The 57,162-nt window shown below is 67.8% G+C and carries 50 protein-coding genes (1 of these 50 only partly in view); 25 read left to right on the plus strand and 25 right to left on the minus strand.

The genetic code is table 11. From position 1 onward, the window contains the following. Positions 1–1,187 (plus strand): alkaline phosphatase family protein (locus tag VA603_RS04980; protein WP_323438122.1); only part of this gene is annotated, 1,187 nt, incomplete at its 5' end. A 59-nt stretch (positions 1,188–1,246) separates the two neighbouring features. Here the strand turns inward: VA603_RS04980 and VA603_RS04985 are convergent. Together VA603_RS04985 and VA603_RS04990 are read right to left on the minus strand one after the other, a co-directional pair. Next, positions 1,247–1,426 carry a 30S ribosomal protein THX gene (locus VA603_RS04985; RefSeq protein WP_132864598.1) on the minus strand — a complete coding sequence of 60 codons (180 nt, stop codon included), beginning with the start codon at positions 1,424–1,426 and terminating at the stop codon, positions 1,247–1,249. 109 nt (positions 1,427–1,535) lie between these two features. After that, the gene (locus VA603_RS04990; protein ID WP_323438123.1) at positions 1,536–1,949 is read right to left on the minus strand and encodes a MerC domain-containing protein; all 414 of its coding nucleotides are present in this window, start codon (positions 1,947–1,949) and stop codon (positions 1,536–1,538) included. Positions 1,950–2,095: 146 nt separating this feature from the next. On the opposite strand from VA603_RS04990, the gene VA603_RS04995 reads away from it, so the two are divergent. The 7 genes from VA603_RS04995 to VA603_RS05025 all read left to right on the plus strand — a co-directional run bounded on the left by VA603_RS04995 (position 2,096) and on the right by VA603_RS05025 (position 11,268). Continuing rightward, the gene (locus tag VA603_RS04995; RefSeq protein WP_323438124.1) at positions 2,096–4,294 is read left to right on the plus strand and encodes a TonB-dependent receptor; all 2,199 of its coding nucleotides are present in this window, start codon (positions 2,096–2,098) and stop codon (positions 4,292–4,294) included. Between the two features lie 159 nt (positions 4,295–4,453). Then, complete coding sequence (locus VA603_RS05000; protein WP_323438125.1) at positions 4,454–4,885, plus strand: MarR family winged helix-turn-helix transcriptional regulator; 432 nt, start codon at positions 4,454–4,456, stop codon at positions 4,883–4,885. Then, entirely contained in the window at positions 4,882–6,096 is a 1,215-nt protein-coding gene (locus tag VA603_RS05005) for an MFS transporter (RefSeq protein WP_323438126.1), read from the plus strand. The genes VA603_RS05000 and VA603_RS05005 overlap by 4 nt, the downstream gene beginning before the upstream one ends. A 76-nt stretch (positions 6,097–6,172) precedes the next feature. Next, the gene (locus VA603_RS05010; RefSeq protein WP_323438127.1) at positions 6,173–6,727 is read left to right on the plus strand and encodes a TetR/AcrR family transcriptional regulator; all 555 of its coding nucleotides are present in this window, start codon (positions 6,173–6,175) and stop codon (positions 6,725–6,727) included. Next, positions 6,724–8,385, plus strand: coding sequence for an MFS transporter (locus VA603_RS05015; protein WP_323438128.1), 1,662 nt, complete (start codon positions 6,724–6,726; stop codon positions 8,383–8,385). The genes VA603_RS05010 and VA603_RS05015 overlap by 4 nt, the downstream gene beginning before the upstream one ends. 7 nt (positions 8,386–8,392) lie before the next feature. Beyond that, positions 8,393–9,490, plus strand: coding sequence for an HlyD family secretion protein (locus VA603_RS05020; RefSeq protein ID WP_323438129.1), 1,098 nt, complete (start codon positions 8,393–8,395; stop codon positions 9,488–9,490). A 77-nt stretch (positions 9,491–9,567) separates the two neighbouring features. Next, on the plus strand, positions 9,568–11,268 hold the full coding sequence (locus VA603_RS05025; RefSeq protein WP_323438130.1) for an amidohydrolase: 1,701 nt from the start codon (positions 9,568–9,570) through the stop codon (positions 11,266–11,268). A 129-nt stretch (positions 11,269–11,397) separates the two neighbouring features. Here VA603_RS05025 and VA603_RS05030 read toward each other — a convergent pair whose 3' ends face one another. From VA603_RS05030 to creB, 9 genes are all read right to left on the minus strand, one after another. Next, complete coding sequence (locus VA603_RS05030; RefSeq protein ID WP_132864607.1) at positions 11,398–11,883, minus strand: Fur family transcriptional regulator; 486 nt, start codon at positions 11,881–11,883, stop codon at positions 11,398–11,400. A gap of 16 nt (positions 11,884–11,899) precedes the next feature. Further along, complete coding sequence (gene gltX / locus VA603_RS05035; protein ID WP_323438131.1) at positions 11,900–13,303, minus strand: glutamate--tRNA ligase; 1,404 nt, start codon at positions 13,301–13,303, stop codon at positions 11,900–11,902. Positions 13,304–13,752: 449 nt separating this feature from the next. Beyond that, positions 13,753–15,345, minus strand: a complete 1,593-nt coding sequence (locus tag VA603_RS05040) for a M20/M25/M40 family metallo-hydrolase (protein WP_323438132.1) — start codon at positions 15,343–15,345, stop codon at positions 13,753–13,755. A gap of 98 nt (positions 15,346–15,443) precedes the next feature. Then, positions 15,444–16,328, minus strand: a complete 885-nt coding sequence (locus VA603_RS05045) for a carbon-nitrogen hydrolase family protein (protein WP_132864610.1) — start codon at positions 16,326–16,328, stop codon at positions 15,444–15,446. Next, positions 16,325–16,930, minus strand: coding sequence for a GNAT family N-acetyltransferase (locus tag VA603_RS05050; protein WP_132864611.1), 606 nt, complete (start codon positions 16,928–16,930; stop codon positions 16,325–16,327). The genes VA603_RS05045 and VA603_RS05050 overlap by 4 nt, the downstream gene beginning before the upstream one ends. 112 nt (positions 16,931–17,042) lie before the next feature. Continuing rightward, on the minus strand, positions 17,043–17,441 hold the full coding sequence (locus VA603_RS05055) for a hypothetical protein (protein ID WP_323438133.1): 399 nt from the start codon (positions 17,439–17,441) through the stop codon (positions 17,043–17,045). 57 nt (positions 17,442–17,498) lie between these two features. After that, positions 17,499–18,863: a cell envelope integrity protein CreD gene (gene creD / locus VA603_RS05060; protein WP_132864613.1), complete on the minus strand. Its 1,365-nt coding sequence runs from the start codon at positions 18,861–18,863 to the stop codon at positions 17,499–17,501. A gap of 82 nt (positions 18,864–18,945) precedes the next feature. Next, a complete protein-coding gene (gene creC, locus VA603_RS05065) occupies positions 18,946–20,382 on the minus strand; it encodes a two-component system sensor histidine kinase CreC (protein ID WP_323438134.1) in 1,437 nt (478 codons plus the stop codon). Further along, a complete protein-coding gene (creB, locus tag VA603_RS05070; RefSeq protein WP_132864615.1) occupies positions 20,383–21,081 on the minus strand; it encodes a two-component system response regulator CreB in 699 nt (232 codons plus the stop codon). It lies immediately after the preceding gene. A 45-nt stretch (positions 21,082–21,126) separates the two neighbouring features. Between creB and VA603_RS05075 the strand changes: the two genes are divergently transcribed. The 4 genes from VA603_RS05075 to VA603_RS05090 all read left to right on the plus strand — a co-directional run bounded on the left by VA603_RS05075 (position 21,127) and on the right by VA603_RS05090 (position 27,101). After that, positions 21,127–21,984, plus strand: a complete 858-nt coding sequence (locus tag VA603_RS05075; RefSeq protein ID WP_323438135.1) for a 23S rRNA (adenine(2030)-N(6))-methyltransferase RlmJ — start codon at positions 21,127–21,129, stop codon at positions 21,982–21,984. 109 nt (positions 21,985–22,093) lie between these two features. Then, complete coding sequence (locus VA603_RS05080) at positions 22,094–22,639, plus strand: GNAT family N-acetyltransferase (protein WP_132864617.1); 546 nt, start codon at positions 22,094–22,096, stop codon at positions 22,637–22,639. Between the two features lie 191 nt (positions 22,640–22,830). Next, complete coding sequence (gene mfd, locus VA603_RS05085; RefSeq protein ID WP_323438136.1) at positions 22,831–26,391, plus strand: transcription-repair coupling factor; 3,561 nt, start codon at positions 22,831–22,833, stop codon at positions 26,389–26,391. A gap of 92 nt (positions 26,392–26,483) precedes the next feature. Then, on the plus strand, positions 26,484–27,101 hold the full coding sequence (locus tag VA603_RS05090) for an HD-GYP domain-containing protein (RefSeq protein ID WP_323438137.1): 618 nt from the start codon (positions 26,484–26,486) through the stop codon (positions 27,099–27,101). On the opposite strand, the gene cls is transcribed toward VA603_RS05090, so the two are convergent. Then, positions 27,098–28,609 (minus strand): cardiolipin synthase, encoded by a 1,512-nt coding sequence (cls, locus tag VA603_RS05095; RefSeq protein ID WP_323438138.1) that lies wholly within the window; start codon positions 28,607–28,609, stop codon positions 27,098–27,100. The genes VA603_RS05090 and cls overlap by 4 nt on opposite strands. Before the next feature lie 188 nt (positions 28,610–28,797). On the opposite strand from cls, the gene VA603_RS05100 reads away from it, so the two are divergent. Both VA603_RS05100 and map read left to right on the plus strand, forming a co-directional pair. Then, the gene (locus VA603_RS05100) at positions 28,798–29,010 is read left to right on the plus strand and encodes a ParD-like family protein (protein WP_132864621.1); all 213 of its coding nucleotides are present in this window, start codon (positions 28,798–28,800) and stop codon (positions 29,008–29,010) included. Beyond that, a complete protein-coding gene (gene map, locus VA603_RS05105; RefSeq protein WP_323438139.1) occupies positions 29,007–29,798 on the plus strand; it encodes a type I methionyl aminopeptidase in 792 nt (263 codons plus the stop codon). The genes VA603_RS05100 and map overlap by 4 nt, the downstream gene beginning before the upstream one ends. A gap of 161 nt (positions 29,799–29,959) precedes the next feature. Here the strand turns inward: map and VA603_RS05110 are convergent, their stop codons facing one another. From VA603_RS05110 to VA603_RS05120, 3 genes are all read right to left on the minus strand, one after another. After that, positions 29,960–32,053 (minus strand): M13 family metallopeptidase, encoded by a 2,094-nt coding sequence (locus VA603_RS05110; RefSeq protein WP_323438140.1) that lies wholly within the window; start codon positions 32,051–32,053, stop codon positions 29,960–29,962. 111 nt (positions 32,054–32,164) lie between these two features. Beyond that, positions 32,165–33,166 (minus strand): hypothetical protein, encoded by a 1,002-nt coding sequence (locus VA603_RS05115; protein ID WP_132864624.1) that lies wholly within the window; start codon positions 33,164–33,166, stop codon positions 32,165–32,167. Next, positions 33,156–33,710, minus strand: coding sequence for an RNA polymerase sigma factor (locus tag VA603_RS05120; protein ID WP_132864625.1), 555 nt, complete (start codon positions 33,708–33,710; stop codon positions 33,156–33,158). Before VA603_RS05120 ends, VA603_RS05115 begins: the two co-directional genes overlap by 11 nt. 127 nt (positions 33,711–33,837) lie before the next feature. Here VA603_RS05120 and VA603_RS05125 point away from each other — a divergent pair, with 127 nt between their 5' ends. From VA603_RS05125 to VA603_RS05135, 3 genes are all read left to right on the plus strand, one after another. Beyond that, positions 33,838–34,509, plus strand: coding sequence for a dioxygenase family protein (locus tag VA603_RS05125; protein ID WP_165931168.1), 672 nt, complete (start codon positions 33,838–33,840; stop codon positions 34,507–34,509). Continuing rightward, complete coding sequence (locus tag VA603_RS05130) at positions 34,506–35,096, plus strand: cytochrome b (RefSeq protein WP_323438141.1); 591 nt, start codon at positions 34,506–34,508, stop codon at positions 35,094–35,096. The genes VA603_RS05125 and VA603_RS05130 overlap by 4 nt, the downstream gene beginning before the upstream one ends. Positions 35,097–35,242: 146 nt before the next feature. Further along, positions 35,243–35,854, plus strand: a complete 612-nt coding sequence (locus VA603_RS05135; RefSeq protein WP_323438142.1) for an HAD family hydrolase — start codon at positions 35,243–35,245, stop codon at positions 35,852–35,854. A gap of 147 nt (positions 35,855–36,001) precedes the next feature. On the opposite strand, the gene VA603_RS05140 is transcribed toward VA603_RS05135, so the two are convergent. From VA603_RS05140 to baeS, 4 genes are all read right to left on the minus strand, one after another. Then, on the minus strand, positions 36,002–37,141 hold the full coding sequence (locus VA603_RS05140; RefSeq protein ID WP_323438143.1) for an MFS transporter: 1,140 nt from the start codon (positions 37,139–37,141) through the stop codon (positions 36,002–36,004). A gap of 59 nt (positions 37,142–37,200) precedes the next feature. Beyond that, the gene (locus tag VA603_RS05145) at positions 37,201–37,989 is read right to left on the minus strand and encodes a DeoR/GlpR family DNA-binding transcription regulator (protein WP_165931170.1); all 789 of its coding nucleotides are present in this window, start codon (positions 37,987–37,989) and stop codon (positions 37,201–37,203) included. 260 nt (positions 37,990–38,249) lie between these two features. Beyond that, the gene (locus tag VA603_RS05150; protein ID WP_132864631.1) at positions 38,250–38,966 is read right to left on the minus strand and encodes a response regulator; all 717 of its coding nucleotides are present in this window, start codon (positions 38,964–38,966) and stop codon (positions 38,250–38,252) included. Then, positions 38,963–40,351 carry a sensor histidine kinase efflux regulator BaeS gene (gene baeS / locus VA603_RS05155; protein ID WP_323438144.1) on the minus strand — a complete coding sequence of 463 codons (1,389 nt, stop codon included), beginning with the start codon at positions 40,349–40,351 and terminating at the stop codon, positions 38,963–38,965. Before baeS ends, VA603_RS05150 begins: the two co-directional genes overlap by 4 nt. A gap of 146 nt (positions 40,352–40,497) precedes the next feature. Between baeS and VA603_RS05160 the strand changes: the two genes are divergently transcribed. Genes VA603_RS05160 through VA603_RS05170 form a run of 3 tightly spaced genes read left to right on the plus strand, consistent with a single transcriptional unit; the run spans position 40,498 to position 46,283 of the window. Next, positions 40,498–41,673 carry an efflux RND transporter periplasmic adaptor subunit gene (locus tag VA603_RS05160; RefSeq protein WP_425603663.1) on the plus strand — a complete coding sequence of 392 codons (1,176 nt, stop codon included), beginning with the start codon at positions 40,498–40,500 and terminating at the stop codon, positions 41,671–41,673. 9 nt (positions 41,674–41,682) lie between these two features. Further along, positions 41,683–44,823 (plus strand): efflux RND transporter permease subunit, encoded by a 3,141-nt coding sequence (locus VA603_RS05165; RefSeq protein WP_323438145.1) that lies wholly within the window; start codon positions 41,683–41,685, stop codon positions 44,821–44,823. 35 nt (positions 44,824–44,858) lie between these two features. Beyond that, positions 44,859–46,283, plus strand: a complete 1,425-nt coding sequence (locus VA603_RS05170; RefSeq protein ID WP_323438146.1) for an efflux transporter outer membrane subunit — start codon at positions 44,859–44,861, stop codon at positions 46,281–46,283. Positions 46,284–46,336: 53 nt separating this feature from the next. Here the strand turns inward: VA603_RS05170 and VA603_RS05175 are convergent, their stop codons facing one another. From VA603_RS05175 to arsH, 4 genes are all read right to left on the minus strand, one after another. Continuing rightward, a complete protein-coding gene (locus VA603_RS05175; RefSeq protein WP_323438147.1) occupies positions 46,337–47,482 on the minus strand; it encodes a pyridoxal phosphate-dependent aminotransferase in 1,146 nt (381 codons plus the stop codon). Beyond that, entirely contained in the window at positions 47,482–50,151 is a 2,670-nt protein-coding gene (locus VA603_RS05180) for a TonB-dependent receptor plug domain-containing protein (protein ID WP_323438148.1), read from the minus strand. Before VA603_RS05180 ends, VA603_RS05175 begins: the two co-directional genes overlap by 1 nt. Positions 50,152–50,399: 248 nt before the next feature. Further along, positions 50,400–50,744 carry a hypothetical protein gene (locus VA603_RS05185; protein ID WP_132864638.1) on the minus strand — a complete coding sequence of 115 codons (345 nt, stop codon included), beginning with the start codon at positions 50,742–50,744 and terminating at the stop codon, positions 50,400–50,402. 217 nt (positions 50,745–50,961) lie between these two features. Next, positions 50,962–51,708 (minus strand): arsenical resistance protein ArsH, encoded by a 747-nt coding sequence (gene arsH / locus VA603_RS05190; RefSeq protein WP_323438149.1) that lies wholly within the window; start codon positions 51,706–51,708, stop codon positions 50,962–50,964. A 17-nt stretch (positions 51,709–51,725) separates the two neighbouring features. On the opposite strand from arsH, the gene VA603_RS05195 reads away from it, so the two are divergent. The 4 genes from VA603_RS05195 to arsB all read left to right on the plus strand — a co-directional run bounded on the left by VA603_RS05195 (position 51,726) and on the right by arsB (position 54,168). Then, positions 51,726–52,055 carry an ArsR/SmtB family transcription factor gene (locus VA603_RS05195; protein ID WP_323438172.1) on the plus strand — a complete coding sequence of 110 codons (330 nt, stop codon included), beginning with the start codon at positions 51,726–51,728 and terminating at the stop codon, positions 52,053–52,055. Positions 52,056–52,063: 8 nt separating this feature from the next. After that, a complete protein-coding gene (gene arsN2 / locus VA603_RS05200; RefSeq protein WP_323438150.1) occupies positions 52,064–52,507 on the plus strand; it encodes an arsenic resistance N-acetyltransferase ArsN2 in 444 nt (147 codons plus the stop codon). A 91-nt stretch (positions 52,508–52,598) separates the two neighbouring features. After that, the gene (locus VA603_RS05205; protein ID WP_323438151.1) at positions 52,599–53,117 is read left to right on the plus strand and encodes an arsenate reductase ArsC; all 519 of its coding nucleotides are present in this window, start codon (positions 52,599–52,601) and stop codon (positions 53,115–53,117) included. Positions 53,118–53,130: 13 nt separating this feature from the next. Beyond that, positions 53,131–54,168 (plus strand): ACR3 family arsenite efflux transporter, encoded by a 1,038-nt coding sequence (arsB, locus tag VA603_RS05210; protein WP_207911848.1) that lies wholly within the window; start codon positions 53,131–53,133, stop codon positions 54,166–54,168. 318 nt (positions 54,169–54,486) lie between these two features. On the opposite strand, the gene VA603_RS05215 is transcribed toward arsB, so the two are convergent. Further along, on the minus strand, positions 54,487–55,704 hold the full coding sequence (locus VA603_RS05215) for an MFS transporter (protein WP_192286414.1): 1,218 nt from the start codon (positions 55,702–55,704) through the stop codon (positions 54,487–54,489). Positions 55,705–55,777: 73 nt separating this feature from the next. Here VA603_RS05215 and VA603_RS05220 point away from each other — a divergent pair, with 73 nt between their 5' ends. Beyond that, positions 55,778–56,575: an AraC family transcriptional regulator gene (locus tag VA603_RS05220; protein WP_323438152.1), complete on the plus strand. Its 798-nt coding sequence runs from the start codon at positions 55,778–55,780 to the stop codon at positions 56,573–56,575. A 113-nt stretch (positions 56,576–56,688) separates the two neighbouring features. On the opposite strand, the gene VA603_RS05225 is transcribed toward VA603_RS05220, so the two are convergent. Continuing rightward, positions 56,689–57,162, minus strand: partial view of a serine hydrolase domain-containing protein gene (locus tag VA603_RS05225; protein ID WP_323438153.1) — the final stretch only. The gene runs 1,107 nt beyond the window's last position; 474 of the gene's 1,581 nt are visible here — the last part of the coding sequence; its start codon lies beyond the right edge, outside the window — the gene reads right to left on this strand; it ends in the stop codon at positions 56,689–56,691.

Consider the following 57,162-nt stretch of genomic DNA (forward strand, 5'->3'; position numbering starts at 1 on the left):
CGCATCGCGCCCCGGCCGATTCCACTCCGCCCGCCACTGTCATCCTGCTGTCCATCGACGGACTGCGCGCGGACATGCTCGACAGCGGCAACAGCCCCAACCTGTCGCGCCTGGCGCGCGAAGGCGTGCGCTCGGTGGGCATGCGCCCGTCGTACCCGTCGCTGACCTTCCCCAACCACTACACCCTGGTCACCGGGCTGCGCCCGGATCACCACGGCCTGATCCACAACAGCATGTGGAGCGACGCGCTCGGCCAGTTCCGCGTGGGCGATTCGCAGTCGGTCCGCAACGCGACCTGGTGGGAGGGTGGCGAGCCGATCTGGGTCTCCGTCGAAAAGGCCGGCTACACCAGCGCGACCTGGTCCTGGCCCGGCAGCGAAGCCCCCATCCACGGCATCCAGGCCAGCCTGCGCCACCCCTACGATGAAAGCGTGGCGCTGCCCGAGCGCATGCGCACGGTGCTGTCCTGGCTGCATGGCGCGCCCGGCGTGCAGAAGCCGCGCTTCATCGGCGCCTACATGGAGCAGGTGGACAAGGCCGGGCATGCACACGGCCCGGACTCCCCCGAGTACGCCGCCGCGCTGCGCCAGGTCGATGCCGCCATCGGCGTGCTGATCGACGGCCTGGCCCACGAGGGACAACTCGACCGCACCAACCTGATCGTGGTCTCCGACCATGGCATGGCCAACGTGGCCGCCGACCACGTCGTGGCCACCGAAACGATGGTGCCGCCGGAGGTGGCGCGCGTGGTCTCCGAAGGCCAGTCGGTCGGTTTTGCACCGCTGCCGGGCCAGCAGGCGGCGGCGGAACAGGCCCTGCTCGGCCGCCACGCCCACCACGAATGCTGGAACAAGGCCGACCTGCCCACCCGCTGGCATTACGGCAGCAATCCGCGCGTGCCGGCCATCGTCTGCCAGATGGACGAAGGCTGGGATGCGTTGACCCCGGCCTCGCGCAGCAAGCGCTCCCCCGGGATGCGCGGCTCGCACGGCTATGACCCGGCCCTGCCGTCGATGCAGGCGGTCTTCATCGCCCGTGGCCCGGCATTCGCGCAGGGCAAACAGCTCACCGCTTTCGACAACGTCGACGTCTACCCGCTGCTGGCGCGTCTGATCGGTATTCCCGCGCAGCCCAATGACGGCGACCCGCAGGCACTGCAACAGGCGCTGCGCGCTCCCGCCCACTGAAACCCGGGCACAAAAAAAGCGGCGCAAGCGCCGCTTTTTTCTTGCCACGCCAGGCCGGATCAGCCGGCCTTGGCCACCGTCTTCTTGGCGACGGCCTTCTTGGCCGGGGCCTTGGCGACAGTCTTCTTGGCGACCGGCGCAGCTGCGCCCACGGCCACCTTGTTCACGTGCGAGCGCGAATTGCCGTAGCTGGCGTTGTAGCGCTTGCCCTTGGCGGTCTTACGGTCACCCTTACCCATGGTCGTCAACTCCTTCAAGTATGAAATCCAAAAAAACCCGTCCGGGACGGGTTCGGCAGGCTCGCAACCGGCTCACCTGCGCCTGAGATGAGAGCCTAGCATGCGTGATTCAATGTGCGCAGCTGGCATCGTGCACGTGGTGATGGTTCAAGCGCAGGTTCAGCAGGTGCGCCAAGGCCACCAGGACGCCGCCAAGCGTCATCACGATGGCATGCGGCACCTGCGAATGATGCAGCTCGGCATGCAGCAGCCCGGCCCACAGCAGCACCAGCCCGGGGACCAGCACCGCCAGCGCGCGCAGCGCGCGGTGCCGGTAATAGCCCCATAACAGGCTGGCCAGGCCCAGCACGGTGACGAAGATCACCACGGTCAGCTCGACGCTGTCGCTCAGCCAGAACGACAGCCCCAGCGACGGCGCGATCGCCAGCAGGGCCGGCAACACCGCGCAATGCACCGCGCACAACAGCGAACCGGTGGCTCCGAAGCGGTCCAGGTACTGACGTAACGCGGCAGGCAGGGGCATGACTTTCAGCAGGGTCGGCGAATCGTTATGGAATAATATAACATAATCGTCAGCCCACCAGTCCAAGCCTTCGATCACCTCCCCCATCGCCGTGGGTTTCCCACGCCCCTCAGTTGATACACAGTAACAAAAGAGACATCGCCACCATGCCTATCTCCCAACGCCCCCTCCGCCCCCTCCGCCGCCACCTGCTCAGCCTGGCCCTGGCCAGCCTGCTGCCTTCGGCCGCCTACGCCGCCGACAATGACGCCGGCCCCCAAAGCCACAACCTGACCGAGTTGTCGGCGGTCAAGGTCACCGCATCGCCGTTGCAGGGTTCGGCCGACTCGCTGGCGCGCCCGGTCGACGTGCTGGCCGGTGAACGCCTGGACGAGCAGAAGTCCGGCACGCTCGGCGATACCGTCGGCAAGCTGCCCGGCGTGCAGAGCACCTTCTTCGGCCCCGGCGTGGGCCGCCCGATCATCCGTGGCCAGGAAGGCCCGCGCGTGCAGGTGCTGTCCAACGGCGTCGGCAACATGGATGCCTCCACCGTCAGCGCCGACCACGCCACCAGCATCGAACCGTTCCTGGCCGACCAGATCGAGGTGCTCAAGGGCCCGGCCACGCTGCTGTTCGGCAGCGGCGCGATCGGTGGCGCGGTGAACGTGGTCGATGGCCGCATCGCCAGCGAACTGCCGGACCGCCCGCTCAGCGGTCGCGCCGAACTGCGCGGCAATTCGGTCAATGACGAGCGCAGCGGCATGTTCCGGCTCGATGGCGTGAACGGCAACTGGGTGCTGCATGTCGACGGCCTGGTCCGCAACGGCGACGACTACCGGATCCCGGGCTATGCCGTCATCGATAGCCTGGAGGAACACGACGGGCACGACCACGACGAAGCCGACGCGCCGCGCCGCGGCACCCTGGACAACAGTTCCATCCGCACCCGCGCCGGTGGCGTCGGCGCAACCTGGCTGGGCGAAGGCGGCTACTTCGGCGTGTCGGCCGGCACCTACCGCACCAATTACGGCATCCCCAACGGCGCGCACGTGCACGCCGACGATGACCATGGTCATGACCACGACGACCATGACCACGACCACGAGGAAGAAGGCGGCGAGCACGATGTCCGCATCGACATGGTGCAGAACCGCTTCGATACCAAGGCCGGCATCTACGACCCGACCGCGTTCCTGAAGAACATCAACCTGCGCGTCGGTTACACCGACTACGAGCACACCGAGCTGGAAGCCGGCACGCCGTCCACCCGCTTCACCAACCGCGGCATCGAAGGCCGGCTGGAAGCGGTGCAGCAGCCCATCGCCGGCTGGGACGGCGCCTTCGGCCTGCAGTTCAGCAACGGCGACTTCGGCGCCAAGGGCGAGGAAGCCTTCGTGCCGGACACCGGCACCCGCAGCCTGGGCCTGTTCGTGCTGCAGGAAAAGCAGTTCGGCCCGTTCAAGCTGGAACTGGGCGGCCGCCATGACCAGGTCAAGCTCGACCCGGCCGACGGCTATCGCCCACGCACCTTCGACGCGACCAATCTGTCGGCCTCCGGCATCTGGAAGCTCAATGATGCGGTGGACCTGCGCTTCGGCCTGGACAGCTCCGAGCGCGCGCCGACCAACGAAGAGCTCTATGCCGCCGGTGCCCACATCGCCACCCGCTCGCTGGAACTGGGCGATGCCAACCTGAAGACCGAGCGCGGGCAGCGTGCGGAACTGGGCATCCACACCCACACCGACCGCCTGGACTTCACCGCATCGATCTACCAGACCAGGTTCAAGGACTTCATCTACCTGGCCGACACCGGCGTGACCGAATCGCTGCCGGTGCGCCAGTGGACCCAGCAGGACGCCACCTTCAAGGGCGCCGAGGCTGAGGCCACCGTGCACATGTTCGAAGGCGACAGCGGTGACTGGGACCTGCGCCTGTTCGGCGACTACGTGAAGGCCGAACTGGATGGCAGCGGCAGCCGCCGGGTCGACATCGCCGTCCCGCACGGCGACCACAACCACAACTACACCGTGGACCTGGCCAACAGCGGCTACCTGCCGCGCATCTCGCCGACCCGCTTCGGCGCCGACCTGCGCTGGTCGCGCGACGGCTGGCGTGCCTCGGTGGGGGCGGTGCGTTACGGCAGCCAGAAGGATGTCGCGCAGAACGAGGAACCCAGTGCCGGCTACACGCTGGTGGATGCACACTTCGCCTACCGCTGGGACCGCAACGCCAGCAACAGCTACGAGGTGTTCCTGGATGGCAGCAACCTGACCAACCGCGAAGCACGCCCGCACACCTCGCTGCTGCGTGACTACTCGCCGTTGCCCGGCCGTGGCGTCGCCTTCGGCATCCGCGCCTGGTTCTGAGCCCAGACAGGCAGGTGCCGGGGCATGCCCGGCACCTGCCTTCCCCCCCACCTTCCCATCCAAGGGCCAGCACAGCACCGCAGCGTTCCATCCCACCGCGCTCCCCGTATAGGTGCATATGCACCTATAATCGCGTCCACCGATTCCCCGGATCCCGCGATGGACGCCACCCGCCCCTGCACCTGCTTCCAGCTGCGCCGTGCCGCGCGCCGGGTGAGCCAGCTCTACGACCAGCACCTGGCCGCCGCAGAGCTCAGCCTCAACGCCTATTCGATCCTGCGCCGCGCGCGGGACCCGCGTCCGCTGGGGGAACTGGCCGACGCCCTGGGCATGGACCGCACCACCCTCACCCGCAACCTCAAGCCGCTGATCGAGGCGGGACTGGTGCAGACCCGACCGGGCAAGGCCGATCCCCGCCAGCGCCAGGTCCTCACCACCGCCGCCGGCATGCGTCGCCTGCACAAAGCGCTTCCGCTGTGGCAGCAGGCGCAGGATGAAGTCCAGTCGCGTTTCGGCAACGCTGCCACGTCCCAGCTCAACCAGCAGCTCGAGGCACTCGCCCGCGCGCTCGAGCCGGAGAGCCGCGCATGAGCGCCACGCCCCTGCAACGCACGCCCTGGGGCATCCTGCTGGTCGCCTCGGCCCTGCTGATGGTGACCATGGGCGTGCGCCAGACCAGCGGCCTGTTGATCGATCCGATCCACGTCTCCACTGGCCTGGGCATCGCCCAGATCAGCTTCTCGCTGGCCATCGGGCAACTCGTCTGGGGCGCGGTGCAGCCGGTGTTCGGCGCGCTGGCCGACCAGCGTGGCCCCCTGCCGGTACTGGTCGGCGGTGGCCTGCTGCTGGCTGCCGGCCTGGCGCTGGCCACGTGGATGCCGACCGCCTGGGGCCTGAACCTGAGCTTCGGCCTGCTGCTTGCCGCCGGTGCCGGTGCCGGCAGCTTCTCCGTGCTGATCGGCGCCAGCAACTGGCGCATCCCGCCTGCCCGGCGCTCGATGGCCGCCGGCATCATCAACGCCGGCGGCTCGCTCGGCCAGTTCCTGTTCGCGCCGCTGGTACAGATGCTGCTCACCGCCTTCGGCTGGGTGCGCACGCTGTACGCGCTGGCGGCCATCGTGCTGGTGTCCCTGCCACTGGCCTGGCCACTGCGCCAGCGCGCACCGCGGGTGGAAGGTGGCGCCGACGGTGAGGCGCTGGGCGTGCAGCTGCGCCGGGCGCTGCGCGACCGCAGCTACTGGTGCCTGCACCTGGGGTTCTTCACCTGCGGCGTGCACATCGCCTTCCTGGTCACCCACCTGCCCGGCGAGATCGCCCTATGCGGCCTGTCGCCAACCGTCTCGTCGATCTCGCTGGCGCTGATCGGCCTGTTCAACGTCGCCGGCAGCCTGATCATCGGCGCGCTGGGCGAGCGCTTCCGCATGAAGTGGCTGCTGTTCTGGATGTACCTCAGCCGTGCGGTGTTGATCATGGTCTACCTGCTGTCACCGCCGACACCCACCACCTTCTACCTGTTCTCCGCCGCGCTGGGCTTCACCTGGCTGGCGACGGTGCCGCCTACCGCGGGCCTGGTCGGCAAGCTGTTCGGGCCGCGCCACATGGGCACGCTGTTCGGTCTCACCCTGCTCTCGCACCAGATCGGCGGCTTCTTCGGCGCCTGGCTGGGCGGCGTCGCGCTGGAGCATGGCGGCGACTACAGCTGGATGTGGTACGGCGACATGGTGCTGGCGGCACTGGCCGCGCTGGTCAACCTGCCGATCCGCGAGCAGGCCCCGCGTCCGGCGGCGCTGGCCGCGAGCTGAATCGCCCAGAACCGGGACAGCGGGTTTCACATCGCGTCGATTGAAATCGGACATTTTTGTCCGGATCATGATCGACATGCCCTCCTTACGTTCCGACGCTGCCGCTCGTCGCGCCCTGCTGTTGGACGCTGCCGACGCCGTATTCGGCGAGCATGGCATCACCGCCCCGTTGGACCTGGTGGTCGAGCGGGCCGGCGTCGGCCGCGCCACGCTGTACCGCAACTTCCCGGACCGCGCCGCGCTGATCTGCGCCATGCTGGAGCGCTCGGTGGCCCAGCTCCAGGCGCATATCGCCGAACTCGGTGCGCGCGACGACGCCCTGTTCGAACTGCTGGCCGGCATGGCCGGGCGCATCGTGCAGTCGCCGGCGCTGGCCGACTACTGGCGTGCGGTGGACCAGGATGATCCGCAGGTGCGCGATGCCCGCCAGCACGTGCTGGCGCTGATGGAGCCCGCCCTGGAGCGCGCCAAGGCCGCCGGCTTGTGCCGCGCGGACATGCAGCTGCGCGACATCTCGCTGATCTCCAGCATGCTCGGCGCCGCCCTGCGCGGCCGTGACCGCGACGAACGTGCGGTGCTGGCCAAGCGCGCACTCGAACTGCTGCTGCCCGGGCTGGCCACCACGCCATGACCACGCTCACGCCCCTGAAGCCGATCCCGGACTGGGAGGACCACGAGAAGCCCACCTTGCCCGGTGGTGCCTCAATGCCATGGCACCCGCCGCACCGACGTGCCGCCTATGCGGCGGTGGCGGTACTGGTCGCCGTCACCGGCGGCCTGGGCAACGCGCTGATCACCGCCAACCTGCCGTGGATCACCGGCCAGATGGGCCTGCAGGCCACCGAGGCGAACTGGCTGGTGGCCGCGTACATGATGGTCAACGTCAGCGCCAACCTGCTGGTATTCAAGTTCCGCCAGGAATACGGCATCCGCCTGTTCGCCGAGATCGGCCTGGGCGTGTACGCCGCGCTGGCGGTGCTGCACCTGTTCGTCGGCAACCTCACCACCACCTTGCTGGTGCGTGCCGGCAGCGGCTTCGCCGGTGCGGCCTGCACCACGCTGGGCACGCTGTACATGCTGCAGGCGCTGCCACGCAAATACGTGGGGCAGATGCTGGTGGTCGGCATGAGCCTGTCGATGCTGGCCACGCCGTTGGCCTGGCTGCTTTCGCCCGGCCTGCTCGACCATGGCGAATGGCAGAACCTGTACCTGTTCGAAGCCGGGTTGGCACTGTGTTCGTTCGCCGCCATCGTGGTGCTGAAGCTGCCGCCGGGCATCCAGATCAAGGTGTTCGAGCCGGCCGACTTCCTGACCTTCGCGCTGATCGCCCCCGGCCTGGCGCTGCTGGTGATCGTGCTCAACCAGGGCTTCGTGCGCTGGTGGTTCGACACGCCCTGGCTGGGCTGGGCACTGGCCGCGTCGGTGGTGTTGATCACCACCGGGTTGTGCCTGGAACACCAGCGCCGCAACCCGCTGCTGCAGGTGCGCTGGCTGATGGGCCCGACCATGCTGCGTTTCATCGCCGGTGCGTTCCTGATCCGCTTCCTCACCAACGAGCAGAACTACGGCGTGATCAACATGCTGCGCACGCTGGGCATGGGGCCGGACCAGATGGCGCCGTTGTTCGCGGTGATCCTGTGCGGCGTGCTGGTCGGCATCGCGGTCGGCGCGCTGACCTTCGGCCCCAAAGCACTGATCCCGCAGTTGCTGGCCTCGATCATCCTGCTCGGCAGCGCCGCCTTCCTCGACCAGCACCGCACCAGCCTGGACCGGCCGATGGACTTCGCGCTGAGCCAGTTCCTGGCGGCGGTGGGCAGTGGCATGTTCATGGGCCCGTTGATGCTGATCGGCATCCGCCAGGCGATGGCACGGGGGTTGGACCACATCGTGTCCTTCGTCGTGGTGCTGTCGCTGACCCAGAACTTCGCCGGGCTGGCCGGCTCGGCCCTGCTCGGCAGCTACCAGTTGCATCGCGAACACGTCTACTCCAGCGCGCTGGTCAGCCAGCTCGACGCCGCCGACCCACAGGTGGCGCAACGCCTGCAGCAACAGCAGCAGGCCTACGCCCGCCTCATCACCGACCCGGTACAACTGCGGGCGCAGGCCAGCACCGCGCTGGCGAACACCGCCAGGCGCGAAGCCAACGTGCGCGCGTTCAACGACGTGTTCGCGCTCAGTGGCTGGGTCGCCATCTGCTTCCTGAGCTGGCTGCTGCTGGAAGTGACATTGCGCAACCCCCGCGTCAAACAGGCGATCCGGCCCGGCAGGGCCACGCCGTCCTCCCGTTGAGGCACCGATGAGCAAGCACACCCCACCCGCCGAAGCCGCCACGCCGGCACCGGTCTCCAAGTACGCCACCCCCAGCCGCACCGCGGTGGTGGTGATGATCGTCATCGCCCTGCTCGGCCTGGCCCTGATCCTGCGCGCATGGCAGCTGTGGCCGTTCAACAGCAGCCACGTGCATACCGACAACGCCTATGTGCGCGGGCAGGTCACGGTGCTGGCGCCCCAGGTCAACGGCTACGTCACCGAGGTACTGGTCAAGGACTTCGACTTCGTCAAACAGGGCCAGCCGCTGCTGCACATCGACGACCGCATCTACCGGCAGAAGGTGGAACAGGCACAGGCCGCCTTGGCCGACGCCCAGGCGCAGCTGGCCAATTCCGACCAAAGCCAGGCCCAGAACCGCGCGCAGATCGCTTCGGCGCAGGCCAACCTGTCCGCCGGCCGCGCCCAGCAACAGCAGAGCCAGACCGAACTGAAGCGCTACGAGCAGCTCGCCGCCCAGCAACTGGTCTCCAACAGCGACCGCGACAAGCTGCGCGCCAGCGTGCAGTCGGCCAATGCGGGCGTGGCGCAGTCGCAGGCGGCGATCCGCATCGCCGAGGAGAACCTCACCTCCACCCAGGTGGCGCGTCGCGGCCTGGAGGCCAAGGTCGCCAATGCCGAGGCTGCCCTGCAGCTGGCCCAGATCGACCTGGACAACACCGTCATCAAGGCACCGCGCGATGGCCAGGTCTCCGAGGCCACGGTGCGCCTGGGGCAGTACGTCAGCGCCGGCAGCCAGTTGTTGTTCCTGGTCCCGGACACCTTGTGGGTGGTGGCCAACTTCAAGGAAGGGCAGACCTGGAACATGGCGATCGGCCAGCCGGCCACCTTCAGTGTCGATGCGTTCCAGGGCCAGACGCTCACCGGCCACATCGAGCAGATCGCACCGGCGACCGGCTCGGAGTTCTCGGTGCTCAAGCCGGACAACGCCAGCGGCAACTTCACCAAGGTAGTCCAGCGCCTGCCGATCCGCATCGCCATCGATCCCGGCCAGCCGCTGGCCAAGCGCCTGCGCCCGGGCATGTCGGTGGTGGTGGAAGTCGATACCGCAGCCCGCCCCCGGTAGGAGAGGCCAAGGCCACTCCTGCACGGCGCGTTGCTTCCATGCGTTAGGCTGTGACTCGCCTTGATGCTGGAAGAACCATGATGCGCATCCCTCTGGCCTTTTCGATGCTCGGCATGCTGGCGGCCCCTTGCCTGGCTGCCGACACGCTCTACAGCGGCGGCCCGATCATCACGCTGGACGACCAGCGGCCCTCGGCCGAAGCGATCGTTGTCCGTGATGGCCATATCGCCTTCGTTGGCACGCGCCGTGCCGCGCTCCGATTCAGCCCCGCCGCCACGCAGGTCGACCTGCTGGGCCACGCACTGACGCCGGGCTTCATCGATGCGCACGGGCACGTTTCCGGCGTGGGCCTGCAGGCGTTGTCGGCCAACCTGCTGCCGGCACCGGACGGCGAAGGCAATTCAATCCCCGCGCTGCAGAAGATCATGCGTGACTTCCGCGCGCAGGCCACGATCCCCGGCGGCTACAAGGTGCTGATCGGCTTCGGCTACGACGACTCGCAACTGGCGGAAAAGCGCCACCCCACCCGCACCGAACTCGACGCCATCGCCACCGACATCCCGGTGATCCTGATGCACCAGTCCGGGCACCTGGGGGCCTACAACAGCAAGGCGCTGGAGTTGGCCGGCATCACCGCAGACACGCCCAACCCGGAAGGCGGCGTGATCCGCCGTGAGCCGGGCAGCCAGGTTCCCGATGGCGTGCTGGAAGAAAGCGCGCACAACCTCGCGCTGGCCAAGCTGATGCCCGCCTTGAGCATGGACCAGGCCATGGCGATGCTCGAAGCCGGCCAGGCGCTGTACATGAAGTACGGCTACACCACCGCGCAGGACGGCAAGACCGACGCGGGCACGCTGGCGATGCTGCCGATGGCGGGCAAGGCCGGGAAGCTGAAGATCGACGTGGTCGCCTACCCGGACATCCACGTCGCCCTGGAAAGCCCGGCCATGCAGGGCCCCTACTACGCGCCGACCTATACCGACCACTTCCGCATCGGCGGGGTGAAGATCAGCCTGGACGGCTCGCCGCAGGGCAAGACCGCCTGGTTGAGCCGGCCCTACTACCAGGTTCCCGAGGGCGAAAAGCCCGACTACGCCGGCTACCCCGCCTATCCCGACGCGCAGGTCGATGAATTGATCGGCAAGGCCTGGCAGCACGGCTGGCAGGTACTGGCCCATGCCAACGGCGATGCCGCCATCGACCAGCTCATCCACGCCGTGGCCGCCGCCGAAGCCGCCTATCCGGAGCGCCACCTGCTGCCGGTGCTGATCCACGGCCAGACCCTGCGCAAGGACCAGGTCGGCGAGATCCAGCGGCTGGGCATCTTCCCGTCGCTGTTTCCGATGCACACCTACTACTGGGGCGACTGGCACCGCAATTCGGTACTGGGCCCGGAACGCGCGGAGAACATCTCGCCCACGCGCTGGGTGCTGGATGCCGGCATGAAGTTCACCTCGCACCATGACGCGCCGGTGGTGTTCCCGGACGCGATGCGGGTATTGGACGCCACCGTCAATCGCACCACCCGCAGCGGCTACGTACTGGGGCCGGGGCAGCGGGTGACGCCGGAGCAGGCATTGAAGTCGCTGACCCTGTGGGCCGCCGAGCAGTACGGCGAACAGGCCAGCAAGGGCTCGATCGAAGTCGGCAAGCGCGCCGACCTGGTGGTGCTGTCCGGCAACCCGCTGACCATCGCCCACCGCGACCTGCATACCATCACCGTGCTGCAGACCATCAAGGATGGGCAGGTCGTCTATGAGGCGGTGCGCTCCCGGTAGTTGCACGCGAGCATGCCGACGCGTCTCCCGCTTCGCGGCCGAGGCCGCTTCCCGTCAGCGAAACAGACCGCGCCCAAAAGAAAAGGCCGCGCAATGCGCGGCCTTTCCAGTGCTGCTGCACGCCCTCATTCACCCCGCGCAGTTCGCGCACAGGCCATGCACTTCCAGCGTCTGCGCCTGCGGCTTGAAGCCCAGCTCCTTGGCGCGGGCCTCGAGCTGGCGGACGATGTCGCGGTCCTCCAGCTCCACCGCGCTGTGGCAGCGGTCGCAGATCAGGAACGGCACCGAGTGCTGATTGCTGCTGGGGTGGTGGCAGGCCACGAACGAGTTCACCGACGACAGCTTGTGCACGAAGCCGTTGGCCATCAGGAAATCCAGCGCGCGGTACACCGTGGGCGGGGCATCGGCACCGACGCCCTTGCCTTCACGCACCCATTCCAGCAGTTCGTAGGCCTTGACCGGCTTGCCCGCCTCGGCGATCAGGCGCAGCACGTTGGCGCGGATCGGCGTCAGCCGCAGCCCGCGCTCACGGCACACCCGCTCGACCACCGCGATGAAGCCCGCCGCGTCGTCAACGTGGTGGTGCGGCGCAGTACAGGAGTGCGATTCGGTCATGTCTACCTCGTGGGAATCAGGCCTTGGGAACCTTGATGAGTGCGGCGTCGATGCGTTTCAAGGCTTCATCGTGGCCGGCCAGGTACACGGTATGGGAAATGTCGGGGCTCACCTGGGTGCCGGTGATGGCCACGCGCAGCGGCTGGGCGACCTTGCCCATGCCGATTTCCAGCGCCGCGGCGGTGTCGTGCAGGGCCACCCCGACCGCTTCGGCGGTCCACTCCGGCAGCGCCGCCAACAGCTCGCGGGCCTTGGCCAGCGGTGCATCGGCGCCGGGCTTGAAGTGCTTGGCCACGGCGGCTTCGTCGTATTCGGTCAGCGGGGTGTACCAGACCACGGCCTTCTCGGCCATTTCCTTCAGGGTCTGCACGCGCTCACGCAGCGCGATGACCACGTCCACCGGGGCCGGGCCGGCGTTCACGTCCAAGCCCAGCTTCTCCAGCTGGTAAACCAGGTGCGGCACGATCGAAGCCGGCTCCTCGGTCTTGAGGAAGTGCTGGTTGACCCAACCCAGCTTGGCCATGTCCAGGCGCGAGGCCTTGGAATTGCAGTTGGTCACGTCGAACAGGTCGATCAGCTCCTGGCGGCTGAACAGCTCCTGGTCGCCGTGCGACCAGCCCAGGCGGGCCAGGTAGCTGAGCAGCGCGTCAGGCAGGTAGCCGGCGTCCTTGTACTGCATCACGTCGGCTGCGCCGGTGCGCTTGGACAGCTTGGCGCCCTGCTCGTCCAGGATCATCGGCATGTGGCCGAACTTCGGTACCGGGGCACCGATGGCCTCGTACAGGTTGATCTGGCGCGGGGTGTTGTTGATGTGGTCGTCACCGCGGATGACCTCGGTGATGTTCATGTCCCAGTCGTCCACGACCACGGCGAAGTTGTAGGTCGGGTAGCCGTCCGGGCGGAAGATGACCATGTCGTCGAGCTCGCTGTTGGCGATCTCGATGCGGCCCTTGATCAGGTCGTCGAACACCACGCTGCCATCGAGCGGGTTCTTGAAGCGGATGACACGGTTCGGGTCATCCTTGAACGGCAGGTTCAGCTCGCGCGCGGCGCCGTTGTAGCGTGGCTTCTCCTGCTTGGCCATGGCCGCCTCGCGCATCGCGTCCAGCGCTTCCTTGGTCTCGTAGGCGTAGTAGGCCTTGCCCGAGGCGATCAGTTGCTCGGCCACTTCCTTGTAACGGGCGACCCGGTCGGTCTGGTAGATCGGGCCCTCGTTGTAGTCCAGGCCCAGCCAGTCCATGGCCTCCAGGATGGCGTCGATGGCCGCCTGGGTGCTGCGTTCCCGGTCGGTATCCTCGATGCGCAGCACGAACTCGCCGCCGCGGTGGCGGGCCTCCAGCCAGCAGTACAGCGCGGTGCGGGCGCCACCAATGTGCAGGTAGCCGGTGGGACTGGGGGCAAAGCGGGTGCGGACGGTCATGACAGGCGCAGATGTGGGAATCCGGCCATTTTACCCCGTCCCCCCTCAACCTGCCGTGCCCGCCGCAGGAGCGCCCTCGGGCGCGAGGCCGGTGGTCGCGGGGGCTCGGCAGCATCAGGGGTTCGTGAAATGCGCTGGAGAAAGGCCGTGGGCATGTTGAAGGGCGGCGCTTGTGCCTTCAGGGCGAAAAGCGCCCCCTCCCCAACCCTCCCCTGCGCTGCGCGCAAGGGAGGGGGCAACCGCAAATGCAGGAGCCGTGCCTTGCTTCTGGATTCGCCTTTGCTCTGCTTTTGCCCCCTCCCTTGCGCGCAGCGCAGGGGGGGGTTGGGGAGGGGCGCTTTGGCTTTGGCCATGCCGTTGCTCCAGAAAGCAGGCAGCCGGTCCTGCCCCGGAAACGAAGAAGGGCCGCATCGCGGCCCTTCCTCATTCCCCCATGAACGCCAGCCGCCTCACGGCTCCAGCAACGGCTTGCGCGGGAAACGCTCCTCGCGCATCGCCGCGTTGTACACGAACGAGGCCACGATCGCCGCCGCCTGCTTCAGGTCCTCGGCCTCTGCGTGGTCCCACGTGTCCAGGTGGCTGTGGTGGACGTTGCTGAAGTAATCCAAGCGATCCTGGACGAACTGGAAGCCCGGCAGGCCCACCCGGTCATAGCTGATGTGGTCGGTGCTGCCGGTGTTGCGGCTCACCACCGTCGTCGCGCCCACGTCGTTGAACGGCTTCAGCCACTGCTCGAAGATCGGCATGGCCGCCATGTTCTCCTGCGCGTAGATGCCGCGGAAGCGGCCCGAGCCGTTGTCCATGTTGAAGTACACCTGGAACTTGTCGTAATCACGCAGCTTCTGCAGCGCGCCAGTCGGCTCGCGCAGCGAGGCCGGCAGCGCCTTCTGCGCCGGATCGGTGGGCTCCGGGTAACGCGCGAAGTGCTGGGCCACGTAGGCCTGCGAGCCGATCAGGCCCTGCTCCTCGCCGCTCCACAGCGCCACGCGGATGGTGCGCTTGGGCTTGGCGCCCACGGCCTTGAGGATGCGCATGGCCTCCATCATCACCGCCACGCCGGCGGCATTGTCGGCCGCACCGGTGCCGGTGTGCCAGGAGTCCATGTGCGCGCCCAGCATCACGATCTCGTCGGCCTTGCTGCTGCCGCGGATCTCGGCCAGCGTGTTGTGGCCCGGCTGGTCGGCCTCATCGGTGAAGCGTGCATCCACGTTCACCCGCAGGCGCACGACCTGATTGTCCTTGAGTGCACGCACCAGCGGATTGAAGTGCTCGGCGATCATCGCCAGCTCCGGGATGCCCACCGACTCGCCGGCCTTGCGCGAGCCGCCACCGGCCACGCGGATGATGCCGTTGTCCCAGCCGCTGATGCTGATCGCCGCCAACGCACCTTCCTCGACGAAGAAGGCATTGGTGGCGCGGATCAGCTCCTGGCGCTCGCCGTATTCCTTGATCCGCTTCGCACGGTCATCGGCTGCGCTCTTGGGAATGGTGAACTCCTGCAGGCCTTCCAGCGAGGTCGCATCGTGGCGGTGCGAGTCCGGCTCGGTGCCGCGCTTGTACTCGCGCGCCTCGCCGAGCAGCAGGATCTTGCCGCGCAGCTTGCCCTTGTATTTCTCCAGGTCGGCCAGCTTCTTGATGTCGACCTGGATCAGCTCGCCCTCGACCGGACCGTGGGTGCCCGGGGTCCAGGCCTTGGGCAGCGCATGCAGCGGCTGCACGCGTTCGGACAACATTTCCACGCTGGCCGAGGAGAACTCCCAGCCACGGCCGAAGCCGTCGAACGCCTCGTCGTGCACGTTCACCAGGCCCCATTCGTTGAACTTGCCGCGGGTCCAGCGGTTGGCCTCGGCCATCGCCGGTGAGTTGGTCAGGCGCGGACCAATGCTCTCGGTCAGATGACTGAAGGTGTCCATCACCTGCGAGCGGTGGAAGGCCTCCTGGCGGATCTTGCCCACCATGTCCAGGTCCACCTGTTCGGCTGCCTGCGCCGTAGCGCCCACCGCCAACCCCATGCACAACGCCAGCAAACCGCGCTTGATCACCGTGTATCCCCCGGCCTTCGGCCAAATGACGACAAAGCACCGAGTCTAGCCAGCCCTCCATACTGACCGAGCCGGCCAATGGTCATGGTCCGCCGGTCTCAGGGCACGTTTGTCACCACCGCCTGGGCCAGTGCCGGCTGCAACTGGCCTGGCCAGTCGCGGTCGTTGGCCACCTGGGCCTGCGCGCGGCGGGCCTCGAAGGCAGCGAAATCCAGCTCCGCCAGCGCCCATAGCTGCCCTTCGGCGGTCTGCGCAAGCACGCCATCGGCCGGAAAACCCACGTCCATCGGTGCGTAGATCGCCGCCTGCCCGGTGTTCACGTCCAGCGCCGGGCTCCATTCGGCCAGACCGGCGGTCACCGACTGGGCCACGAACATGCGGTTCTCCAATGCCCGTGCCAGGCAACCGATGCGCACCCGGGTCGCGCCGGCAGCGGTATCGGTGCAGCTCGGCACGACCAGCAAGCGGGCACCGGCCTCGTACTGGCGCCGTACCGGCAACGGGAATTCGCTGTCGTAGCAGATCGCCACGCCGACGCGGATGCCGTCCACCTCGAACACCTTCAATACGTCACCCGGATCGATCAGGCCGGTGCCCTTCTCGAACCCGGTCAGCTGCAGCTTGTCCTGCCACAGGTGCTGGCCATCGGGGGTCAACCAGTCGCAGCGGTTGCGGTAGCGCCCGTTGCCGGTATCGAGCAGGAAGCTGCCCGCCACCACGTGCAGGTCGAACTCGCGGGCCAGTGCCGAGAACAGCGCAAGCCATTGCGGGCGGTATTGCTGGATGGCCGCCAGCGAGGCTGGCAGGTCGCTGAAGATATGCCGGCGGAAAGTGGCCGCCAGTTCCAGCGACAGGTATTCGGGCAACACCGCGATACGCGTACCAGCGGCGGCCGCCTCGCCCAGCACCTGGCGCTGGCGTGCAGCGAAGGCATCGAAGTCGGCGGGCGAGCCCACCGGGTAACGGGCAACGGCAATCTTCATGCGACAGGCTCCAGCGTGCGGGTCCAGAACGTCAATGGATGCATCACCTCGCCCTGCCCCACCTCGTGCCACAGCAACTGCAGGGTCATCCCGGGTTGCCGGGCATAGCCGCGCTTGTGCCAGAACACATCGTTGTCGCGGTGCCCGGGCGGGCGCCGCGGGTCATCGGCCGCACGGTCCACCGCGCAGAAGGCCGTGATCGCAAAGCGCCGCAACGCCCGGGCATGCGCCTCGCGCGCATCGAAGAACGCATGGCCGATGCCGCGTCCCCGGTACGACGGCAACAGCACCGACTCGCCGAAATAGAACACCTGCGCCGGGTCAAGGCCCGCTTCCTCGAATGGCTTGCGGAAGGCCGCGCCGTCATCGAGCAACGGCAGGCCGGTGGACGCGCCCACCACCGCGTCGCCATCGCGAGCAACCACGCAGACCGCATCCGGCGTAGCGGCATAGGCGGCCAGGTAGTCACGCTCGTAGTCGAGGCTGCCCTGGTAGAGGTAGGGCCAGTCATTGAACACGCCGATGCGCAGGCGGGCCACGTCATCCAGCACGGGCAGCAGTTCCGGTCCGCGCAATGCGGCGAGGGTGAGGGGCGATTCCATGCGGGAATTCTAGTGCGTGGCGGGCGTCGGGTGCGGCCCCTTCCCCAACCCCTCTCCCGCACGCGGGAGAGGGGCTTTATCCAACGCACCCTGGAACATCACCGGCTGCGACTCAATGCATCCACCCGTACAGCACCAGGCGTTCCACCGGCAGCACCGCCAGCCACGACTGCGCATCCAAGGTGGTGGCGGCATACATCGGGCTGGTGCCGGCGGCGCCCTGCCCAGCTCCTCCGCGCACCTGTCGCCAATGGCCATAGCGGGCCGGTGCATGCCGCGGCAGACCGGCGCGGGCCTGCCGTGCCTGCGCGAAGAACACCAGCCCTTGCCGTTGGATGGCAGCGGCGGTGCGGTTGGCAAGGCGCAGGACCACGATGCCGCCGGCATCACCGCCAAAGATGCTCTCCAGTACGATACCGGCCATCTGGTCCGGCGACATCCCGAACTGCAGCAGCCCACTGGTTTCAATCTCGGCAGGCAGCAACTGCTGCGCACGACGATGGATCGACATGCGGTTCATTGCGGTCACTCCCAGGGAAACGGGGTGGCCTGCGCCACCCCGTTTCGATCACGGCAGGGTCGGCGGTGCGGCCGGCTTGCCCAGCGCGCGGTTGCTCAGCTCGTACCAGTCCATCTTGCGGGTGATCCACATGATCACCGCCAGGATGCCGAACAGCAGCAGCGAGCCCATCAGCAGCGAGTTGGTCTCCGAGGCCAGCAGCAGGTACAGCACGCCGTACAGCAGGGTCAGCATGGTCGAGAACACCAGCGCGTACTTCCAGCTGCGCAGCACGCCGCTGAGATAGAAGCCCTGCAGGCCGATACAGGCCGCCGCGGAGACCAGGTAGGCCTGCCAGAACGGAATGTGCTCGGAAAGGCTGACCAGCAGCAGGAAGAAGATCGCCAGCGCCAGGCCGACCAGCAGGTACTGCAACGGGTGGATCTTCAGCTGCTTGATCAGCTCGAACAGGGCAAAGCCGACGAAGGTCAGCAACACGAACAGGATGCCGTACTTGGTCGCGCGGTCGGCCTGGGTGTAAACGTCCACCGGGTCCACCAGCGCCACGTTCAACGCCTCGACGCTACCACCTTCGCCACGGATGGCACGGACCAGCTGCGTCTGCGCCGCCGAGGCCAGCGAGGACACCGCCCATTCGGCCTTGAACCCGCTGCCGTCGATGCTGCGCTCGTTGGGCAGGAAGCTGCCGCCGAACAGGGGATGCTGCCACGGCGAGTTCAACGCCACCCGGGTGTCGTCGCCGATCGGCGCGACCGACAGCGAACGCGTGCCACCGAGCACGAACTCCAGCTGCACCTTGCCACCTTCGGCCAGGACGCCCTGGCTGGCGTCCGCCAGCACCGACAACGGTGCGTGCAGGCCCTTGGAGGTGTCCTGCATCACGCCGGCGCCCGGTTGCAGGGTGACCGACTTGCCGTCCACGCGCAGGTTCGGGGTACCGACCAGGCCGCGCACGTCGGACAGGCCCAGTGCCAGATAGGGCCGCCCATACACCCGGCCCGGCACCGCGTTGTAGCGGGATTCGGCGAACTCGGCGCTGAGCTGGGCATGCCAGCGGTACACCGGCACCTTGAACAGGCCGATGCGGCGCTCGTCGGTTTCCAGCTTGCCCTGCACGTCCAGCCGTGCCGGCATCTGCAGGTCATAGCCCTGCTCGGTGCGCAGCTCGGTCTTGCGCTGGGCGCTGCCTTCCACGGCCACTTCCACCTCGCGCGTCTGCGTCCATGGCAGCACCCGTACCGGGCCGACCAGCGTCTGCTCGCCGGCGTAACTCTGCGCCACCCGCTCCACCGCCTCGTCGCGGTAGCGTTCGCGCTCGTTGATGGTGCCGCGGATCAGCAACAGGGGAATCAACAACAACAACGCCAGGCCGCCGACGATGGCGAAGCGCAACAACAGCTTGAGGGAAGTCATGTCCCGTCCTCGTGTGGAAACGGGGCCAGCTTCGGGGCTGCCGGTGAGCAGGGTTTGTGTCGAACTTGAAGCGAGTGTGAAGTCAGCCGGCCGGCAGCAGCAGGCGGGCCTCGGCGCCCCCTTCGGGCGCATTGCGCAGGCCGGCCTGGCCGCCATGCAGGCGCGCCACTTCGGCCACGAACGGCAACCCCAACCCGGAACTGCGCTGGCCGGTGCCTGGCCGGGCCAGCGAATAGAAGCGCTCGAACACGCGTTCCAGCGCGTAGTCCGGGACCCCGGGGCCGGCATCACGCAGGCGGACCTGCCACTCCCTCCCCTGCTGCTCCAGCGCCAGCTCGATGCGGCCACCGGCCGGCGAGAAGGCAATGGCGTTGTCGAGCAGGTTGGACAGTGCCTGCCGCAGCAGGAACGCATCGCCCTGCACCAGCGCGCGCTCGGGCAGGTGGCTGTCCAGTTGCAGCTGCGCGGCCTGCAGCCGCGGCGCGGCGTCCTCGGCCAGGCTGCGGCACAGCGCGACCAGGTCCACGTCGGTACGCCGCTGCAACCAACCGTGCTGTTCCACCTCGGCCAGCCGCAGCAGCTGGTCGATGGTCTCGGTCAGGCGCCGCTCCTGCTGCACGATGTTGCCGGCGAAGCGTTGGCGCTCGGCCTCGGGCAAGGGTTCCTGCAGCAGTTCGGCCGCCCCGCGGATGGCGGCCAGCGGGCTTTTCATCTCGTGCGTGAGCGACTGCACGTACTGCTCGACGTAGGCCTTGCCCTCGAGCTTGCGGCGCATGGTTTCCAGCGCCAGCCCAAGGTCGCCGATCTCGTCATGGCGGCGCCGCGGCGGCGGCACCGGCTCGCCGGCACTGACGGCCTTGGCATAACGGCTCAGGCTGCCGATGCCGCGCGCCAGCCACCAGGTCATCAGCAGACCGATCAGCGCCGACAGCCCGATCAGCCAGGCGCCGCGCGCCACGATGGCGCGCTGGCTGGCGGCGATGAACGGATCGAAGGTGTCGTTGGGCTGGGCCAGGGTCAGCACGCCGATCAGCGTGCGGCCATCGGCCGGGTCGTACACCGGCGCGGCCACGTGCATCACCGTGCTGGTCTCGTCACCCGGGGTACGTGCACTGGAGCGGGCGCCGTACTGACCGCGCAAGGTCAGGTAGACGTCGTTCCAGCGCGAATTGTCGCGCCCCACGTCCTGCCCCAGCGAGTCGTAGATGACGATGCCCCTGGCGTCGGTCACGGTCACCCGGTAATCGATGCTGCGCTTGGGGAAGCGCCACACCATCGCGCGCGGGTCGCGCCGTTGCGCGGTGGCCATGTGCGCGGCGAACGCGCCGTCGGCCATGTGCCCGGCCTTCAGGTCCGGCGCGGCGATCACCGCCAGCACGTTGGCCGCGTCCACCAGCGTGGACTCCATCGCCTGGCGCACCCCCGGCTTGACCTCGTTGACGAACACGCGCATCACGAAGAACGCGGCGATGCCCACGATCAGGAAGAAGCCCAGAAACAGTTTCAGGCCGAGCCGCATCTAGATTTCCAGTGCGTAGCCCACGCCACGGTGGGTGCGGATCGGGTCGTCCTGCGCTCCGGCCGCGCGCAGCTTGGCGCGCAGCGTCTTGACGTGGGTGTCGATGGTGCGGTCGGCGCTGTCGCTGGCATGGTCCCAGCCGCGCTCCATCAGCTGGCTGCGGCTGAGGATGGACCCCGGGCGGGCCAGCAGCGCCGCCAGCAGGGCGTACTCGTAGCGGGTCAGGTCCAGCGGCGTGTCGCGGTAACGGATGCGCCGGCCCTCGCCGTCGATGGCGAAGGCGCCGTGGACTTTCCACCCCGCGCTGGCCGGCGTGGACGGCGCCGGCACGCTGCGACGCAGCCGCGCACGCACCCGCGCCACCAGTTCGCGCGGCGAGAACGGCTTGGTCACGTAGTCGTCGGCGCCCAGCTCCAGCCCCAGCACGCGGTCGAACTCGTCGTTGCGCGCGGTCAGGAAGATCACCGGTACCTGGCTGAAGGTACGCAGCTCCCGGCACACCTCGAAGCCCCCCAGGTCAGGCAGGCCCACGTCCAGCACCACCACGTCGGCCCCGTCCGCACGCAGCGTGGCCAGGGCCTGCCGCCCCAACGCGCAGTGCTCGGCGGCGTAGCCTTCGCTGCGCAGGGCATACAACAGGGTATCGGCGATGGCGGCCTCGTCTTCGACGACGAGTACCCGGGCAGGTTGATCGGACATGCGCCCAGCATAGCCGCCACCCGGGCGCCCCCGTACACTTCCCCCATGAATTACCGCCACGCCTTCCACGCCGGCAACCATGCCGACGTGCTCAAGCACATCGTCATGCTGGCGATGATCGACGCGCTCAAGCGCAAGGACTCCCCATTCTTCGTCCTGGACACCCATGCCGGACGCGGACGCTACCTGCTCTCGGCCGAGGAAAGCCGCAAGACCGCCGAGGCCGACGACGGCATCCTGCAGTTGATGGCCCTGCCCGCGCTGCCGGAGGTGGTCGAGCAGTACCTGCGCGCGGTGCAGGCCGACAACCCGGTCGGCGCGCTGGTCTCCTACCCCGGCTCGCCGCTGATGGCCGCCCGTGCCCTGCGCGAGCAGGACCGCATGGCCGCCTGCGAGCTGCAGAAGGAGGAGGCCGCGGCGCTGAAGGAACTGTTCGCCCACGACCGCCGCGTGCAGGTGCACCCGGGCAACGGCTACGACAGCATCCGCGCCTTCCTGCCACCCAAGGCCGGTGCCACCAAGATCGGCCGTGCCCTGGTCCTGATCGACCCGCCGTACGAGGTCCAGGACGCCGAGTACCCGCAGATCCTCGCCACCGTGCGCGAAATCCTGACCCGCATGCCGCAGGCGCAGATCGCGGTCTGGTACCCGATCAAGCAGCGCCGCAGCCTGCAGCAGTTCTTCCGCAAGGCCAGCCACCTGCCGGCCAAGTCGGTGCTGCTGGCCGAGTTCATGGTCCGCCCGGACGACTCCCCGCTGCGCCTGAACGGCAGCGGCATGCTGCTGGTCAACGCCCCGTGGCAGTTCGACCAGGTCATCGCGCCCGCCCTGCCCGTGTTGAAGAAGCACCTGGGCGAGGCCGGTGCCTCGACCCGCCTGGAGTGGCTCAAGGCCTCCGAATAACGCCTTTTTGACACCCGCCGGAAGCTGAACGAATCGCCGTGTTGATCGCGTTCACAGAACTTAGCAGGGCGGGTGACAGAATCGACGGGTCTTTGGAGGAACCGTAGTCATGGCTACCCGTAATCGCATGCCCCCGTGGCATGAAAATTTCAAGGCGCCCAGTGGTCGCGAGTTGTTGATCCGCCCCATCCGTCCGGAAGACGGCGCACCGCTGCAGGGCGCATTCGCGCTGTTCGGGCCGGAAGAAGTGCGGGATCGCTACCTGCAGGCGGTGGACTCCCTGTCCGACGAGACGGTCCAGCGCCTCACCCACCCGAATCCGAAGTCGGAGATCGCGCTGGTGGCGGCCGAGCCACTGCCCCCGGGTGAAGCCGTGGTCGGCGCCGTCGCCCGCGCCACCATCATCCCGGGCACCCGGGATGCTGAATACGCCATCCTGGTCAGCCGTTTCCTCGCCGGCCAGGGCCTGGGCCGGCAGTTGATGCGCAAGCTGGTCAAATGGGCGCGCGGCAAGTACCTGGACCGTATGTACGGCGATATCGCCCAGGACAACGAGCCGATGCTGCAGCTGGCCGCGTCGCTGGGCTTCAAGCAGGTTCCCCATCCCACCGGTGCCCCGGGCCTGGTACGCATGGAGCTGGACCTGGCCAGCTGAGAACAGGGAGGGGGAACACGCCGCGCGCTCGCTCCCCTTCCCGCCAGGCAGCTGGTTTCGCGCACGCGAACCGTGGGGCAGGCATCGGCAAACCGGTGCCTGCCCTTTTCGTCTGCGTCGTCCGGAATGCCCCTGCGCCACGGCGCCGTCGCGGCGGTCCCCGGCAGGTGGTCTGTTAAGATTGGCGGTCCATGTCAGCCCACCCCTACCCCATTCCGCCGCTGCCCCGTCCGGGCCAGCTCCGCGCCTGGTGGCGCGCCCCGGCATCCAGCACCGCCCTGGCCTGGCACGTGGCCCGTGCCGCGGATGTGCATGGCAAGCCGCTGTTGCTGGTCACCCGCGACAACCAGAGCGCCAACCAGGCCGTCGCCGACCTGCAGACCCTGCTCGGCACCGGTCCCGGCGTGCTGCCGGTGCTGTCGTTCCCGGACTGGGAAACCCTGCCCTACGACCAGTTCAGCCCGCACCCGGACATCATTTCCCAGCGCCTGGCCGCGCTGCACCACCTGCCCACGCTGACCCGCGGCATCGTGGTGGTGCCGGTGCAGACGCTGCTGCAACGGCTGGCCCCGCTGAGCTACATCGTCGGTGGCAGCTTCGACCTGAAGGTCGGCCAGCGCCTGGACATGGACGCGGAAAAGCGCCGGCTGGAAAGCGCCGGCTACCGCAACGTCGGCCAGGTGATGGACCCGGGCGACTTCGCCGTGCGCGGTGGCCTGCTCGACGTCTACCCGATGGGCGCCGAGGCCCCGCTGCGCATCGAGCTGCTGGACGAGGACATCGATTCCATCCGCGCCTTCGACCCCGAGTCGCAGCGCTCGCTGGACAAGGTGGACGCGGTGAAGATGCTGCCCGGCCGCGAAGTACCGATGGACGAAGCCAGCCTGGCGCGCGTCCAGGCCGCGCTGCGCGAACGCTTCGACGTCGATACCCGGCGCAGCCCGCTCTACCAGGACCTGAAGGCCGGCGTGCTGCCCTCCGGCATCGAGTACTTCCTGCCGTTATTCTTCGACAGGACCGCGACCCTGTTCGACTACCTGCCCAGCGGCTTCCTGACCGTGGTCGGTACCGGCGTGGCCGAGGCCTCCGACGCGTTCTGGACGCAGACCGGCAGCCGCTACGAACAGCGTCGCCACGACATCGACCGGCCGCTGCTGCCGCCGGAGGAGATCTACCAGTCGCCGGACAACCTGCGCGAGCAGTTCAACAAGCAGCCGCGCGTGGAAGTGTGGCCGGCCGACCATCCGCGCATCGCCGAGGCGCAGCCGCTGGGCGACCAGCCGCTGCCGCCGCTGCCGGTCGCCGCCAAGGATGCCCCCGCCGGCCAGGCACTGAAGTCCTTCATCGACAACTATCCCGGCCGGGTGCTGATCGCCGCTGACTCGCCGGGGCGCCGCGAGGCGCTGCTGGAAGTCCTGCAGGCCGCCGAGCTGCGCCCGCCGGTGGTGGCGGACTTCACCGCGTTTCTCCCTTCCCCGCTCGGCGGAAGCGGGCCCGAGGGGCCGGATGGGGGGCGTGCCAATGGCAAGAGCAAGCGCGCCGCCCTCCCGGAAGGAGACGGGCTTGCCAGGTTCGCCATCACCGTCGCGCCGCTGGACGATGGCTTCGCCCTGACCGAGCCGCCGCTGGCCGTGCTCACCGAGCGCCAGCTGTTCCCCGAGCGTGCCGGCCACGCACGGCGGACCCGCCGTGCCGGGCGCGAGCCGGAAGCGATCATCCGCGACCTCGGCGAGCTGACCGAAGGCGCGCCCATCGTCCATGAGGACCATGGCGTCGGCCGCTACCGCGGCCTGATCGCGATGGACGTGGGCGGCATGCCGGGCGAGTTCCTCGACATCGAGTACGCCAAGGGCGACCGCCTGTACGTGCCGGTCGCGCAGCTGCACCTGATCAGCCGCTACTCCGGCGCCTCGCCGGAAACCGCGCCGCTGCACTCGCTCGGTGGCGAGCAATGGACCAAGGCCAAGCGCAAGGCCGCCGAGAAGGTGCGCGACGTCGCCGCCGAGCTGCTGGAGATCCAGGCCCGCCGCCAGGCCCGCGCCGGATTGGCGCTGGACATCGACCGCGCCATGTACGAACCGTTCGCCGCCGGCTTCCCGTTCGAGGAAACCCCCGACCAGCTGGCCGCGATCGAAGCCACCCTGCGCGACCTGCAATCCAGCCAGCCGATGGACCGCGTGGTCTGCGGCGACGTCGGCTTCGGCAAGACCGAGGTCGCCGTGCGCGCCGCCTTCGCCGCCGCCAGCGGTGGCAAGCAGGTGGCGGTGCTGGTGCCGACCACGCTGCTGGCCGAGCAGCACTACCGCAACTTCCGCGACCGCTTCGCCGACTACCCGCTCAAGGTGGAAGTGCTCTCGCGCTTCAAGAGCACCAAGGAAATCAAGGCCGAGCTGGACAAGGTGGCCGAAGGCACCATCGACGTGATCGTCGGCACCCACCGGCTGCTGCAGCCGGACGTGAAGTTCAAGGACCTGGGCCTGGTCATCGTCGACGAGGAACAGCGCTTCGGCGTGCGCCAGAAGGAAGCCCTCAAGGCGATGCGCGCCAACGTGCACCTGCTCACGCTCACCGCCACGCCGATCCCGCGCACGCTCAACATGGCCATGGCCGGCCTGCGCGACCTGTCGATCATCGCCACGCCGCCGCCGAACCGGCTGGCGGTCAAGACCTTCATCACCGCCTGGGACAACGCGCAGCTGCGCGAGGCGTTCCAGCGCGAACTCGCGCGCGGCGGCCAGTTGTACTTCCTGCACAACGACGTGGAAAGCATGGGCCGGATGCAGCGCGAGCTGTCCGAGCTGGTGCCCGAGGCGCGCATCGGCATGGCCCACGGCCAGATGCCCGAGCGCGAACTGGAGCGGGTGATGCTGGATTTCCAGAAGCAGCGCTTCAACGTGCTGCTGGCCAGCACCATCATCGAGTCGGGCATCGACATCCCCAACGCCAACACCATCATCATCAACCGCGCCGACCGCTTCGGCCTGGCCCAGCTGCACCAGCTGCGTGGCCGCGTCGGTCGCTCGCACCACCGCGCCTATGCCTACCTGCTGGTGCCGGACAAGCGTTCGATGACGCCTGATGCGGAGAAGCGCCTGGAAGCAATCGCCTCGATGGACGAACTCGGTGCCGGTTTCACCCTGGCCACGCACGACCTGGAAATCCGCGGCGCCGGCGAGCTGCTCGGCGAGGACCAGAGCGGGCAGATGGCCGAGGTCGGCTTCAGCCTGTACACCGAGCTACTGGAGCGCGCGGTGCGCTCGATCAAGGCCGGCAAGCTGCCCGACCTGGACAGCGGCGAGGAAGTGCGCGGCGCCGAGGTCGAGCTGCATGTACCTGCCCTGATCCCGGACGACTACCTGCCCGACGTGCACACCCGCCTGACGCTGTACAAGCGCATTTCCAGCGCGCGCGACAGCCTCGCCCTGCGCGAGCTGCAGGTGGAGATGATCGACCGCTTCGGCCTGCTGCCGGACCCGGTCAAGCACCTGTTCGCGATCGCCGAACTGAAGCTGCAGGCCAACACGCTGGGCATCCGCAAACTGGAACTGGGCGAGAACGGCGGCCGGATCGTGTTCGAGGCGCAGCCCAACATCGACCCGATGGCGGTGATCCAGCTGATCCAGAAGCAGCCCAAGCTTTACCAGATGGACGGCCCGGACAAGCTGCGCATCAAGCATCCGTTGCCGGAGAGCGCGGACCGCTTCAACGCGGCACGGGCGCTGCTGACCACGTTGCATCCCGGCAGTTCCTGAACGGGGAAAATCGTGAAATTTGCGTGAAAGGGGAGGCGTGCGGAAAATGCCCCTTCCCTTTCGCCGCGCCCTGTCCCGCAGCCCGATACCGCATGTCGCCGATCAGCACGCCCGTGGGCCTGTCCCTTCCGCCGGATGACCCGTCCTGCACGATCACCGTGCTGGCCGCGGCGCTGGACCAGCGCGACAGCTACACCGACCACCACTGCGACCGCGTCTCGCGGCTGGCACACGCGATGGGGCGCCACTGCGGCCTGGACGAGGAACGCCTCGGGCATCTGGTGCTGGCCGCGCGCTTCCACGACGTGGGCAAGATCGGCGTGCGCGATGACGTGCTGCTGCACCCGGGCAAGCTTGATGACCCACGGCTGTCGGCCATGCGCACTCACCCCGAGCGCGGTGCGCGGCTGTTCCTGGCCACCGGCCGCGACGACGCCCGCCAGGTGGCCGCACTGATCCGCCACCACCACGAAGCATGGGATGGCAGCGGCTACCCGCATGGCCTGCAGGGCGAGGAAATCCCGATGGAATCGCGCATCCTCACCATCGTCGATGGTTTCGACGCGATGACGTCCGAGCGTCCCTACCGCGGGCCGATGCCGGCCCAGCACGCCGTCGAACTGCTGTCCAATGAACGCGGCCGGCTCATCGACCCCCGCCTGTTCGGCGAATTCATGGGCCTGATGCGCCAGGGCGAACTGCCGGCCTAGAGCACCGGCGACATCATCGCCACCGCGTTCTGCACCAGCCGTGCGTGCAGCGGCCACTGCCGCACCTGCGACAGGCTGACCGGGGTCGCCACCTGCAGGTACTTCCGCTGGCGCTGGCGCAGCACGCCAACCACCGCCGGATCGGCGATCAGCAGGTTGTTCTCGAAGTTCAGCTCCAGGCTGCGGCGGTCGATGTTGGCCGAGCCGACCAGCGCCACCTCGCCGTCGAACGTGAGCGACTTGGCATGCAGCAGGCCCAATGGATACTCGTGCACCTGCACGCCGCACTGCAGCAGGTCGGCGTAGGTGCTGCGGCTGGTCTGTCCCACCAGCCAGGAATCATTGCGCGCCGGGAAGATCACCTGCGTGGCCACGCCCCGTCGCGGTGCCGCGCACAGCGCGCGCAGGATGGATTCGTCCGGCACGAAGTACGGCGTGGAGATCACCAGTTCGCGGCGCGCGGCGTAGATGCAGGCCACGAACATGTCGGCCATGGCGTTGTGGCGGGTGATCGGCCCGGTCTCGAAGGCCATCGCACGGCTGCCACGGTCGAAGGTGGCTGCCGCACCCCGCGCCGCGTAGCCTTCCATCGCGGTTTCGCCGGTTTCCGGAATCCAGCCGCTGAGGAACAGGTACTGCAGCTGGCGCACCACCGGCCCTTCGCAGCGCAGCAGCAGGTCGATCCACGGCGCATAGGCCGGCTTCACCCGGAACTCGGCATCGGCGCAGTTCTGGCTGCCGCAGTAGGCGATGCGGTTGTCGATGACCACGATCTTGCGGTGGTCGCGCAGGTCCATGCGGCTGAAGGCCATGTGCTGCAGGCGATTGACGTCGTCCAGCGTCTTGAGCAGCGCCACCCCCGCCCCGGCGAGCTGGCGCCAGCGCGGGCCATCGATGAACGCGCGCGAGCCCAACGCATCCACCATCACCCGGCAGGCCACGCCCCGGCGCGCCGCCGCCGCGACCGCATCGGCCACCCGCACGCCGGCGCCATCGTCCAGCCAGATGTAGAAGGCGATGTGCACGCTCTCGGTGGCGCGATCGATGTCGGCGACCAATGTCGCCATCGCGGCGCGGCAATCGGCCACCGGATCATCGGCGGCGCTCCCCTCGGCACCCAGCAACGCGATGCGGTTGCCCGCCTGTACGTGGAAGCCGTTGATCGAATGCGCCAGCTCGAACAGGGGCGCGATGTTGTCGGCCAATGCGACATCCGGGCCAGCCACCGGCTGTCCCGGGTCGGCCTCGTGCAGGCGGCTCATGTTGTGCCGCACCTGCTGCAAGCGCCGGAACCGTGAACGGCCAATGCTGGTTTCGCCCAGCAGCAGGTAGGCCACCATGCCGACCAGCGGCGCCAGCATGATCACCGCCACCCAAGCCGCGCGCGACGCCGGCGCACGGTTCGGCCGGGTCAACGCCCGCGCCGCGGTCAGCAGGTGCGCGATGAAAACCAGCACCGTGCCACCCAACTGCAGCAGGCCCTGCCAGTTGCCAAGATCGAACGTCATTGCCCCCTCTCTCACCGAATTCGCCTGTGCCGCCGGACGGCGACATCCATAGCATGCGACCGGTGTTGCCGCTGTCGGCGTACTGCAAGCGCGGTCGCCGTCATGGCCATGGCGCTTGACCAATGGCCGGTCACAATGAATATATGATTCGTATATACTTCATATAAGCCTCACAGGAGATGACCCGCATGGGCATCGTGAACATCGACGACGACCTGCACGACAACCTCCGCCGGGCCAGCACGGTATCGGGGCGTTCGATCAATGCCCAGGCCGGCTTCTGGATCCGCATCGGCATGCTCTGCGAGCTCAACCCGCACCTGAGCTACCAGGAACTGGTGGCGCGGGAACTGGCGGCGGCCGGGGTCCGGCCCGCGCCGTTGTTGGCGCCCAGCCCATGATCAAGCACCCCCACGAACTGGCCCTGATGGCCGAATCCGGCCGCCTGCTGGCATCGGTGTTCGAAGCGCTGGACCGGTTGCCGCTGGAAGGCCTGAGCACCCTGCAGGTCAACGACTGGGTCGAGCGCTTCATCGTGCAGGAACTGAAGGCCCGCCCGGCCAGCAAGGGGCAATACGGCTTTGCCTATGTGCTCAACAGTTCCATCGACAACGTGGTCTGCCATGGCATTCCCTCCGCCTCGGACATCCTGCGCGAGGGCAGCATCGTCAACTTCGACATCACCCTGGAGAAGAACGGCTACATCGCCGATTCCAGCAAGATGTACCTGATCGGCGAGGTCAGCCATGCCGCGCGCCGGCTGGTCAACGCCACCCGCGAAGCGATGTGGAAAGGCATCGCCAGCGTGCGCCCCGGCGCGACGCTGGGCGACATCGGCTTCGCCATCCAGCGCCATGCCAAGGATGCCGGCTATTCGGTGGTCAAGGAGTACTGCGGGCACGGCATTGGCCGCGAGATGCACGAGGAGCCGCAGGTGCTGCACTACGGCCATCGCGGCGCCGGCCTGGCGCTGGAGCCGGGCATGACCTTCACCATCGAGCCGATGATCAACCAGGGCCGCGCCGCCATCGACAGCAGCGACGATGGCTGGACCGTCACCACCCGCGACGGCAAGTTGTCCGCGCAATGCGAGCACACCGTCGAGGTCACCGACAGCGGCGTGCGCGTGCTCACCCTGCGCACGGAGGAGCGCGCGTTGGCCGAGCGCCTGCTGGGAAAGGCCGGCTGAGTTCGACGCCCGGCGCATCACCCCGCAGCATGCCCCTGCAGTCGAGGCGATCTGCGCGACGAAGACCGCACGAGTGGAACGCCACACGTCACCCGACGAAAGAAGGCCCGGCAATGCCGGGCCTTCTTCATTCCACTCACGCCATCATGCTGGCGTGCCGGTTACCAGATCACCACGCGCTTGTCGTCGGCGCGCACCATCGCATCGCCGGCCTTGCACTGGAACGCGGCCGCGAACGAGGGCATGTTCGACGGTGCGCCGTTGGCGCGGAAGTTAGCCGGTGCGTGCGGATCGGTGTTCAGGCGCACACGCAGCTCGCCGTCGGTGAAGTTGCGGCGCCACACCGTGGCCCAGTTCATGAAGAAGCGCTGGTCCTGGGTGTAGCCGTCCACCGGCACATTGGCCTTCGGGTCCTCCTTCAGCGCCATCTGCAGCGCGTCGTAGGCCACGGTCAGGCCGCCGAGGTCACCGATGTTCTCGCCCAGGGTGAGCTTGCCCTTCACGTTCACGCCCGGCAGTGCCTCGTAGCCATCGAACTGGGCGACCAGCTGGTCGGTGCGGCTGGTGAAGGCCGTGCGGTCGGCATCGGTCCACCAGTTGTCGAAGTTGCCGTTGGCGGCGAACTGGCTGCCCGAGTCATCGTAGCCGTGCATCATCTCGTGGCCGATCACTGCGCCGATGCCGCCGTAGTTCAAGGCCGGGTCGGCCTTGGCGTCGAAGAACGGCGGCTGCAGGATGGCGGCCGGGAACACGATCTCGTTCTTGGTGGCGTTGTAGTAGGCATTCACCGTCTGCGGAGTCATGCCCCACTCGGTCCGGTCCACCGGCTTGCCGATCTTGCCCAGCATGTAGCGGTAGTTGAACGCGCGCGCGGCCTGCACGTTGGCGAGGTAGTCCTCGCCATTGGTGGCTAGGCCCGACCAGTCACGCCACTTGTCCGGGTAACCGATCTTCGGGGTGAAGCTGGCCCACTTTTCCAGCGCCTTCTTCCTGGTTTCCTCGCCCATCCACGGCAGCGTTTCCAGTCGCGCCTTCAGCGCCACCGACAGGTTTTCCACCAGGTGCTGCATGGCAACCTTGGACTCGGCCGGGAACACCGCATCCACGTACAGCTGACCCAATGCCTCGCCCATCGAGCCATTCACGGCCTCCAGCACGCGCTTCCAGCGCGGCTGCATTTCCTGCTGGCCACGCAGGGTCTTGCTGAAGAAGTCGAAATTGGCCTGCTCGAAGTTCCGGCTCAGGTACGGTGCGGCGTCATCCACGGCGTGGAAGCGCAGGTAGGCCTGCCAGGTGCTGGCCGGCACGTCGGCGAGCATGCTGTTCACTTCGGCGAAGAAGCCCGGCTGTGCCAGCGAGAACTTGTCCTTGGCCGGGATCTGCAGCGTGTCGAACAGCGCCGTCCAGCTGAAGTTCGGGGTCTGCTTGTCGGCGTCGGCGGCACTGAGCGGGTTGTAGCGTTTGGCCGGGTCGCGCAGCTCGATGCGCGACAGCGAGGCCTTGGCCAGGCGGGTTTCAAACGCCATCACTGCATTGGCCTGCTCCTTGGCCTGCGCGGCATCCACGCCGGACAGGGTCAGCAGCTGTTCGATGTAGGCCACGTAGGCCGCGCGGATCGCGGCCTGCGATTCGTCGAAGTAGTAGCCCTTCTCCGGCAGGCCCAGCCCACCCTGGCCGACATAGGCGATCACGTTGGCCGAGTCCTTGAAGTCCGGGCTGGCATACAGCGCGAACAGCCCGCCGTTGCCGCGCGCGAAGCTGTCGCGCAGGTAGCCGCCGATGGCGGCGGTGTCGTTCAGTGCGGCGATCTTGTCCAGTTCCGGCTGCAGTGGCGTGATACCGGCCGCTTCGATCGCGGCCTCGTTGTTGCCGGTCTTCCAGATGTCGCCGATCTTGGCCTCGTTCGAACCGGCCGCGGCCTTGCCGTTGGCGGCCTGCTCGACCAGCGCATGCTGCACTTCCAGCGAGCGCTCGCGCAGGATCTCGAAGCTGCCCCAGGTCACCTGGTCACCCGGCACCGGGTTGGCGGCCAGCCACTTGCTGTTGACGAAGCCGTTGAGGTCGGTGCAGGCCTGCACGGCCGGATCCAGGTCGGCGGCGTTGAGCGAGATCAGCGCGGTCTTCAGCTGCGACGCGTCGAACGCCGGCTTGGCGTCGGCGGCCGGGGGGGCGGAAGCCTCGGTCTTGCCGCAGGCGGCAAGCGAAGCGGCGATGGCGACCGTCAGCGACAACGGGACAAGCTTGTAAAACGACATGGACATCTCCGGGCCAAACAGGGAAAGGCGCCGCAGGCACGTGCGGCGCAGCTTGGGAGCGTAGGGCATACCGGTCCGCAACGGGATCGGCCGAAGGTCACAGCGCGTGGCTCATCCCAACGCGTCGCGCCAATTCAGCCACCATGCCTTCGGCGGCCGCGGCACCTGCTCCCACCAGCGGTTCATGGCATGCACGCTGCCCTGCTGCCAGGCCTGGCGGTGGGCCGGATCCGGGACCGTTTCACCGAACATCGCTGCCAGACGCGGATACAGCGGCCCCGACGCCAGCGCCGGGTAGCGGGTCAGCAGGGTGAGTACGGTGAAGCGATCATCGTCGGTCGCGCGCTCGGCCACCTGCGCCTCGACTCCGGTCACGCGCTCGCCCTTGGCCATTGCCAGGTCCAACTGCTCGACCCGTGCCGCGAACGCGACGCTTGCCGTCTCGGCCAGCGGAATGCCGCTGCGCGACGCATCAAAGCGCAGGTGCGAGCCGGCCGGCACCAGGGTTTCCTGCCCCTGCACGCGGTGCATCACCCAGCCACTGAGCACGCGGATGTCGCCTTCGCCCTGGAGATTGCGCTGCATTTCGAACGCGCAGCCCAGATCCACGGTTTCGGCATCACCGGCGGCAATGCCGAAGTAGCCCGGTGGTGCCCAGATGCGGGCACGCACGCGGCCGTCCAGCAATTCCAGGCGGTGATGCCCGGCGCGCGTGTCGACCAGCCGGACCCGTGTCCCCGGCAACACCTGCATGTGGCCGATGCGGGCCACCTGGACGGTGGCGGTTTCCCCTGCCGAGGTCGCCAGCGTCTGTCCGACCCGCAGCGTGCGCGGCAGCGCCGGGGCGTCGGTTTCAACCGCCCAGTCGTGGTGCTCGCTCCATTGCAGCCGCCACGGCAGCCACGCCGCGATCCCGACCGCACAGGCCACCAGCACCGCGGCCATCGCCAGGGCAGGCCGCCGCCAGCGCGGCGCGCGCGATGTGGGGGGCAGCGCCCAGGCCTGTCCTTCGGCCGGCACATGCCGGTAGCGGCCCAGCAGCGCTTCAAGCCGCACCAGTTCGTCGTCACCCGGCAACGCCGGGTCCCACAGCGGGTCTGGCCTATCCACCATCGTTGTTCTCCTCCGGCCGCTGCACGATGCCCAGCGCCTCGCGCAGCCGGCCCATGCCGCGGTGCAGGTTGACCCGGACCGACTGCGGCGTCAGCCCGGTGAGCGCGGCGATCTCCGCGCCACTCAGGCCTTCGACCAGGCGCAGGATCAGTGTCTCGCGATAAGCCAGCGGCAACGCGCGGATGGCCTGCAGTGCCTCGCCGGCCTGGGCCATCGATTCCGGCCCGACGCCACCCCAGGGCGGATCGGCGCAGTCGCCGATGGCCACGGTTTCGACCGTTGCCGCCGGCCGCATGCGGCGCGCGATCATCGCGATCCATGGCCCGAAACGCTCCGGTTCACGCAGTTGGTCCAGCCGGGCGAATGCCAGCACGAAGGTTTCCTGGGTCAGGTCGTCCACCCGCGCACGCGCCGCCGCGCCCAGGTGGATGGCATGCACCAGTGGCGCGAAGCTGCGGTACAGCCAGGCGTAGGCTGCCTGCGATCCGCGCCGGGCGTCCTGCACCTGCCGTGCGATGTCCTGTGGCGCAAGCGCGGGCTTCATGTCCTTGGGGGGCGGGGGTGACCTGGATCAAGAGGGTAGCCGGGGCCGAAGCGTTAACACGTGTACGACGGTTAACGCTTTCATCGGGCGAACGCTCCTGATCGACATGCCGCTCCGGAGAACCGTCATGCCCTGCTCCCCTTTCCCACTGGCCGGTCCCGTGCTCCTCAGCGTGCGCGGCGGTGCCTTGTTGATGCTGCTGGCCGCTTGCGCCCGCGCCGATGCCGGCCTGCCCCCGGTGGTCGGCCTGCCCTGCGAAGACTGCGAGGTCGCCTTGATCGGCCTGCCCGACGCTCCGCCCGTCGTGATGCGCCTGGCACCAGACACCGAGCCGGGCGAACGGCTGCGCCTGCAGGGCCGGGTAAGCGATGCACGCGGGCGGCCGCGCGCGGGCGTGATCGTGTATGCCCACCAGACCAACCGCGACGGCATCTACCCGGGCGAACGCAGTGATCCCGACCCCGGTGTCCGCCGTCATGGCCGGCTGCGCGGCTGGGCCACCACGGCATCGGACGGGAGCTACCGCTTCGACACGATACGCCCGGGCAGCTACCCGGGAACGCGGATGCCGCAACACATCCACCTGTACATCATCGAGCCCGGCTGTGCGCTGTACTACATCGACGATGTGCTGTTCAGCGATGATCCCCACCTTACCGCCGCCGTCGCACGCAAGGCCGACCTTCGCCGGGGTGGCAGCGGCATCGTCACCCCTGCAAAGGTTCCCGGTGGCTGGCAGGCCCGCCGCGACATCGTGACCGGCCAGAACATTCCCGGCTATCCGGCATGTCCGGCATGAACGCATCGGCCGTCGAACGGTATCCGCTGGCGTTGCGCGTGCTGCATTGGCTGCTGGCGGCGCTGCTGATGCTGCAGCTCGGCCTGGGCCTGGCGGCCGAGCACGCGGTGCCGCCTGCCATCGCCGGCCGCCTGCTCGCCGTCCACTTCCCACTGGGCATCGTGATCCTGTGCCTGATGACCCTGCGCCTTGTGCTGCGCCTGACACTGCACGCACCGGCAGTGCAGCGCGATGAGCCCCGCTGGCGCCAGCGCGTGCGGTCAGGTGTGCATGCCGCGCTGTATGTGTTGGTCCTGCTCCTGCCGATCAGCGGCCACGTGATCTGGGTATGGATGGGGGCGGACCGGCACCTGCCGGGCGGCTGGGAAGTGCCCGCCTTCTTCATGCCCCCCGAAGACGAGACCGGGCGTGCCCTTGCCTGGTACGTGCATGTCTACGGCGCGTGGTTGCTGCTGGCATCGGTGGTGCTGCACGTAGCCGCTGCATTCCATCGCCAATGGACGCTTGGCGATGGCTTCATCGCACGCCGGATGGGCTGGGGGAGCCAGCCACCGCGCCGTCCATGCGCAGCGAAGCGCCGCACCTGATACGCGCGCATCCGTCGCGAATCGTTGCCTGCCGGTAGCCACCGCTTGCCGGCGCTGCGGCACATGCATCATGGTTGCGCGGATTGATCCAGCGTGCCGCCTGCGGCTCACGCGCTGGCACACCTGCATCCCTTGCCTGAACCTCCATGATCAAGACCCTCTTCTTCGACTTCGATGGCGTGTTGACCACCGACCCGAGCGGTTCAGCGACGACGCTGCGCGCGCTCGCCGAGCAGTCCGGCCTGGACGAGCAGGTCCTCTGGGCAGCCATCGAACCCTTCAATCGCGACCTGATCCTGGGCCACATCACCCACGCCCGGATCTGGCCCGATGTCTGTGCACGGCTGGGCACCGAGATTCCCTTCGAACACCTGACCACCGCGTTCCTGCAGACGCCCATCCACCAGCCGGTGCTTGCGCTGGCAAGGGAGCTGCGCGCGGAATTCGCCATCGGCATGATCACCGACAACAAGTCCGATCGCATGGATGTGATCGTCAGGCAGCATCGACTGGACGAGGTCTTCGACCCCATCGTCGTCTCCGCCGAGGTCGGTCACAGCAAGCGTGGGGCGGCAATCTTCCGGGAGGCGCTGCGCCGGGCCGGTGCCGAGGCAAGGACATCCTTGTTCATCGACAACACCCTGCGCAACCTGTACGGCGCGGCAGCCATCGGGATGAAGACCTTGCTGTTCGATGGCACCACGGAAGGCGCCGCGGAACTGCGCAGCGCCCTGCAGCTCATCTTCACCAGCGACTGAAGGACGACCGAGGCCGGGCCTGCCGTCGTTCCATGAACATCGCACAGGGCAGCGCGGCGGGACCTCATGGCAACGGCGTACGGCGCAGGCCGGCCAGCATTTCACCCTCATTGGAGGCAGGGAATCTTCCCGACCGGTGACGCAGGCTCAACGCACCCGCAGTGACGCGCCCAGTACCGCCGCCCCGGCCAGCGCGGTTGCCGCCAGCAGGAACGCCGCCGGCAAGGACCAGTGCTGGGCAACGAAGCCGATCGAGGCCGGCCCCAGCAACACGCCGGCGTAGCCCAGGGTCGTCACCGCCGGAATCGCCACGCTCTCGGGCATGCGTGTCTGGCGTCCGGCCAGGCTGAACATCACCGGCACGATGTTGGCGCAACCGATACCCACCAGCGCATAGCCCAGCAGCGCCGCGCCGAATGCCGGGACCAGCGTCGCCAGGAAGAAGCCGCCGCTGCCGACCAGGCCGCCGATCAGCACCGCACGTGCGCTGCCCAACCGGTTGACCAGGCCGTCGCCGAACAGGCGCGTCACCGTCATCGCCACGTTGAAGGCGACAAAGCCCCACCCGGCATGCGCGAGCTCCACGCCACGCACCTCGTGCAGGAACACCGCACTCCAGTCCAGCATCGATCCCTCGGCCAGGAAGCTGACGAAACAGACCAGCCCGATCAGCACCACCACGCCACGTGGCAACGCGAACGCCGCTTCCCCCTGGGGCGCGCGTTCGGTGCGCCAGCAGCGCATCGACGCCACCGTCACCAGTACCACGCCCAGTGCGGTTGCCAGGGTGGCCGCCAACGCACCGGCGCCGGCCGACAGCAGCAACGCCACCAGCGCCGCACCACACAAGGCACCGATGCTGTAGAACGCATGGAAACCGGACATCATCGCCCTGCCCGACTCGCGCTCGACGAACACCGCCTGGATGTTAATCACGCAATCCATCGCGCCGATCGCCGCGCCGAATACCAGCAACGAAAGCCCGATCGTCAACGGCGTGGGGGCGAGCGCAAGCAACGGCAGCGCCGCCACGATGATCACCACGGTCACCTGCATCACCGCACGGCAGCCGAAACGCGCTGCCAGCAGGCCGGCCAGCGGCATCGCCAGCAACGAACCCAGACCCAGGCACAGCAGCACCACACCCAGTAGGGCGTCATCCAGGCCGGCGCGCACCTTTGCGTACGGCACCAGCGGCGCCCAGCAGGAAATGGCGAATCCGGGGATGAAGAAAGCGGCGCGCGTGGCCATCTGTTGGCAACGCTGGAGAGCATGCAGGTCGGTCATGGAAGCATCGGCACAGGGGGAGAGAACCGAAGCCGCACGCGGCAACGGGCGAAGATCAATCAGGCCGCGCCGACCGGCACCAGGTGCAGCTGCGCCGGCCCGGCCAGGAACTGCTCGCGCAGCTCGGCGGGCAGGTCGTCGGCAACGACAAGGTGATCCACCTGCGCGAGCGTGCCGATGCGATACGTGGCGCGCGTGCCCAGCTTGCCCACGCCTGCGACGATGATGGCCACACCGCTGGCCTGGATCATGGCCTGCTTGAACGCCACTTCTTCGGCATGGATTCCCCAGACACCGGTCTCCGGGTCCACCGCGCAAGTGCCGGGAATACAGATATCCACCTGCAGTTCGGCAAGCTGGCGCTGCGCGATCACGCCGATGGCGCCACCACTTGCCGGATCCACGCGGCCGCCGATCATCACCACCTCGGCGACCGGGTCACCGCACAGCGCCGCGGCGACGGTGGGCGCGTTGGTGATCACGGTAACCGCCTTGCCGCGCAGTGCCTGCGCGATCTCGACATTGGTCGAACCGGCGTCCAGCAGCACGGTCTGCCCCGCTTGCACCAACGATGCCGCATGGCTGGCCAACGCGCTGCGCTCTCCGTCCCGGCGCTGCATGCGTTGTGGCAACCCGTCGAAGTGCGCGGTCGGCAACAGCGCGCCGCCGTATACCCGCCGACACAGGCCCCTGCCCGCCATGTCACGCAGGTCACGGCGGATGGAATCCTCGGAGACCTCGAAGCGTGCGGCCAGCTCGCTGGCCACTACGCGTCCGTGGGCCTTGAGCAAGGCCAGGATCCGCTGTTGGCGCTCCTGCGGCAGCACCTCGTTGTGGGGGGAATCCATGTGACCCGGCTCCGTTGATCGCGGGAAGCGTTGGGGACGCGCCACGGCCTGCAGCCGTTCGGCGTCATTGCGACGCCAGCAATCATGCACAAACGAGATAAAACATGCAACAACATGCATTCAGAGCCACCCCGCTCCGGCGTAGGCAGTGGCACGGGCACGCATCGCCGCCCCCGACGCCAAGGCGCGGGGCGTCCTACCGCCACACAGGCCGATGGACCCACGCAATCCACGGCAGGACACCGCAACCGCCCGTGCGATCAGGACCGGGGATCAGGCTCCCTGGACGGCAGTTCGAAGCTGTAGCCCACCCCGTAGATCGAACGCACACCGTCCCCCTGCATGCCGGCCTCGCGCAGCCGGCGACGAAGGTTGCGCACATGGCTGTCCACGGTGCGGTCGGTCACCACCCGGTGGTCGCTGTACAGATGGTTGAGCAGTTGCTCACGTGACCACACCCGGCCCGGGCTACCCAGCAAGGTGCGCAACAGACGGAACTCGACCGCCGTCAGGTCCAGCACGCGGCCATGCAGGAAAGCGCGATTGCCGGTTTCATCGATGACCAGGCCCGCTTGCCGAGGCTCCGTCTGGCCGTGGCGGTAGCGGCGCAACACCGTCCCCACCCGCGCCACGACTTCCTTGGGACTGAACGGCTTGCACACGTAGTCGTCGGCACCGACCTCCAGCCCGAGCAGGCGATCGATCTCCTCCACCCGCGCGGTCACCATGATCACCGGCACATCACTCTCCGCGCGGATGGCACGGCACAACTCCACGCCATCACGCCCCGGCAGCATGATGTCCAGCAACACCAGGGCGGGCCGGCGTGCGTGGAAGGCGGCCATCACCTGGTTGCCGTCGGCCACCCAGTCACTGCGGTAGCCGGCTGCGTGCAGGTAGTCGCGCAGCACCGCCGCCAGGCGCGGTTCGTCCTCGACCACGAGCACTTCAATGGCGGCGTCGATGGATGTGTTCATGCGTGCAGTGGCAGTTCCACCACGATGGCCAGCCCACCGAGCGCGGACGCTTCGGCGTGGATGGCGCCGCCATGGGCCAACACGATGTTGCGGCAGATCGCCAGACCCAGCCCGCTGCCGCCACTGGCGCGATTGCGCGAGGCATCCACCCGGTAGAACCGCTCGAACAGGCGCCCACGCTTGTCCTCGTCCACGCCCGGCGCACTGTCCTCGATGCTTATCCGCACGTGCCGTTCATCGCGCAACGCATGTACCGCGACGCTGCCGCCGCGGTCGGTGTAACGCAACGCGTTCTCCAGCAGGTTGGCGAACAACTGCTGCAGGCGCCGTTCATCCCCCTGCACCGGCAGCGGGCCGGGCGCGGATGACACGACCAGCGCCAACCCCGCGTCGTGGAAGCGGGAGCGCATGCCTTCCACCGTCGCGCGCAGCACCGCATCCAGGTCCAGCGGCACATGTTCGTAAGCCAGCTCGCCGGACTGGGTCAACGCCAGCTCGTGCAGGTCGTCGATGAGCTTGCCCAGCTGCCGCACTTCGCCCTGCAGTGGTGCCAGCGTCGCCGCGCTCATCGGCCGGATGCCGTCCTGGATGGCCTCCAGTTCCGCACGCAGCACCGACAACGGCGTGCGCAGCTCGTGCGAGATGTCGGCCATGAACTCACGCCGGTTCCGCTCGCTGTTCTCCAGCGCGCCGGCCATGCGGTTGAAGTCCTGCGCCAGCCGCCCCAACTCATCGTCGGCGCCGGGCACGATGCGTGTGGCGTAGTCCCCGCCGGCCAACCGGTGGGTCGCCGCCCCCATGCCCTGGATGCGCTTGCGCAGGGGCCGGGTCAACAGCCACGCCGACGTACCGGCGACCAGCACCGCGACGATGCTGATCGCCCACCAGCGCCGCACCTGCGCCTCCATGAAGCGCTGCTCGTTGCGCGCCAATATCTTCTGGAACGGCACCATCGCCAGCCAGCCCACGGTATGGCCTTCCACCACGATCGGGCGGCGGATCGCACTGCCATCGACGTCGGCGTTGCCGATTACCCGTTGGCCCTGCGCATCAAGCAACGCGAAGCGGGCCACCGCACCGGTCTGGTCCGACACCGGTGGCGCACTCAGCAAGGCTTCGTCGGCTACCGGGTCGCCCACGTGGGGACGGATCAGCCGCAGCCAGACCTTGCGCTGGCCGCGCACGAACTCCCAACTGCCATGTTCGGCGTACTCAGCCTGCAGGCGCGGCAACAGCAGTTCCATGCGGCCGATGCCCTGGCCATTGAGGTAGCCCAGGAAGCCCCTTTCGAACAGCCATTTGCCGGCCATGCCATTGACCAGCAAGGCGACTGCGCACATCAACAGCATGGCGCAGAAGATCTTGGCGGCGATTCCGAATTTCATGGTGCGCGGATGTGGACGGGCCGTGACGGGATGGCCCCATTAGCGGCGCCCTGCCGCCGCGATGCAAGCCCGCGCCATCAATCTCCATATTTGCTGCACATTTGCCTCGCAGGCTGGCGTCACCTGGAAACCACCGAGTGCCCCCCATGCCCGCTGCTGTTCCACCCCGCACTGCCCTGGTTCCGTTGGCCCTGCTGGTCTGCGGCGTGCTCACGGCCTGTTCGTCCAAGCAGGAGATGCCCTCCCGCGAGGTGACCGTCTCGGTACAGCCGGTCACTGTCCAGCGAATGGCCATGGAGCAGACGTTGCCGGGCCGGACGGTGGCGTTCATGACCTCGGACGTACGCCCGCAGGTGGGCGGCATCATCCAGAAGCGGCTGTTCACCGAGGGCGAGCAGGTGAAAGCCGGCCAGGTGCTCTACCAGATCGACCCGGCCAGTTACCAGGCAGCCTACGACAACGCGCGCGGCACCCTGGCCCAGGCCGAAGCGGCGGTACTCTCTGCGCGCCCCAAGGCCGAACGTTATGAAAGCCTGGTCAAGGCCGATGCGGTCAGCAGGCAGGACGGCGACGATGCCCTGGCCGCGCTGCGCCAGGCCGAGGCGGCGGTGGTGGCCGCGCGCGCCGGGCTGCAGAGCGCGCGCATCAACCTGGACTACACCCGCATCACCGCCCCCATCAACGGCCGCATCTCCACCTCCACCTATACCCCCGGTGCCCTGGTCACCGCGGGCCAGACCACCGCACTGACCACCATCCAGCAGCTGGATCCGATCTACGTGGACGTCAGCCATACCAGTGCCCAGCTGCTGGCGCTGCGCAGGCAGCTGGCCTCCGGCGCGCTGCAGTCCGTGGACGGCAAGGCACAGGTCAGCGTCACCCTGGAGGACGGCAGTACCTACGCGCACACCGGCACCCTCGAGTTCGTGGGCACCGCCGTGGACACCGGCACCGGCAACGTCACCCTGCGCGCGGTGCTGCCCAATCCCGACGGCCTGCTGCTGCCCGGCATGTACGTGCGCGCGGTGCTGCCGATGGCCATCAATGACAAGGCCATCCTCGTGCCGCAGAGCGCGGTCACCCGCAATACGAAGGGGGAAGCCACCGTCAAGCTGGTGGGCGAAGGCGACAAGGTGGTCGAGCAGGTGGTGACGCTGGGCGATGCCGTCCGCAACCAATGGGTGGTCACCGCGGGGTTGAACGCCGGGCAGCGGCTGATCGTGGCCAATGGCAGCAAGGCCAGCGCCGGGCAGACGGTCAAGGTGCAGGCCGCCAACGCCGCCGCGGCTGACCCCGCCACCGCCACTCCCGGCACCAAGTAAGGATCGGCCATGGCACGTTTCTTCATCGACCGGCCGATCTTCGCGTGGGTCATCGCCATCGTCATCACCCTGGCCGGCACGCTGGCGGTGTTCTCGCTGCCGCTGGAGCAGTACCCGGACATCGCCCCGCCGTCGGTCTCCATCCGTGCCAACTACACCGGCGCCTCCGCACAGACCGTGGAGAACGCCGTCACCCAGGTCATCGAGCAGCAGATGACCGGGTTGGACAACCTGATGTACATGTCCTCCAGCAGCAGTTCCTCCGGCGGCGCGCAGATCACCCTGACCTTCGAGTCCGGCACCAATGCCGACACCGCGCAGATGCAGGTGCAGAACAAGCTCCAACAGGCCGAATCCAAGCTGCCTGATGCGGTCAAGAACACCGGCGTCACCGTCACCAAGTCCTCCGGCAACATCTTCATGGTGGTGGCCTTCAGCTCGGCCGACGGCTCGATGCAGAAGAACGACATCGCCGACTACATGGTCTCCTCGGTGCAGGACCCGATCAGCCGTGTCTCCGGCGTGGGCAACGTGCAGGTGATGGGAGCCCAGTACGCAATGCGGATCTGGCTGGACCCGGAGAAGCTGCGCACCTATTCGCTGATGCCGTCGGACGTCAGCAATGCGATCAGCGCGCAGAACGCCGATGTGTCGTCCGGCCAGCTCGGCGCCCTGCCCGCCGTGGACGACCAGGGCCTGAACGTCACCGTGACCGCGCGCAGCCGGCTGCAGACCCCCGAGCAGTTCCGCCAGGTGGTGATCAAGTCCGATCCCAGCGGTGCGGTCGTGCACCTCTCCGACGTGGCCACCGTCGAGCTGGGCGGGGAGAGCTACAACGTCATGTCCACCTTCAACGGCAAGCCCGCCGCCGGCATGGGTATCGAGCTGGCCAGCGGTGCCAACGCACTGCAGGTGGCCGACGCGGTGCAGGCCCGCCTGCAGCAGCTCAAGCCGTTCTTCCCCACCGGGCTGCAGTACCAGGTGGCGATGGATACCACGCCGTTCGTGCGCATCTCCATCGAAGAAGTGGTCAAGACCCTGATCGAGGCCATCGTGCTGGTGGTGCTGATCATGTACCTGTTCCTGCAGAGCTGGCGGGCGACGCTGATCCCCGCGGTCGCGGTGCCGGTGGTGCTGATGGGCACCTTCGGCGTGCTGTCCCTGCTGGGCTATTCGATCAACACCCTGACCATGTTCGCGATGGTGCTGGCCATCGGCCTGCTGGTGGACGATGCCATCGTGGTGGTGGAGAACGTCGAGCGCGTGATGGCCACCGAACACCTGTCCGCGCGCGAGGCCTCCCGCAAATCGATGCAGCAGATCACCGGCGCACTGGTCGGCATCGCGCTGGTGCTGACGGCGGTGTTTCTGCCCATGGCGTTCTTTGGCGGCTCCACCGGCATGATCTACCGCCAGTTCTCGGTGACCATCGCCTCGGCGATGATCCTCTCGGTGCTGGTGGCCATGACCTTGACGCCGGCCATGTGTGCAAGCCTGCTGGTCGCGCCCGGCCCGGACGGCCACGCCTTGCACCGCGGTCGCCTGGGCCGCTTCTTCGCCGGCTTCAACCGGCGCTTCGACGCCAGCGCCGAACGTTACCAGCACGGCGTGCAGCGCCTGCTCGGCCGCCGTTCGCTGGGCGTGGCCTGCTATGCCGTGCTGTTGCTGGTGATGGGCCTGCTGTTCTGGCGCCTGCCCACCTCGTTCCTTCCCGCCGAGGACCAGGGCACCCTGATCGTGCAGGTCAAGCTGCCCTCGGGCACCACCATGCAGCGCACCCAGGCCGTGATGGACCAGCTCACCGCCTATGCGCTCGAGCAGCCGGAGGTTTCGACCATCATGGCCAACGCCGGCTCCGGTGGTGGTGGCGGCAACAGCGCGCAGAACTCGGCACAGGCCTACATCCGCCTGAAGGACTGGTCGTTGCGCGAGGCCAGCGCACAGGAGGTGGGCGTACGCATCACCCAGGCCATGTCCCGCATCCCCGATGCCCAGATCTTCGCGGTAACCCCGTCCGGCATTCCCGGCATGGGCCAGACCGGCGGCTTCACCTTCCAGTTGCAGGACCTGGGCGGCGCCGGCCATGAAGCGTTGGTCGCCGCCCGCGACCAGCTGCTCGGCAGCGCCGGCCAGGAATCCGCCCTGGCCAAGGTGCGCTATACGGCGGTCGACGATGCGCCCAGCTTCAAGGTGGAGATCGACGATGCCAAGGCCGGCGCGCTGGACCTGGCCACCAGCGACATCAACAACACCCTCTCCACCGCCTTGGGCGGCACCTACGTCAACGATTTCATCAACCGCGGCCGGGTGAAGAAGGTCTACGTACAGGGCGAGGCCTCCGCGCGCATGCTGCCGGCCGACGTCGGCCGCTGGTCGGTGCGCAACAGCGATGGCCAGATGGTGGCGTTCTCCGCCTTCTCCACCTCCTCGTGGGATTTCGCGCCGGCGACACTGACCCGCTTCAACGGCAGCGGCTCGATGGAGATCAGTGGCGAAGCCAATGCCGGCACCAGTTCGGGCACGGCCATGGAGACGATGGAACGGCTTGCCGCGACGTTGCCGACGGGCATGGGCTTCTCCTGGTCGGGGATGTCCTACCAGGAACGCCTGGCCGGCAACCAGGCACCCTTGCTGTACGGCGTCTCGCTGCTGTTCGTGTTCCTGTGCCTGGCCGCCCTGTATGAAAGCTGGTCGGTGCCGTTGTCGGTGATGTTGGCCGTTCCGATCGGCGTGGTGGGCGCGCTGCTGCTCACCAGCCTGCGCGGGCTGGAGAACGACGTGTACTTCCAGGTTGGCCTGTTGACCACCGTCGGCCTGGCCGCCAAGAACGGCATCCTGATCGTGGAGTTCGCCAAGGAACTGGAAGAACAGGGCCAATCATTGTTGCAGGCGGTGCTGCATGCCGCGCGCATGCGCCTGCGTCCGATCCTGATGACCTCGTTGGCCTTCCTGCTCGGCGTGCTGCCGCTGGTGGTCAGCAGCGGCGCGGGGTCGGCCGGTCGCCATTCGCTGGGCACCGGCGTGTTCGGCGGCACGCTCGCCTCCACCGCGCTGGGCATCTTCTTCGTCCCGCTGTTCTACGTGATCGTGCGTACCCTCTCGCCGCGCAAGGCACGTCCGCAGGCGACCGAAGTGGAGAATCCGTCGTGATCCGAACCTGTCCCCCGCCCGGACCGCGCCACTCCATGCTGCTGGCAGCCTGCCTGCTTGCACTGGCTGGATGCACCAGCATGGCACCGCGCTACACGCGGCCGGCCGCACCGGTCAGCGACACCCTTCCCGCGGGTGTTCCCGCCATTGCCAGTGACGCGGGCGCCGTGGCCGACCTGCCGTGGCGGCAGGTGTTCCTGGACACCCGCCTGCAGCAGGTGATCGCACTGGCGCTGGAGAACAACCGCGATCTGCGCATCGCCCTGCTCAACATCGAAACGCAGCGTGCCCAGTACCGGATCCAGCGGGCTGCATCGTTGCCGTCGATCGATGCATCCGCCGCACAGTCACGCAGTCGCGGCACCGACGCCTCGGGACAAAGCGGCGTCAGCCGCAGTGCCAGCGCCGAGGTCGGCATTGCCAGTTGGGAGCTGGATCTGTTCGGCCGCGTCCGTAGCCTCAAGGACCAGGCCCTGGAGAACTGGTTGGCCACCACGGAAACCCAGCGCGGTACCCGCCTGACGCTGGTTGCCGAGGTGGCGAGCGCATGGTTGACGCTTTGCGCCGACCAGCAACGGCTTGAGCTGGCCCGGCAGACCCTGCACAACCAGCAACAGACACTGGCCCTGGCCCAGGAGCGTCATGCACAGGGCATCGTCTCCGGGCTGGATCTGTCGCAGGTCGAGGCCAGCGTGCACAGCGCGCGCACGGACGTGGCCAGCTATACCGTGCAGCTGGCACAGGACCGCACTGCATTGGAGCTGTTGGTCGGCACCCGCCTGGAAGACCCCTTGCTGCCGTCCAGCGAAGCACTGGACAGCGCCGTGGCGCTGGCACCGATTCGGTCGGGTCTGGATTCACGGGTACTGCTGGACCGGCCCGACGTGCTGGCCGCCGAGCACGCCCTGAAGGCGGCCAATGCCAACATCGGTGCGGCACGTGCCGCCTTCTTCCCCAGCATCGCGCTCACCGCCAACACCGGCCGCAGCAGTGACGCGCTGTCCTCGCTGTTCAGCGGGGGCCAGCGCACCTGGTCGTTCGTCCCCAGCATCAGCATCCCGATCTTCCATGCCGGTGCGCTCAAGGCCGAGCTGGACGTCGCCACGCTCGGCAGGCACATCGAGGTTGCCCGCTACGAGAAGAGCATCCAGAGCGCCTTCGCCGAAGTCGCCGATGCCCTGGTCGCCCGCGCCAACCTCGATGAACAACTGGAGGCACAGCGCGCACTGGTCGCGGCCAACCAGCGCGGCTTCACCCTCGCCGACACCCGCTACCGCACCGGCGTGGACAGCTACCTCGAAGCGTTGGACGCGCAACGTTCGCTGTACAGCGCCCGGCAGGCGCAGATCACCCTGCAGCTGTCCGAAGCCAACAACCGGGTGACGCTGTACAAGGTGCTGGGCGGCGGCGCCGACGCGCAAGGCGACGGTAGCCCTGCCACCGGGCCGGAAGCCCCCTGACACGCGATGCGTCGAGCGCCCGGCTTGCCCCAGGTACTTGACTGCTCGCGGTCTCAAGCGAGCACTGCGACCAGCGCTGCACGGGCCTGCACGTTCTCCGCCTGCGTGCCGATGGTAATGCGGACCCAGTTGTCGTACGGCGCGAAGCTACGACCGATGCGGATACCGTGCGCCAGTAGGCCTGCCGCCACCTCGGCATGCGGACGGGCGGTATTGATGAACAGGAAATTGCCCGCCGGCTCGGCATAGCGCCAACCACGCTCACGCAGCAGCGCCAGCCATGTGGTGCGCTCGCGGGCCACGCGCTCGCGCACACCCGCGATGTAGGCCGGATCGGCGAGGCTGGCCGACGCGGCCGCGATCGACAACTGGTTGAAGCCATGACTGCCGCCGACACCACGGGTGCGCAGCGCATCGGCCAGGTCGCGTGGCACCAACGCATAACCGACCTGCAGACCGGCCAATGCGTGGATCTTGCCCAGCGTGCGGAACACCGCCACGTTCCGGCCCTGGTGCAGGTGACGCACCGCGCTGCGGGCCGCCGCATCGGGCTGGTAGTCGAGATAGGCCTCATCGACGATCACCAACGTGCGCGCGGACGCGGCCTCGACGAACGCATCGAAGGCCGCCGCCGGGCTGATCGTTCCGGAAGGATTGTGCGGGTTGACCACGAACAAGGCCCGCGTATCGGGCTGGATCGCCGCCAGCAACGCCGGCAGGTCGTTGTACAGCCCGGCATCGAGCGGCACCTCGATGGCCTTGCCGCCAAACGGGGCGGCGGCCTTTACCAGCGCGTCATAGCCGGGCACCGAATACACGAAGCTGCCGCCACCACCGGCCAAGGCCAGATGCTGACCCAACGGCTCCAGCACCTCGCCGATGATCACCTGCTCCGGTGCCACGCCTTCCAGCGCGGCGATCTGTGCCGCAAGCGCATCGCCCTGTTCCACACTGACATAGCGCGGTGCCAACGGCAGCGCCTGCGCGATCGCCGCAGCCACCTTGGGCGAAGGACCATAGCTGCTTTCGTTGAGATCCAGCCGGATCGGGCCATTGCTTGCCTTTGGCGATGGCGCCTTCGCCACCGCGCTGCCCGATGCCAGCGGCAGCAACGTGGCCAACGGCGCCGCAACCGCCGCCGTCGCCCCACGTGCCAGCCAGGCCCGGCGCCCGGGATCGAAGCCCTGTTCGCCCGCCATCAGAACTTCACCTGCAGGCGTCCGTAGTAGTACGCACCGCTCCAGCCGAACGGCGACAACTCGCTGTACGGGAACACGCCAAACGTATCTGCGCCGGACACCCGGGCGGTGGTCTCGATGCTGCGGGTGGGGTAGGTATTGAACACGTTGTCCGCTCCCAGGGTCAGGCTGATGTGGTCACTGATGCGGAAGCTTACATCCGCATCGGTGATCCACTTGGCCTCCAGCCGCTGGATCACGTCGTAGTTGCCAACCGTCCCCGCCTCGGTGGGCAAGGTGCGGAAGTGCGTCGAGCCCTTGGCGAACTCGGCGATGTTGGCCGCGCTCTGGTTGGTCGCCGCGATCTGCTCGATGCGTCCATAGCGGTGCGTGCCCAGATGCAGCGACCAACGGCCCACGTCCCAGCCCAAGGCCAGGGTCAGGTTGTCGCGCGGCTGGCCCTTCTCCACGCGGGTGCGTTCGGTCACGTCGAACAGCGGCGTCTTCACCCCCAGTGCGAGCAATTCGGCCGGCGTGGAGGACACGCGGGTCAGCTCGGTCTTGTTGCGGTTGTAGCCCAACGTGGCGGTCAGCTTGCCGGCCTCGCCCAGTTCCCACAGGTAACGTGCCGACGCGTCGACGCCCGTGGTGCGGGTGTCGGCAGCGTTGCTGAAGTAACGCACGCTGGTGACACCCGGCGAGCCGAGCTTGGCCAGGTAGTCGCGGATTGCCGAGGAGCCGGCACTGTCCACGAAGTTGCTGGACAGGAAGATGCGATCATCGATATCGATGCGGTACACGTCCAGCGACGCGCTGAGTCCGCCGACGCCCCAGGTAAAGCCGGCGGTAAGGTTGGTGGCCTTCTCCGGCTTCAACGCACGCGCACCCAGTGCACGCGCCTCCACCGAGTCCACCGGCGCAGTACGCACCAGCACGTACTCCGGCAGGCCCGTAGTGACGTTGTTGAGGGTGCGGCTGCTGGTCGAACTGAAGTACTGCTGGGCCAGGGCCGGCGCATGGAAGCCGGTGCTGGCCGATGCCCGGAACGCCAGCCCGTCAACCAGTTCGTAACGCAGCGCCAGCTTGCCGTTGGCGGTGGAGCCGAAGTCGCTGTAGTCCTCCCAGCGGCCCGCCAAGGACACCAGCAGGCGATCGGTCAGGTCAGTCTCGGCCTCGGCGTAGGCCGAAACGTTATGCCGGCTGTAGTTGCCGGCGTCGCCCGGCTGGATGCCGGCAAAGCCCTGCGAGCCGATGGTCGGCACGGCACCGGCCGAGGGGCCGTCCAGCACCCGTGCCGGCCCCCAGATGTAGGAGGCTTCCTCGCCCGGACGGATGCCGTAGCTATCGCGACGGTACTCCGCGCCCACGGCCAAACGCAGGGGGGCATGCCAACCCACGTCGAAGCTGTTGTTGGCATCAAGGTTGGTGGTCCACTGCGAAGCCTTCAGCGCGCCGTTGTAGAACGCGGTAGGGCTGGCGGCGCCCAACGTGGCGTTGAGCGTATTGCGGGTGCGGTACTCCAGCGAGTTCCGCCCGTAGACGGTGCTCAGGTCCCAGTGCCAATTTCCGGCCAGGCCCTTGAGCCCGGTGCCGAACGAACGGTCGGTGCTGCGGGTATCCACCCACGGCAGGAAGCCATTGGGATAGATGGCGCGGACGTTCTCCACCTGCCCGGCGCGGCGGAACGACGCATTGGAGCTGCCCTGGCTGTCGGTATAGCCGCCGAAGGCGTACCACTCCAAGCCCTCGGCCCACGACAGCGGCTTGCGCAGGTTGGCGAAGAAGGTCTTGTCCTCGGTATCGGCGCTGTCGGCGAAGCGCCACAGCGACTTGCGGTCGATGCTGGCTTCGCGCGGGTCGGCAACCGCGCCGGTCGCGGCGCCGCCAATCGGATTCAAGCCGGTACCCGAACCATAGTTGCCCGACAACGCCACCGGCTTCCCATTGGTGCCGATACCGAAGTACTGCTGGCGCGTATCGGCCTGTGCACGGTCAGCGGCCTCACGCTTGCGGTAGTCCCAGGACAGGTGGATGCCACCGCCCTCGGGGAAGGCGAAGCCGGTTCCCAGGCTGACCTTGGTGGTGTCACCGCCACCGTCCTTGGTCGAGCCGTGGCTGGCACTGCCTTCGAACCCGTCGTCCTCGCGCAGCACGATGTTGATCACGCCAGCGATTGCATCGGAACCGTACTGGGCCGATGCACCATCGCGCAGCACCTCGATGCGCGCGATGGCGGCCACCGGAATGGTATTGAGGTCGGTGGAGACCGCGCCCTTGCCCACGGTACCGCCGGTATTGACCCAGGCACTGGTGTGGCGGCGCTTTCCATTGACCAGGATCAGGGTCTGGTCGGGCGACAGGCCACGCAGCGTGGCCGAACGGATATGCGTGTTGCCATCGGGCGTGGTCGGGTGCGGGAAGTTGTACGACGGCAACAGCGACTGCAGGATCGTGCTGATGTCGGTGTAGCCACTGCTGCGGATTTCCTCACCACTGAGCACGTCCACCGGCACCGGCGATTCGAGCACCGTGCGCTGTTGGGTGCGGCTGCCGATCACGCTGACCTGGTCCAGCCGGACCACATCCGAACCGGTGGTGGTGGCCTGGGCGGAGGCAAGCGCGGGCAGGGCCAGCGAAGCAGCGATGGAAACGGACAACACGGCGCGCGGCATGGAACGAAGGACAGACATGCGGATGATTTCCCCGGGAAGCGGTCATGGCAAAGACGATCAGCGCATCCGGGCCATGCCCGCCCCCCCTGGGCGACGCATGCGGAACGGCGATGTCACTCCCTTGTCATAGTGGAGGCTTGCTGCAATGCGTCAAAGCGCATTGCGGCATAAGCAGATAACCAATCGCGCGCCCCCCAGCAGGAGCGCCTTCAGGCGCGAAGCTCGTGTGGCCTCCATGCCACGCTGTGTCTAAACCAAAGCCCTGCTCATGGCACAGAGGTTGTGCATTGATGCGGCGGCACGATCAACCACTTCGCGGCCAAGGCCGCTGCTACACGCGTGCACCACCAGTCGGTGGATGTGCACCCACGCAGCGTCACCAGTACCAGCCAGACAAGCGCAGCAGATGCTCCAATTCCTACGAATGCGGGATAGTTCCTAATCGGCGCACTATTCAGGTGCAACCGCCCCCTAAAAAGCGCCATCACTGGCGCATTTTCCGGCAGCGAACTCAGTTCAAGCGCCATCACCGCCGCTTTTCGCGGCATGGATGCCACTTCAACCGACGACGTTGCCGCTTTTTTCGACATCACAGGCACTTCTACCAGCATCGGTGCCCCTTGAGGGGGCATAGTGCAATCACAAGTGGCAAACGCGGTGCATCAAGCACCATCCACGCCGCTAGTTCAGCGAACGAGCGCGCTTCGTGGGCGGTAACTATCCCTCGCACTCACCAGCGCTCGGGTTGATTCTGCACAGGCCGAATAGCGCAGGCACGCGAACGAGTGGAGCCCGACTGCCGGCAACGGCCCGCAACGCAATAGTCGGTCAGCGTTGTATCACCTCCACCACGCCTGCCGCCCGTGCCAACGCCGCCGCTTCAACGGCGCCCTTGCGCTCGCTGTAGCGGTCAACCAGGTAGTCGCTGCGACCACGCACCATCAGCGTGAATTTCATCAGCTCCTCCATCACATCCACCACGCGATCGTAGTAGGGCGAAGGACGCATGCGCCCGCTATCGTCAAACTCCTGCCAGGCCTTGGGGACCGAAGACTGGTTGGGGATGGTGACCATGCGCATCCAGCGCCCCAACACGCGCAATGCGTTGACCACATTGAACGATTGCGAACCGCCGCATACCTGCATGACCGCCAGCGTGCGCCCCTGGGTAGGACGTACGCTGCCCTCTTCCAACGGCAGCCAGTCGATCTGGTTCTTGAACACACCCGTCAGGGTGCCGTGGCGCTCCGGTGAAACCCATACCTGGCCTTCGGACCACTGCGACCACTCCCGCAGTTGCCGCACCTTGGGATGGTCCTTGTCGCAACTGTCGAGCATCGGCAGCCCGTGTGGATCAAAGACGCGCGTCTCTGCCCCCAGTTGCAGGAGGACACGCTCCGCCTCCAGCGCCAGCTTGCGACTGAACGATTGCGGGCGCAGCGAGCCGTACAGCAGCAGGATGCGTGGCCGATGCAGGCCATCGGAGGCTGCCCGCAACCCACCATCCGGCACCGGCAGCAGATCGAGGTTGATGTTGGGCAGGACGTCAATTGGGGATTGCTGATCGATATTCATTCCATTATTCTAGAATTATGGAAACGAATCAGGCAATCGCCGCCCTTACCGCGCTCGGCCACGGCACCCGGCTGGCTGCATTCCGCCTGCTGGTGGAGGCCGGCCCCGACGGCCGCATGGCCGGTGAAATCGCCGAATCCCTGGCCGTCCCCAACGCCACCCTTTCCTTCCACCTGAAGGAACTGCTGCATGCAGGCCTGGTGCAGAGCGAAAGCGTCGGACGCAATGTCTGTTACCGCGCCGACTACACCGCCATGAACGCGTTGATGGCCTACCTCACCCACAACTGTTGCGCCGGCTCGCCCGACATCCGCTGTGCCCCCGCCCCCACAAACTCCTGCTGCTGAGGCGCCGCATGCCCGCCTGCATCCGCGCTCCACACCCGACCGACCTGCCCCGGCTGGTGGCGCTGCTTGCCGCCGCCGGGCTGCCGGTCGATGACCTGTCAACGGGACAGATCGACTTTCTCGTCGCCATGGAGGATGGGCAACTGCTCGGCGTCGTCGGCGTGGAAGCCGCACCACCGGATGGCCTGCTCCGTTCGTTGGCGGTGGCTCCCGGTGCACGCGGCAGTGGACTCGGTGGGCGCCTGCTGCAGGCCATGGAGGCACATGCCGCCGCGCGCGGGGTCCGCCGCCTGACACTGCTGACCACTACGGCCGCACCGTTCTTCCAGCAGCGTGGCTATCAGCCCGTGCCGCGGGCCGATGTCGCCCCGGCCATCCAGGCCACCGCCGAGTTCCGCAGCCTCTGCCCGGCCTCGGCGACCTGCATGCACAAGCACCTGGCCGTGGATTGAACACCCAGCCGAGGCCGTTCATCGCCGACCGGCACCCGGCATCCATCCGCTGCACCCGTTGAAACCCGACTCTTTCCCTGACGGACACGCCATGAGCATCAACGTTCTCTTCCTGTGCACCGGCAACAGTGCCCGTAGTGTGCTGGCCGAAGCCACCCTGCGAGCCTGGGGCGGCAACCGTTTCGTCGCATTCAGTGCGGGTAGCCAGCCCACCGGCACGGTCAACCCATTCGCCTTGGCCCAGTTGTCCGCCGAAGGCATTGCCACCGCCGGCCTGCGCAGCAAGTCCTGGGACGAGTTCACGCAACCCGATGCCCCCCGCATGGACCTGGTCATCACGGTCTGTGATTCGGCCGCCGCTGAAACCTGTCCGGTGGTGCTCGGCGACTTCCTGCGTGCCCATTGGGGACTGCCGGATCCGGCGGCGGTGGAAGGCAGCGACGATGGAAAGCGCGCGGCATTCGCGCTGGCGCATGACGTGGTAAAGGCCCGGCTGTTGGCGCTGCTTGCCGTCCCAGCGACGCAATGGCAGGACCGCCTGCAGCTCCAGCACGCCCTTGATGGCATCGGGCAGGTGCAGCCGGAAGCGGGACGCCGGGACAATGACTGAGGGCACCGCCCGGCTGGGCCTGTTCGAGCGCTACCTGACTTTGTGGGTGGCGGTGTGCATCGCCGTTGGCACCGGTCTGGGGCACATGTTCCCCGGGGCATTCGCGCAGTTGGGGGCGCTGGAAGTGGCGCGCGTGAACCTGCCTGTCGCCGTGCTGATCTGGCTGATGATCATCCCGATGCTGTTGAAGGTGGACTTCGGGGCGATGCGCCAGGTGGGCCAGCACTGGCGGGGTATCGGCGTCACCCTCTTCGTCAACTGGGCCGTCAAGCCGTTCTCGATGGCGTTGCTGGGCGGTCTGTTCCTGCGCCACATCTTCGCCGCGTGGCTGCCACCTGGGCAGGTGGACTCCTACATGGCGGGGCTGATCCTGCTGGCGGCCGCGCCGTGCACCGCGATGGTGTTCGTCTGGAGCAACCTGTGCCGGGGCGATGCCAACTTCACGCTGAGCCAGGTCGCGCTCAACGACGCGATCATGGTGCTGGCCTTCGCGCCCCTGGTGGCCGTGTTGCTGGGCCTGTCATCGATCACCGTGCCATGGGCGACGCTGGCGCTTTCGGTCTCCCTGTACATCCTGCTGCCGGTCGCGGTGGCCACGTTGCTGCGACGCTGGCTGCTCGCGCGCGGCGGCCCGCCCAGGCTGCAGCAGGTACTGCAGCGGCTGGCCCCCGTATCGCTGCTGGCACTGCTGGCCACGCTGGTGCTGCTGTTCGGCTTCCAGGGCCGGCAGATCATCGAGCAGCCACTGGTCATCGCCATCCTCGCCGTGCCCATCCTGTTGCAGGTTTATTTCAACGCTGGGCTCGCCTACCTGCTCAACCGGCGTCTCGGTGTTGCCCACTGCGTGGCCGGACCATCGGCATTGATCGGCGCCAGCAACTTCTTCGAACTGGCCGTCGCCGCAGCGGTCAGCCTGTTCGGCGTGCACTCCGGCGCCGCGCTGGCGACCGTGGTCGGCGTGTTGATTGAAGTACCGGTGATGCTGACCGTGGTGGCCATCGTCAACCGCTCGCGTCGCTGGTATGACGCGGGAGCCATCCCTCGACCCTAGCGTGCCTGGCGGTTCACGCTGTTCCTGCAAGGAATGCATCCTGCGTAGGAGCGGCCTCGGCCGCGAGGCTGGTGGTGCTCGATCAATCGTACGACCAGCAACCTCATGGTTGCTGGCAACACGGCCCTTCAACCCCACCGTGCTTCGCGACTGAAGCCGCTCCTGCAAGGAACGCCCCATCCACAGGAGCGGCCTTGGCCGCGAAACCTGCGCTGCCTGATCGGCAGTGCTGCCGGCATTCTCATGCTTGCCGGCAGCACGGCGCTTCAACTGCCGCGTGCGTCGCCGCTCGCGCCGCTCCTGCAAGGCCGCGCAGGATCAGTGACTGCGCCGATTCGGCAGGAACGCGGCCACCATGCCCAGCAATGGCAGGAACGAGATCACCTTGTAGACCCACAGGATGCTGGTGTGGTCGGCCAGCACGCCCAGTACCGCAGCACCCAGGCCGCCCATGCCGAACGCGAAGCCGAAGAACAGGCCCGAGACCGTGCCGATGCGATGCGGCATCAACTCCTGCGCGTACACCAGGATGGCCGAGAACGCCGAGGACAGCACGAAGCCGATGATCAAGGTCAGCACCGTCGTCCATTCCAGGTTCGCGTAGGGGAGCATCAACGCGAACGGCGCCACGCCCAGGATCGACGCCCAGATCACCGGCTTGCGACCAATGCGGTCGCCTACCGGCCCGCCGATCAAGGTGCCCGCCGCCGAGGCCAGCAGGAAGCCGAACAGGTGCAACTGCGCGCTCTGCACCGACACGTGGAACTTCTGCATCAGGTAGAACGTGTAATAGCTGCTCAAGCCAGCGATGTAGAAGTATTTGCTGAAGATCAGCACCAGCAGGATCGCGATCACCCATGCCACCGTGCGCTTGGGCAGCAGCGACTCACTGCTTGCCATGCCCGCCTTTGGCTTGCTGGCGCTGACGACCAGGTGCTGCTGGTACCAGCGGCTGACATAGGTCAGCAAGCCGATGCCGATCAGCGCCGCGCCGCCGAACCAGGCGACGCTGCGCTGGCCGTTGGGAGCGATCACCGCTGCGGCCAGCAACGGCCCGATCGCCGTGCCGGCGTTGCCGCCCAGCTGGAACACCGACTGCGACAGGCCATGCCGCCCGCCCGAGGCCAAACGCGCGATGCGCGAGGATTCCGGATGGAAGATGGCCGAACCGATGCCGACCAGCATCGCCGCGACCAGCACCGTGCTGAAGTTCGGCGCATAGGCCAGCAGCAACAAGCCGCACAGCGTGGAGGTCATGCCCATCGGCAGGGAGTACGGCGCCGGGCGCTTGTCGGTACGCAGGCCGATCAACGGCTGGAACAGCGAGGCGGTGAGCTGGTAGGTCAGGGTGATCATGCCCACCTGGGTGAAGCTCAGGTGGAACTGCGCCTTGAAGATCGGATACAGCGCCAGGATCAGCGACTGCATCATGTCGTTGACCAGGTGCGAACTGCTGATCGCCGCCAGCACGCCGACGGCGGCCGGGCGCCGCGCGGGGGTACTGGAAGCGGCCACGGGTGGAGCGGTGGAGGACATGGCGTTACCACGGGATGAGGGGAGCCGGCGCATGGTAGAGTCGCTCGCCACGCCCTTCCTGCGCGATATGGTCATGCACCCTCTCGAAAAGGACACCGACAACCGCAAAGGCCGGCGCCTGCCGCTGCCGGCGGGCCCGGAGACGGCGGTGTATTGCAGGGCACGGGATTACGAGGCGGACACGCTGATCCCGCTGCACCACCACCCCGATCGCCACCAGCTCGTGTATGCCGAGACCGGCGTGCTGGTCGTGCGCGCCGGCATGGGCCGCTGGGTGGTGCCCAGCACCCGTGCAATCTGGATGCCGGCCGGCACCGGCCACCAGGTGCATTGCATCGGCCAGGTGCAGATGCGCAGCCTCTACGTCACGCCAGCCGCGATGCGGCAGCCGCCCGCCGGCCCATCGGCGGTCTCGGTCACGCCGTTGCTGGCGGCACTGATCCGCGCTGCGGCCAGCGTGCAGCAGCCCTATGTGGAGGATTCACGCGATGGCCGGGTGATGCGCCTGATCCTGGACGAGATGCAGACCCTGCCGGTGCTGCCGCTGCACCTGCCCGAGCCGAAGGACGCGCGCCTGCGCATGATCGGCCGGCAGCTGGAGCGACACCCGGACGATGCATCCACCCTGCACGACTGGGCGCAGCGCCTGCAGGTCGACGTCAAGACGATCCAGCGCCTGTGCACGCGCGAGCTGGGCATGACCTTCGGCCAATGGCGCCAGCAGGCGCGGCTGCTGCGCGCACTGGAGCGGCTGGCGGTCGGCGAGAAGGTCATCGACGTGGCCCTCGCATTGGGCTACGAAAGCCCGAGCGCGTTCACCACCATGTTCAAGCGTCGCTTCGGCCTGACCCCCAGCCAGTTCTTCCGCTGACGCCACCGACAGGAGTGGCTTCAGACGCGAAGCTCGTGGGTGCCGTCGTGGCAATGCGTGCGATTGCAAACCGAGGCGTTGAGGCGCCATCGGCTTCGCGACTGGCGTCGCGCCTACGGAAGCGCATCGGTGTGCATTGCCGGCGGCGGCGCCGGTTGCCTCATGTAACGCTCGCCGTCGTATTCGAAACCGTTGATCCGGCCTTGTCCGTCGCGCAGGAACTGCAGGGGCTCCGGTGCGTCCAACGGCCCGCCCTGCGCGCCAAACAGGTCCACGGTCGCCGGTTGCAGCTCACGCGCGAGCGCTCCCATCTGCAGGTGCAGGCCATGCCCCATCTCGGTGACCGCCGCCTCCAACGGCAGGCGCTCGGCACGGAACCGTGCCGTGTACGCGGCACGCACCCCGGCGTCCGGCTGCCATGCCCAGCCCTGCCAGCGCGCCTGTGCACGCTCTTTGGCCTGGTGCGCCTGCAGCCCGGCCAACTGCTCGGCCGCCCGCACCGGGTAGACCTGCCGGCGTGTCCGCGCCCAGGTGTCCGCCTCCGGGTGGTCCACCAGGTACTGGAAAAACTGCACCACCGTGCGCGA

The sequence above is a fragment of the Stenotrophomonas capsici genome (assembly GCF_034961085.1).
GTDB classification, from domain to species: Bacteria; Pseudomonadota; Gammaproteobacteria; order Xanthomonadales; family Xanthomonadaceae; genus Stenotrophomonas; species Stenotrophomonas capsici.

Bases quoted from the DNA above. Each gene is read 5' to 3' on its own strand.
- VA603_RS04995 (WP_323438124.1), top strand. From the start codon at position 2,096: ATGCCTATCTCCCAACGCCCCCTCCGCCCCCTCCGCCGCCACCTGCTC.
- cls (WP_323438138.1), bottom strand. From the start codon at position 28,609: ATGACGTTCGATCTTGGCAACTGGCAGGGCCTGCTGCAGTTGGGTGGC.
- VA603_RS05030 (WP_132864607.1), bottom strand. From the start codon at position 11,883: ATGACCGAATCGCACTCCTGTACTGCGCCGCACCACCACGTTGACGAC.
- VA603_RS04985 (WP_132864598.1), bottom strand. From the start codon at position 1,426: ATGGGTAAGGGTGACCGTAAGACCGCCAAGGGCAAGCGCTACAACGCC.
- VA603_RS05015 (WP_323438128.1), top strand. From the start codon at position 6,724: ATGACCACGCTCACGCCCCTGAAGCCGATCCCGGACTGGGAGGACCAC.
- VA603_RS05120 (WP_132864625.1), bottom strand. From the start codon at position 33,710: ATGAAGCCCGCGCTTGCGCCACAGGACATCGCACGGCAGGTGCAGGAC.
- VA603_RS05050 (WP_132864611.1), bottom strand. From the start codon at position 16,930: ATGGAATCGCCCCTCACCCTCGCCGCATTGCGCGGACCGGAACTGCTG.
- gltX (WP_323438131.1), bottom strand. From the start codon at position 13,303: ATGACCGTCCGCACCCGCTTTGCCCCCAGTCCCACCGGCTACCTGCAC.
- VA603_RS05185 (WP_132864638.1), bottom strand. From the start codon at position 50,744: ATGCTGGTAGAAGTGCCTGTGATGTCGAAAAAAGCGGCAACGTCGTCG.
- arsN2 (WP_323438150.1), top strand. From the start codon at position 52,064: ATGCCCGCCTGCATCCGCGCTCCACACCCGACCGACCTGCCCCGGCTG.
- VA603_RS05145 (WP_165931170.1), bottom strand. From the start codon at position 37,989: ATGGATTCCCCCCACAACGAGGTGCTGCCGCAGGAGCGCCAACAGCGG.
- creB (WP_132864615.1), bottom strand. From the start codon at position 21,081: ATGTCCGATCAACCTGCCCGGGTACTCGTCGTCGAAGACGAGGCCGCC.
- creC (WP_323438134.1), bottom strand. From the start codon at position 20,382: ATGCGGCTCGGCCTGAAACTGTTTCTGGGCTTCTTCCTGATCGTGGGC.
- creD (WP_132864613.1), bottom strand. From the start codon at position 18,863: ATGACTTCCCTCAAGCTGTTGTTGCGCTTCGCCATCGTCGGCGGCCTG.
- VA603_RS05170 (WP_323438146.1), top strand. From the start codon at position 44,859: ATGCTGCTGGCAGCCTGCCTGCTTGCACTGGCTGGATGCACCAGCATG.
- VA603_RS05055 (WP_323438133.1), bottom strand. From the start codon at position 17,441: ATGTCGATCCATCGTCGTGCGCAGCAGTTGCTGCCTGCCGAGATTGAA.
- VA603_RS05160 (WP_425603663.1), top strand. From the start codon at position 40,498: ATGCCCGCTGCTGTTCCACCCCGCACTGCCCTGGTTCCGTTGGCCCTG.
- VA603_RS05045 (WP_132864610.1), bottom strand. From the start codon at position 16,328: ATGAAGATTGCCGTTGCCCGTTACCCGGTGGGCTCGCCCGCCGACTTC.
- VA603_RS05135 (WP_323438142.1), top strand. From the start codon at position 35,243: ATGATCAAGACCCTCTTCTTCGACTTCGATGGCGTGTTGACCACCGAC.
- VA603_RS05100 (WP_132864621.1), top strand. From the start codon at position 28,798: ATGGGCATCGTGAACATCGACGACGACCTGCACGACAACCTCCGCCGG.
- VA603_RS05150 (WP_132864631.1), bottom strand. From the start codon at position 38,966: ATGAACACATCCATCGACGCCGCCATTGAAGTGCTCGTGGTCGAGGAC.
- VA603_RS05005 (WP_323438126.1), top strand. From the start codon at position 4,882: ATGAGCGCCACGCCCCTGCAACGCACGCCCTGGGGCATCCTGCTGGTC.
- VA603_RS04990 (WP_323438123.1), bottom strand. From the start codon at position 1,949: ATGCCCCTGCCTGCCGCGTTACGTCAGTACCTGGACCGCTTCGGAGCC.
- map (WP_323438139.1), top strand. From the start codon at position 29,007: ATGATCAAGCACCCCCACGAACTGGCCCTGATGGCCGAATCCGGCCGC.
- VA603_RS05025 (WP_323438130.1), top strand. From the start codon at position 9,568: ATGATGCGCATCCCTCTGGCCTTTTCGATGCTCGGCATGCTGGCGGCC.
- VA603_RS05125 (WP_165931168.1), top strand. From the start codon at position 33,838: ATGCCCTGCTCCCCTTTCCCACTGGCCGGTCCCGTGCTCCTCAGCGTG.
- VA603_RS05110 (WP_323438140.1), bottom strand. From the start codon at position 32,053: ATGTCGTTTTACAAGCTTGTCCCGTTGTCGCTGACGGTCGCCATCGCC.
- VA603_RS05195 (WP_323438172.1), top strand. From the start codon at position 51,726: ATGGAAACGAATCAGGCAATCGCCGCCCTTACCGCGCTCGGCCACGGC.
- VA603_RS05220 (WP_323438152.1), top strand. From the start codon at position 55,778: ATGCACCCTCTCGAAAAGGACACCGACAACCGCAAAGGCCGGCGCCTG.
- VA603_RS05010 (WP_323438127.1), top strand. From the start codon at position 6,173: ATGCCCTCCTTACGTTCCGACGCTGCCGCTCGTCGCGCCCTGCTGTTG.
- VA603_RS05090 (WP_323438137.1), top strand. From the start codon at position 26,484: ATGTCGCCGATCAGCACGCCCGTGGGCCTGTCCCTTCCGCCGGATGAC.
- VA603_RS05075 (WP_323438135.1), top strand. From the start codon at position 21,127: ATGAATTACCGCCACGCCTTCCACGCCGGCAACCATGCCGACGTGCTC.
- VA603_RS05215 (WP_192286414.1), bottom strand. From the start codon at position 55,704: ATGTCCTCCACCGCTCCACCCGTGGCCGCTTCCAGTACCCCCGCGCGG.
- VA603_RS05175 (WP_323438147.1), bottom strand. From the start codon at position 47,482: ATGGCGGGCGAACAGGGCTTCGATCCCGGGCGCCGGGCCTGGCTGGCA.
- VA603_RS05115 (WP_132864624.1), bottom strand. From the start codon at position 33,166: ATGGTGGATAGGCCAGACCCGCTGTGGGACCCGGCGTTGCCGGGTGAC.
- VA603_RS05020 (WP_323438129.1), top strand. From the start codon at position 8,393: ATGAGCAAGCACACCCCACCCGCCGAAGCCGCCACGCCGGCACCGGTC.
- VA603_RS05000 (WP_323438125.1), top strand. From the start codon at position 4,454: ATGGACGCCACCCGCCCCTGCACCTGCTTCCAGCTGCGCCGTGCCGCG.
- VA603_RS05205 (WP_323438151.1), top strand. From the start codon at position 52,599: ATGAGCATCAACGTTCTCTTCCTGTGCACCGGCAACAGTGCCCGTAGT.
- VA603_RS05180 (WP_323438148.1), bottom strand. From the start codon at position 50,151: ATGTCTGTCCTTCGTTCCATGCCGCGCGCCGTGTTGTCCGTTTCCATC.
- arsH (WP_323438149.1), bottom strand. From the start codon at position 51,708: ATGAATATCGATCAGCAATCCCCAATTGACGTCCTGCCCAACATCAAC.
- VA603_RS05080 (WP_132864617.1), top strand. From the start codon at position 22,094: ATGGCTACCCGTAATCGCATGCCCCCGTGGCATGAAAATTTCAAGGCG.
- VA603_RS05130 (WP_323438141.1), top strand. From the start codon at position 34,506: ATGAACGCATCGGCCGTCGAACGGTATCCGCTGGCGTTGCGCGTGCTG.
- VA603_RS05165 (WP_323438145.1), top strand. From the start codon at position 41,683: ATGGCACGTTTCTTCATCGACCGGCCGATCTTCGCGTGGGTCATCGCC.
- VA603_RS05140 (WP_323438143.1), bottom strand. From the start codon at position 37,141: ATGACCGACCTGCATGCTCTCCAGCGTTGCCAACAGATGGCCACGCGC.
- mfd (WP_323438136.1), top strand. From the start codon at position 22,831: ATGTCAGCCCACCCCTACCCCATTCCGCCGCTGCCCCGTCCGGGCCAG.
- baeS (WP_323438144.1), bottom strand. From the start codon at position 40,351: ATGAAATTCGGAATCGCCGCCAAGATCTTCTGCGCCATGCTGTTGATG.